The 57,671-nt window shown below is 41.1% G+C and carries 53 protein-coding genes, 1 tRNA gene and 3 pseudogenes (1 of these 57 running past the window's edge); 32 read left to right on the top strand and 25 right to left on the bottom strand.

From position 1 onward, the window contains the following. On the bottom strand, positions 1–317 hold the beginning of the coding sequence (locus B2400_RS06215; RefSeq protein WP_293931857.1) for a DEAD/DEAH box helicase. It extends 2,653 nt beyond the left edge of the window; only the first 317 of its 2,970 coding nucleotides appear in the window; its start codon is at positions 315–317; the stop codon falls past the left edge of the window. Between the two features lie 196 nt (positions 318–513). Between B2400_RS06215 and B2400_RS06210 the strand changes: the two genes are divergently transcribed. Continuing rightward, positions 514–1,287 (top strand): type IV toxin-antitoxin system AbiEi family antitoxin domain-containing protein, encoded by a 774-nt coding sequence (locus B2400_RS06210; protein WP_293931855.1) that lies wholly within the window; start codon positions 514–516, stop codon positions 1,285–1,287. 28 nt (positions 1,288–1,315) lie between these two features. On the opposite strand, the pseudogene B2400_RS17860 reads toward B2400_RS06210, so the two are convergent. Further along, positions 1,316–1,423 (bottom strand): annotated as a pseudogene (locus tag B2400_RS17860) (glycerol-3-phosphate dehydrogenase); the annotation flags it as partial. A 473-nt stretch (positions 1,424–1,896) separates the two neighbouring features. Between B2400_RS17860 and B2400_RS06205 the strand changes: the two are divergent. The 3 genes from B2400_RS06205 (at position 1,897) to B2400_RS06195 (ending at position 5,641) form a co-directional block, all read left to right on the top strand. Then, positions 1,897–3,912: a BCCT family transporter gene (locus B2400_RS06205; protein ID WP_293931853.1), complete on the top strand. Its 2,016-nt coding sequence runs from the start codon at positions 1,897–1,899 to the stop codon at positions 3,910–3,912. Between the two features lie 313 nt (positions 3,913–4,225). Then, positions 4,226–4,390 carry a hypothetical protein gene (locus tag B2400_RS06200; RefSeq protein ID WP_293931876.1) on the top strand — a complete coding sequence of 55 codons (165 nt, stop codon included), beginning with the start codon at positions 4,226–4,228 and terminating at the stop codon, positions 4,388–4,390. Between the two features lie 165 nt (positions 4,391–4,555). Further along, positions 4,556–5,641, top strand: a complete 1,086-nt coding sequence (locus tag B2400_RS06195; protein WP_293931851.1) for a DUF389 domain-containing protein — start codon at positions 4,556–4,558, stop codon at positions 5,639–5,641. Positions 5,642–5,722: 81 nt separating this feature from the next. Here B2400_RS06195 and B2400_RS06190 read toward each other — a convergent pair whose 3' ends face one another. Then, on the bottom strand, positions 5,723–6,385 hold the full coding sequence (locus B2400_RS06190) for a potassium channel family protein (RefSeq protein ID WP_293931874.1): 663 nt from the start codon (positions 6,383–6,385) through the stop codon (positions 5,723–5,725). A gap of 171 nt (positions 6,386–6,556) precedes the next feature. Here B2400_RS06190 and B2400_RS06185 point away from each other — a divergent pair, with 171 nt between their 5' ends. After that, complete coding sequence (locus tag B2400_RS06185) at positions 6,557–6,898, top strand: hypothetical protein (RefSeq protein WP_293931849.1); 342 nt, start codon at positions 6,557–6,559, stop codon at positions 6,896–6,898. A 97-nt stretch (positions 6,899–6,995) separates the two neighbouring features. On the opposite strand, the gene B2400_RS06180 is transcribed toward B2400_RS06185, so the two are convergent. Continuing rightward, positions 6,996–8,300, bottom strand: a complete 1,305-nt coding sequence (locus B2400_RS06180) for a mechanosensitive ion channel family protein (protein ID WP_286651592.1) — start codon at positions 8,298–8,300, stop codon at positions 6,996–6,998. Between the two features lie 151 nt (positions 8,301–8,451). Then, positions 8,452–9,289, bottom strand: a pseudogene (locus tag B2400_RS06175) (dicarboxylate/amino acid:cation symporter). Between the two features lie 250 nt (positions 9,290–9,539). Here B2400_RS06175 and B2400_RS17855 point away from each other — a divergent pair. The 12 genes from B2400_RS17855 (at position 9,540) to B2400_RS06120 (ending at position 24,433) form a co-directional block, all read left to right on the top strand. Beyond that, positions 9,540–9,794, top strand: coding sequence for a recombinase family protein (locus B2400_RS17855; protein WP_286651593.1), 255 nt, complete (start codon positions 9,540–9,542; stop codon positions 9,792–9,794). 177 nt (positions 9,795–9,971) lie between these two features. Beyond that, positions 9,972–10,364 carry a hypothetical protein gene (locus tag B2400_RS06170; protein ID WP_293931847.1) on the top strand — a complete coding sequence of 131 codons (393 nt, stop codon included), beginning with the start codon at positions 9,972–9,974 and terminating at the stop codon, positions 10,362–10,364. A 739-nt stretch (positions 10,365–11,103) separates the two neighbouring features. Then, positions 11,104–11,700 carry an RNA polymerase sigma factor gene (locus tag B2400_RS06165; RefSeq protein WP_293931845.1) on the top strand — a complete coding sequence of 199 codons (597 nt, stop codon included), beginning with the start codon at positions 11,104–11,106 and terminating at the stop codon, positions 11,698–11,700. 151 nt (positions 11,701–11,851) lie between these two features. Continuing rightward, positions 11,852–13,096 carry a FecR family protein gene (locus tag B2400_RS06160; protein ID WP_293931843.1) on the top strand — a complete coding sequence of 415 codons (1,245 nt, stop codon included), beginning with the start codon at positions 11,852–11,854 and terminating at the stop codon, positions 13,094–13,096. Positions 13,097–13,203: 107 nt separating this feature from the next. Continuing rightward, positions 13,204–16,512: a SusC/RagA family TonB-linked outer membrane protein gene (locus B2400_RS06155; protein WP_293931841.1), complete on the top strand. Its 3,309-nt coding sequence runs from the start codon at positions 13,204–13,206 to the stop codon at positions 16,510–16,512. A 12-nt stretch (positions 16,513–16,524) separates the two neighbouring features. Continuing rightward, the gene (locus B2400_RS06150) at positions 16,525–17,955 is read left to right on the top strand and encodes a RagB/SusD family nutrient uptake outer membrane protein (protein ID WP_293931839.1); all 1,431 of its coding nucleotides are present in this window, start codon (positions 16,525–16,527) and stop codon (positions 17,953–17,955) included. A gap of 18 nt (positions 17,956–17,973) precedes the next feature. Continuing rightward, positions 17,974–18,693: a DUF4843 domain-containing protein gene (locus B2400_RS06145; protein WP_293931837.1), complete on the top strand. Its 720-nt coding sequence runs from the start codon at positions 17,974–17,976 to the stop codon at positions 18,691–18,693. A gap of 11 nt (positions 18,694–18,704) precedes the next feature. Further along, entirely contained in the window at positions 18,705–20,102 is a 1,398-nt protein-coding gene (locus B2400_RS06140) for a PKD-like family lipoprotein (protein ID WP_293931835.1), read from the top strand. Between the two features lie 87 nt (positions 20,103–20,189). Next, the gene (locus B2400_RS06135; RefSeq protein ID WP_293931833.1) at positions 20,190–21,422 is read left to right on the top strand and encodes a TlpA disulfide reductase family protein; all 1,233 of its coding nucleotides are present in this window, start codon (positions 20,190–20,192) and stop codon (positions 21,420–21,422) included. A gap of 18 nt (positions 21,423–21,440) precedes the next feature. Beyond that, positions 21,441–22,934 (top strand): TlpA family protein disulfide reductase, encoded by a 1,494-nt coding sequence (locus tag B2400_RS06130; RefSeq protein WP_293931831.1) that lies wholly within the window; start codon positions 21,441–21,443, stop codon positions 22,932–22,934. 2 nt (positions 22,935–22,936) lie between these two features. Continuing rightward, the gene (locus B2400_RS06125) at positions 22,937–23,833 is read left to right on the top strand and encodes a S1 family peptidase (RefSeq protein ID WP_293931829.1); all 897 of its coding nucleotides are present in this window, start codon (positions 22,937–22,939) and stop codon (positions 23,831–23,833) included. 15 nt (positions 23,834–23,848) lie between these two features. Then, positions 23,849–24,433, top strand: coding sequence for a TlpA family protein disulfide reductase (locus B2400_RS06120; RefSeq protein WP_293931827.1), 585 nt, complete (start codon positions 23,849–23,851; stop codon positions 24,431–24,433). 331 nt (positions 24,434–24,764) lie between these two features. On the opposite strand, the gene B2400_RS06115 is transcribed toward B2400_RS06120, so the two are convergent. The 6 genes from B2400_RS06115 to purD form a co-directional block, all read right to left on the bottom strand. Next, positions 24,765–25,829: a 3-oxoacyl-ACP synthase III family protein gene (locus B2400_RS06115; protein WP_293931825.1), complete on the bottom strand. Its 1,065-nt coding sequence runs from the start codon at positions 25,827–25,829 to the stop codon at positions 24,765–24,767. Positions 25,830–25,850: 21 nt separating this feature from the next. Further along, positions 25,851–26,309: a MaoC family dehydratase gene (locus tag B2400_RS06110; protein ID WP_293931872.1), complete on the bottom strand. Its 459-nt coding sequence runs from the start codon at positions 26,307–26,309 to the stop codon at positions 25,851–25,853. 345 nt (positions 26,310–26,654) lie between these two features. After that, positions 26,655–26,846 (bottom strand): cold-shock protein, encoded by a 192-nt coding sequence (locus tag B2400_RS06105; RefSeq protein WP_293931823.1) that lies wholly within the window; start codon positions 26,844–26,846, stop codon positions 26,655–26,657. 233 nt (positions 26,847–27,079) lie between these two features. Continuing rightward, the gene (locus tag B2400_RS06100) at positions 27,080–27,448 is read right to left on the bottom strand and encodes an Arm DNA-binding domain-containing protein (RefSeq protein ID WP_293931821.1); all 369 of its coding nucleotides are present in this window, start codon (positions 27,446–27,448) and stop codon (positions 27,080–27,082) included. 248 nt (positions 27,449–27,696) lie between these two features. Beyond that, a tRNA-Glu gene (locus tag B2400_RS06095) sits at positions 27,697–27,768 on the bottom strand. Positions 27,769–27,866: 98 nt separating this feature from the next. Continuing rightward, complete coding sequence (gene purD, locus B2400_RS06090) at positions 27,867–29,141, bottom strand: phosphoribosylamine--glycine ligase (RefSeq protein ID WP_286651598.1); 1,275 nt, start codon at positions 29,139–29,141, stop codon at positions 27,867–27,869. Positions 29,142–29,325: 184 nt separating this feature from the next. Between purD and B2400_RS06085 the strand changes: the two genes are divergently transcribed. The 7 genes from B2400_RS06085 to B2400_RS06055 all read left to right on the top strand — a co-directional run bounded on the left by B2400_RS06085 (position 29,326) and on the right by B2400_RS06055 (position 38,025). Next, complete coding sequence (locus tag B2400_RS06085; RefSeq protein ID WP_293931818.1) at positions 29,326–31,989, top strand: TonB-dependent receptor plug domain-containing protein; 2,664 nt, start codon at positions 29,326–29,328, stop codon at positions 31,987–31,989. A gap of 47 nt (positions 31,990–32,036) precedes the next feature. Next, positions 32,037–32,801, top strand: coding sequence for an enoyl-CoA hydratase/isomerase family protein (locus tag B2400_RS06080; RefSeq protein ID WP_293931816.1), 765 nt, complete (start codon positions 32,037–32,039; stop codon positions 32,799–32,801). Between the two features lies 1 nt (position 32,802). Beyond that, positions 32,803–33,675 carry an SDR family oxidoreductase gene (locus B2400_RS06075; protein ID WP_293931814.1) on the top strand — a complete coding sequence of 291 codons (873 nt, stop codon included), beginning with the start codon at positions 32,803–32,805 and terminating at the stop codon, positions 33,673–33,675. Beyond that, positions 33,675–34,322, top strand: coding sequence for a hypothetical protein (locus tag B2400_RS06070; RefSeq protein WP_293931812.1), 648 nt, complete (start codon positions 33,675–33,677; stop codon positions 34,320–34,322). Before B2400_RS06075 ends, B2400_RS06070 begins: the two co-directional genes overlap by 1 nt. A gap of 35 nt (positions 34,323–34,357) precedes the next feature. Beyond that, the gene (locus B2400_RS06065; protein ID WP_293931810.1) at positions 34,358–36,097 is read left to right on the top strand and encodes a phospho-sugar mutase; all 1,740 of its coding nucleotides are present in this window, start codon (positions 34,358–34,360) and stop codon (positions 36,095–36,097) included. Then, positions 36,097–36,639, top strand: coding sequence for an NUDIX hydrolase (locus B2400_RS06060; protein WP_293931808.1), 543 nt, complete (start codon positions 36,097–36,099; stop codon positions 36,637–36,639). The genes B2400_RS06065 and B2400_RS06060 overlap by 1 nt, the downstream gene beginning before the upstream one ends. Before the next feature lie 72 nt (positions 36,640–36,711). After that, a complete protein-coding gene (locus B2400_RS06055) occupies positions 36,712–38,025 on the top strand; it encodes a nicotinamide mononucleotide adenylyltransferase (RefSeq protein ID WP_260039937.1) in 1,314 nt (437 codons plus the stop codon). 73 nt (positions 38,026–38,098) lie between these two features. Here B2400_RS06055 and B2400_RS06050 read toward each other — a convergent pair whose 3' ends face one another. From B2400_RS06050 to gcvP, 3 genes are all read right to left on the bottom strand, one after another. Beyond that, positions 38,099–38,923, bottom strand: a complete 825-nt coding sequence (locus B2400_RS06050) for an N-acetylmuramoyl-L-alanine amidase (protein WP_293931805.1) — start codon at positions 38,921–38,923, stop codon at positions 38,099–38,101. A 35-nt stretch (positions 38,924–38,958) separates the two neighbouring features. After that, the gene (locus tag B2400_RS06045) at positions 38,959–39,711 is read right to left on the bottom strand and encodes a 3-keto-disaccharide hydrolase (protein ID WP_293931803.1); all 753 of its coding nucleotides are present in this window, start codon (positions 39,709–39,711) and stop codon (positions 38,959–38,961) included. 321 nt (positions 39,712–40,032) lie between these two features. After that, positions 40,033–42,906, bottom strand: coding sequence for an aminomethyl-transferring glycine dehydrogenase (gene gcvP / locus B2400_RS06040; RefSeq protein WP_293931801.1), 2,874 nt, complete (start codon positions 42,904–42,906; stop codon positions 40,033–40,035). Between the two features lie 527 nt (positions 42,907–43,433). On the opposite strand from gcvP, the pseudogene B2400_RS06035 reads away from it, so the two are divergent. Further along, positions 43,434–44,300 (top strand): annotated as a pseudogene (locus B2400_RS06035) (arginine deiminase-related protein). 25 nt (positions 44,301–44,325) lie between these two features. On the opposite strand, the gene B2400_RS06030 reads toward B2400_RS06035, so the two are convergent. From B2400_RS06030 to rpmB, 8 genes are all read right to left on the bottom strand, one after another. Next, positions 44,326–44,778 carry a hypothetical protein gene (locus B2400_RS06030; RefSeq protein WP_293931799.1) on the bottom strand — a complete coding sequence of 151 codons (453 nt, stop codon included), beginning with the start codon at positions 44,776–44,778 and terminating at the stop codon, positions 44,326–44,328. 69 nt (positions 44,779–44,847) lie between these two features. After that, positions 44,848–45,453, bottom strand: coding sequence for a Crp/Fnr family transcriptional regulator (locus tag B2400_RS06025; protein WP_293931797.1), 606 nt, complete (start codon positions 45,451–45,453; stop codon positions 44,848–44,850). Continuing rightward, positions 45,453–47,042 carry a bacillithiol biosynthesis cysteine-adding enzyme BshC gene (gene bshC / locus B2400_RS06020; protein WP_293931795.1) on the bottom strand — a complete coding sequence of 530 codons (1,590 nt, stop codon included), beginning with the start codon at positions 47,040–47,042 and terminating at the stop codon, positions 45,453–45,455. The genes B2400_RS06025 and bshC overlap by 1 nt, the downstream gene beginning before the upstream one ends. Before the next feature lie 172 nt (positions 47,043–47,214). Continuing rightward, positions 47,215–48,549 carry a 30S ribosomal protein S12 methylthiotransferase RimO gene (rimO, locus tag B2400_RS06015; RefSeq protein ID WP_293931793.1) on the bottom strand — a complete coding sequence of 445 codons (1,335 nt, stop codon included), beginning with the start codon at positions 48,547–48,549 and terminating at the stop codon, positions 47,215–47,217. A 13-nt stretch (positions 48,550–48,562) separates the two neighbouring features. After that, positions 48,563–49,525, bottom strand: coding sequence for a signal recognition particle-docking protein FtsY (gene ftsY / locus B2400_RS06010; RefSeq protein ID WP_260039954.1), 963 nt, complete (start codon positions 49,523–49,525; stop codon positions 48,563–48,565). 142 nt (positions 49,526–49,667) lie between these two features. After that, entirely contained in the window at positions 49,668–49,829 is a 162-nt protein-coding gene (locus B2400_RS06005) for a DUF4295 domain-containing protein (RefSeq protein WP_149524236.1), read from the bottom strand. Positions 49,830–49,868: 39 nt separating this feature from the next. Then, entirely contained in the window at positions 49,869–50,051 is a 183-nt protein-coding gene (gene rpmG, locus B2400_RS06000) for a 50S ribosomal protein L33 (RefSeq protein ID WP_002998409.1), read from the bottom strand. 76 nt (positions 50,052–50,127) lie between these two features. Continuing rightward, positions 50,128–50,361: a 50S ribosomal protein L28 gene (gene rpmB, locus B2400_RS05995; RefSeq protein ID WP_149524235.1), complete on the bottom strand. Its 234-nt coding sequence runs from the start codon at positions 50,359–50,361 to the stop codon at positions 50,128–50,130. Between the two features lie 207 nt (positions 50,362–50,568). On the opposite strand from rpmB, the gene B2400_RS05990 reads away from it, so the two are divergent. After that, positions 50,569–50,793 carry a signal peptidase gene (locus tag B2400_RS05990; protein ID WP_149524234.1) on the top strand — a complete coding sequence of 75 codons (225 nt, stop codon included), beginning with the start codon at positions 50,569–50,571 and terminating at the stop codon, positions 50,791–50,793. A 3-nt stretch (positions 50,794–50,796) separates the two neighbouring features. After that, a complete protein-coding gene (gene recO, locus B2400_RS05985; protein WP_149524233.1) occupies positions 50,797–51,513 on the top strand; it encodes a DNA repair protein RecO in 717 nt (238 codons plus the stop codon). Between the two features lie 73 nt (positions 51,514–51,586). Here the strand turns inward: recO and B2400_RS05980 are convergent, their stop codons facing one another. Then, a complete protein-coding gene (locus B2400_RS05980; protein ID WP_149524232.1) occupies positions 51,587–51,778 on the bottom strand; it encodes a cold-shock protein in 192 nt (63 codons plus the stop codon). Between the two features lie 154 nt (positions 51,779–51,932). Between B2400_RS05980 and B2400_RS05975 the strand changes: the two genes are divergently transcribed. The 5 genes from B2400_RS05975 (at position 51,933) to gcvT (ending at position 55,402) form a co-directional block, all read left to right on the top strand. Further along, positions 51,933–52,658, top strand: coding sequence for an SIMPL domain-containing protein (locus B2400_RS05975; protein WP_246172370.1), 726 nt, complete (start codon positions 51,933–51,935; stop codon positions 52,656–52,658). Between the two features lie 2 nt (positions 52,659–52,660). Continuing rightward, positions 52,661–53,140: a DUF4112 domain-containing protein gene (locus B2400_RS05970; protein WP_149524230.1), complete on the top strand. Its 480-nt coding sequence runs from the start codon at positions 52,661–52,663 to the stop codon at positions 53,138–53,140. Positions 53,141–53,162: 22 nt separating this feature from the next. Continuing rightward, entirely contained in the window at positions 53,163–53,531 is a 369-nt protein-coding gene (locus B2400_RS05965) for a hypothetical protein (RefSeq protein ID WP_286651614.1), read from the top strand. Continuing rightward, the gene (locus tag B2400_RS05960) at positions 53,531–54,229 is read left to right on the top strand and encodes a pseudouridine synthase (protein ID WP_293931782.1); all 699 of its coding nucleotides are present in this window, start codon (positions 53,531–53,533) and stop codon (positions 54,227–54,229) included. Before B2400_RS05965 ends, B2400_RS05960 begins: the two co-directional genes overlap by 1 nt. Positions 54,230–54,322: 93 nt before the next feature. Further along, positions 54,323–55,402, top strand: a complete 1,080-nt coding sequence (gene gcvT / locus B2400_RS05955; protein ID WP_149524227.1) for a glycine cleavage system aminomethyltransferase GcvT — start codon at positions 54,323–54,325, stop codon at positions 55,400–55,402. Positions 55,403–55,427: 25 nt separating this feature from the next. Here the strand turns inward: gcvT and B2400_RS05950 are convergent, their stop codons facing one another. Further along, positions 55,428–55,667, bottom strand: coding sequence for a DUF6358 family protein (locus B2400_RS05950; RefSeq protein WP_149524226.1), 240 nt, complete (start codon positions 55,665–55,667; stop codon positions 55,428–55,430). A gap of 338 nt (positions 55,668–56,005) precedes the next feature. After that, the gene (locus B2400_RS05945; RefSeq protein WP_149524224.1) at positions 56,006–57,430 is read right to left on the bottom strand and encodes a Glu/Leu/Phe/Val family dehydrogenase; all 1,425 of its coding nucleotides are present in this window, start codon (positions 57,428–57,430) and stop codon (positions 56,006–56,008) included. Positions 57,431–57,671: the final 241 nt, after the last annotated feature.

The following is a 57,671-nucleotide window of genomic DNA, read 5'->3' as shown; positions in this document are numbered from 1 at the left end:
TGTTGCCAATCGGATTTGTCGAAATCTGCTACTAAAAACCAAGAAGTGTTATCTTGCAACAGTGGGTAAATTCCTATCTGCTGAAGTCCGTTAAGATGCTTAGTAATTTCTATGTCTGACAATGGGAGGTAGGTTTTGTGGGCATAGCTTTGAAAAGTACCGCCATTAGCTTTATGTAGTCGATAATGGTATGGATCATAGCTATAGTCCGGCATGTACCCGCTTTTATTTCCCTTCTCCCAACGTAAAGCAAATACGTCTTCGCGACCTTTAAAAAGATTGAGAAAATAGATTATATCGTCTTTTGTGAATTCCACTTGTTTTTATTTTGGTATTAAGATAATGAATTGGAATATACATCTTAAACTATCAGTAATCTGGTACGCTTAAGTTTATTTAAAGTGGCGATTGAGTTTAGTATTAAACGTTGTTTTTTGGATAATTGTTTCCTGTCTTTACCAATCGAGTTACGATAAGACCCAATTTAGGTCTAATCGTAACACAAAAGGTAATATGGCAGACAGCGTTTATATGTCAGAACATATTACTAAGTCCCAACTGGAGTTCTTGAAGTTGTTGGACGACTATGAAATTGAGTTGTTCAAATTCTCCGAAATTGAGCTGTTGCTAGAACAAAAGTTTGATAACTTAAGTGAAGTCTTAGAAAGTCTCGTTGATAAAGAGCTTCTTGTACGGATCGAGAAAGGCAAATTTCGTAGACAAAGTTTTAGATATGAATATGTCATAGGGACGTTCATCGTAGAAAATAGTGCCGTAGCATATTGGTCGGCGCTAAATTTACATGGGTTGACGGAACAATTTTCCAACACCGTTTTTATTCAGACGACTACTCAAAAGAACAACAAGTCAATCTTAGGCACTTCTTATAAATCCGTTAGGATAGCACCTAATAAAAGAACAGGAATTATACAAAATGGTTATGGAAACCTTCAGTATTCAATCACGGATGTGGAGAAAACAATAGTCGATTTCTTTGATCTACCTCAACATTCTGGGGGCTATGTGGAATTGATTCGAGCAGTTAGTCAAGCGAAAATGCAAGCCTCTAAATTAGTCGATTACTGTCAGGCTGTAAATAATATTGCGGTTACCAAACGAATTGGCTATTTGGTTAAGCTTCTCCAAATACCAAGCATGGAATCTTTTATAGATTTTGCCAAAATGCAGGTAAAAAATAAAAATAATTTGTTTGATCCCCAGGGGTTGGAAAAAGGTGAATTTGTCGCGGAATGTTCAATGAGACAAAACTCAGACAATCCGGGTTAGCGCCATTCTTGTTGACAGCATCGGCCTGCTCCTTCCGCCGGAGATACCAGGTGACATGAACTTTATTTTCTGCTAAAATTTTGACTAACGCCGTAGCCCAGCTACCGCCTCCTCTAAGACTTACTTTTTTACACAAACTGTGTGGATTTTTTCGTTTAAGAAGCCAATTTGAGCAGGGCTAAAGACCAAGAATTAGTACAAAGGTAGTCAAAATAAACGAAAAGGGCAAAGTTGGCCTGTGGGCGAGCAGGCAAACGGATTAAACTTATACCGTCATTTTTATCAGCCCCTTAGTCCGGCACACTTACTTTCATAGAGACAGTTTGTGATGATATTTGCCTGCTTCGCTTGTAAAAAATCCCGTCAAAATGGTCTATTCTTCGGCTTTTTTGCCCCGATCTGAAGTCTGAGGTTAAGACTGTTCGTATTTTTTGATTACATTTGTATAGCTATTTTTCCAAAGTGATGCTCTTATCACTGCATACCCAAGAAATCTCGGTTATAATCACGATAATTTGTTTTGTCTTTTATATAATCATTGTATAGGAGATCCCGGGATAAGAATTTCCGTTTTTTTATTTCGGAAAATCAACTGTTTGAAAGTACGATATGATAAAATTTAGAAGTATAAAAACCACACTCAACAAAGGCGTAACCGTTCCCAGTTTGATCTTCATTACAGGTATTTGTTTGCTGTCTGCCATTTATCCGAAATTGACAGAAAACCTGCTCAATACTGTTAAAGGTTTTATTTTTGTCAACTTGAACTATGTGTATGTCTGGTCGGTAACGATTTTCGTCCTGTTTTTGGTTTATTTGATGTTCAGTAAGTATGGTAATATCCGTTTGGGAAGAAACGACAGCAAGCCTGCCTATTCTTTCTTTTCATGGATCTCCATGCTGTTTGCCGCGGGGATGGGGATCGGATTGATGTATTTTAGCGTTGCCGAACCGATGCAACATTATTCCAATGAGGTATTTTCAGGAAATACCGCCATCCAGCGCGCTAAGGATGCACAGCTCTATACGTTTTTCCATTGGGGCATTCATGCGTGGGCGATTTACGGTATTGTGGGATTGTCTTTAGCTTATTTCGCTTATCGTTATCGTTTGCCACTTTCCTTGAGAAGCTGTTTTTATCCTTTGCTGAAAGATAAGATTAAAGGCACTTGGGGCAATACGATCGATATTTTTGCGCTTTGCAGTACGTTTTTCGGGATTACCACTACGTTGGGTTTTGGCGTAGTGCAGATCAACTCGGGGCTGGAAACATTGGGTGTCTTACCGGGGAGCAGCTTTATTTATCAGGTATTGATTGTAGGTGTATTGGTCTCGCTTTCCATTATTTCTGCCGTGAGCGGTGTGGACAAAGGCGTCCGGATATTGAGCAACATCAATATTGTGAGTGTTGTTGTGCTTTTGCTGTTTGTTTTGGTTCTTGGTCCTACCGTATATCTGATAGGTAGTTTTACGGAAGGCATCGGGACCTATATCAATAATTTCTTTAGCCTTACTTTTAACACGCACGTTTATGAAGCCGAAACGCAACCGTGGTTTTACGACTGGACGATATTGTATTGGGCTTGGTGGATTTCCTGGTCTCCTTATGTGGGGCTGTTCATCGCCAAGATTTCCAAAGGACGAACCATACGTGAGTTTATTGCGGCGGTCTTAATTATACCTACCCTGTTTAATTTCATATGGATGTCGGTCTTCGGGAACAGTGCGATCTGGTTTGATGTGAATATCGCAGACGGAGCTCTGAGCCAGCTTGCCAGCAACCCGGATGCACTGATGTTCCGCTTTTTGGAATATTTGCCTTTGACCGAGATCATCAGCTTTTTGGTCATTGCTATTATTATTATTTTCTTCGTGACTTCTGCCGACTCCGGAATGTTCGTCATGAACAGCATTGCTACCAAAAATGCCCTGATTTCACCAAAATGGCAAACAATCGGTTGGGGAATTTTACTTGCTACGCTTGCCTTAATTTTGCTGAACGCGGGCGGACTGAACGCATTGCAGAGCATGACATTGATAACCGCTTTACCGTTCTCGGTTATTATGCTGTTATTTATCGTTAGTCTGGTCAAGGCCTTGGCGATCGACCAAAAATATTATGAACGTGATTTTTCAGCCACGACCATCCCATGGTCGGGAGAGTCCTGGAGACAACGATTGAAACAGATCGTTTCCTTTAATGATAAAAAATCCGTTAGCCGTTATATCGATACCACGGTAAAAGAAGCCTTGTATGAACTTCAACAGGAGTTTGCACAAAATAATATTGATGCAACGATCAATTCCTATGAGAAACCTCAAAGAATAGAGATCGAGATCAAGCATGATGTCGTTAATAACTTTGTCTATGGTGTAAAGAATGAGACAAGGGTGGTGTCCGACTATCTGCTCAATGAAGAGAATCTACCCGATGTGGATGACAGCCAGACCCACTTTCCCAAATCCTATTTTGGGGATGCCCGTGAGGGATATGATGTACAACTTTTTACAAAAAACGAGCTGATCTCTGACGTACTGAAACACTATGAAAGGTTTATCGAGATCATTGTGGAAAAAAGGAACGAAATGTTTATCAGCAGTAATGCCAACCGAAGATTAGAATGAACATGTACCACTATCTCATAGCTGTATGTTGCGCGAATAGGGTATCAACTCTTTGATTGTGTAACGGCATATATTCCTCCGATTACGAGTAAGGTAGCCAACACTTTTGATATTTGTTTAATTTTGTAGCACTAATAAATAAGTTAGGCATAATGCTACAAGCTATCGTGTAAACCTAGACTGAAAGAAAATGGACGACAATAACAATACTAAACGACTTTCACGACTAACTGCAATTTTGACAATTTTGCAAACGAAACGACTTTTGACAGCTTAGGAATTAGCGAATAAATTTTCAGTTAGTAACAGGACAATTTATAGAGATATAAAAGCATTAGAACAAGCAGGTGTTCCTATTTTGACCGAAGACGGAAAAAGGCTATTCGTTAATGGAAGGTTAGAGAATACCACCAGTATCATTTACCGAAAGCGAAGCCAATGCCTTAATTACAGCCGAACAACTCATTTTAAAATATAAAGACGCTTCATTTGTAAAAGAATATTCAGAAGCTATCAACAAAATAAAATCTGTTTTACGCGACAACACCAAGGACAAAGCAAACTTACTTTCCGACCGAACTGTATTTAGACAAAATGCAGAAAACGACAGAACAAGTAATTATCTAACAACATTATCGCTTCTGTGGGACTGAATGTCAATTCAACAGCGGTTATCACCGGTGCCATGTTGATTTCGCCATTGATGGGCCCGATCTTAGGGGCGGGTTTCGCCTTAGGGACATTTGATTTTCCGCTGTTAAAAAAATCCCTCAAAAATCTTTTGATCGCGACATTGATCAGCCTGGTGGTATCGTTCCTGTATTTCCTGCTAAGCCCGTTCAAAGACGCCCAATTCGAGCTACTGGCCCGCATATCGCCCAATATTTATGATGTGTTGATTGCTTTTTTCGGTGGACTGGTCGGTGTCATTGCGATTACATGGGTCAATAAGGGCAACCCTATCCCCGGGGTGGCCATCGCTACCGTTCTGATGCCTCCGCTCTGTACAGCCGGATATGGACTGGCGATAGGCAATATGTCCTTTTTTGCCGGCGCTATATATCTATACATCATCAATTGCGTTTTCATTTGTCTGTCTACCTTTGCTATCGTTAAATTTCTGCGATATCCCAAGGTTAATTATGTGGACAAATTGCGGGAAAAACGGATCGGGCAAAGCATTACCTTACTGACTATCATATTGATTGCTCCCAGCCTGTATTTTGCATACAACCTCTTGCAGGAAAAGAAATTCAGTGACCGTATCAAGCAATTTGTACAGCATGAATTTGCCGAAAAAGGCTATACTATCGTTTATGAAAAAACACAGTTCAATAAAAATCCGAAACGTTTGGAGCTGGCTTTCCTGACCAAAAAAATTCATCCTGTGGAAATCGAACAGCTCCAAAACTCATTGGCATCTTATGGTGTCGAAAATACAGAGCTCACTATCAAACAGGACAGCGTAGACCTCAGATCTGCAATATTGAGCGAAATAGACAAGCATACCGTCTCCGTTAATGAAAAAGATCTTACGATCCGTAGCCTGAACCAGCGCCTTTCCCGCTATGAGCTGGCAAATGTCCAGCTTCGTCATGATATGGCTATACTGTTCCCGCAGATAGCACATTATAGCATTGGTGTGCAACAGTATTACAATACCAGGGACAGCCTGGTCAATTACATAGCATTTGTCTATCAGGCTAAGGACGACTTTCCCGAACAGTAGGAACAGAAATTGAAAAAATGGCTGTCTGTTCAGTTTCCCAATGACAGCCTTGCCATCGTGCCGACCGGCGCAGAAAGCAAACTATAAAAAAGATTTGATATGGTCATTATATCCGTAAATAGCTAATATATCGCCCTGTTCCAGTACGGTATCCGGTCTAGGTATCCGGTGGAGTATCGTCGTAACCATACTTTTCCCAAAGGTTGTTTTCTGCTCTTTGCTTTTTAAAATGGTCAATACCAATAGTTCGTATATTTCACGGAAACCGACTTCTTGTATACTTTTGCCCACATATTTATCCGGTACGACGGCTTCGACGATGCTGTAATTACTGTTCAGCTCGAATGAATCGACCAGCCCGGTAATGCAAAGCTTCTTTGACCAGCGTTCAGCAGATTCTTCCTCGGGGTGGGCAATCTCGGATATTCCCAGAGCGGTCAACACCTTTTCATGAAGCCTGTTGACCGCTCTGCTGATCAGGCGTTTGACCCCGGCTTCTTTACATAGGGCTGTCACCATGATATTGGCGCCTTCATCTTCTCCTATTGCCACTACGACTACATCCGTATTCTTCAGGGGCAAAGTATAGAAAGCGGCTTCCTCAGTAGCATCCAGGCAGATACAATGTGTTATTTTTTCCTTTAGGGCAGTTATCTTTTCCATGCGCTGATCCACACCAACGACTTCGTTGCCCTGCATCGTTAATTTCATGGCCAGAGAGGCGCCGAAATTACCCAAACCTATAATGATAAATTTGATAATGTTACGTTATTTATTAATAAACCGTTAGCTCTTCCTGCGCATAGCGGTAGTGCGTATATCTTGTTTTTTTGATAAAAGCAATGAGTACCGACAAAGTGGTTACACGGCCAATGAACATCAAAAAGATGATCCGGTCTTGAAAAATATTTCCCGTTGAATAGCACCGATTTTAACCAAAGTCTCCTATACGCATATGTCAGCACCGATGCTTGGTATCCGTTATCTGGGTATGTGGGTATTGGACAATATTACAGTGTCAGCTATGGAAATGGTGGTGGCCCTAACAGTTTTATTAGGATTAGAAAAGAATCTGGAGGGATACCGCAATACTTCTATTCTATGCGTATTTACGCGGTAAAAGCCAATGCTACTATACATCTGTCAGGTACTAATCGAGGCATTATTGCTCCCGACGGTAAATTCTATGCTGATAAAACTTTGCGTAGCATGGGTGAAATAGATTTTCGTAGTGTATTAGGCATTACCGAGAATTAACAAGAGTTAGCCACTTCTTAGTGTCGAAAAGAAAAAAGCCGGTTGAGAAAAGTATGTCAACCGGCTATATTGTTATAGTACCTGTTACTTATTTAACTTATTCCATTCGTTGTCTCAATAAATGACGCAGATCATCTGATGCAGGAAGCTCGAAGACTTCCAGGTCAAAATATTTGATCGCCGCAAAGAGGTGGTCAAAGATATCGGACATGACATCCTCAAAAAATGCCCATTCCGTCCCCTTTGTAAACATGTATAGTTCCAACGGAAGTCCGTTTTCAGTGGGTTCCAGTTGACGGACCAGCAAGGTTAATCCTTGATGTATATTGGGGTTATGCAGGGCATAAGCTTTTATATACGCCCTGAACAGGCCTACGTTTGTCATTCTACGCCCGTTGACCAATACCTCTTCGTCAACATTGTGTTCATTGTTATATTTCTTGATTTCTTCTTCTCTTTGTGCGATATATGGAGCCAGAAGTGCAATTTTCCTCAGGTCTTCTATTTCGCTGTTATCCACATATCGGATGGTCGATATCTTGATATGGATAGCGCGCTTGATCCTTCGCCCACCACTTTCCTGCATTCCCCTGTAATTCTTAAAAGAATCACTTAACAAGGTGTAAGTAGGTATGGTCACAATCGTCTTGTCCCAGTTTTGTACCCTCACGTTATTGAGATTGATTTGTAGGACATCTCCGTCAACACCATATTTGGGCATTTCTATCCAGTCCCCGACACGTACGGAATCATTTGCAGAGACCTGTATGCTGGCCACAAAGCCGAGTATAGTATCTTTGAAGACTAACATCAAAATAGCGGACGCTGCACCCAGAGAGACGAGAAAAGACCATGGCGAATTGCCCGTAAGAATAGAAACGATCAGGGTGCCGACGACAAATATGAGGAATATCTGAAACACCTGAAGATAGCTGTCCAAAGGCTTGTCCACAAATGCCCTGGTAGATCGCAGGATATCCCGCGCAGTCTTTAAAACACTGTTCACCAGCCCGTAAACCGCAAATATAACCAGTATGCTCAAAAATTTATCGAGAGCCGTTACAAAAGAGGGAAACCCAACAAAAATCAACGGTAAGAATTGCCGTGAGACAGCGATGAGAATAAGACGGCTCAGGTGTACATGTACTTTGTTATCAAGCAGATAGTCGTCCCAGTTACTTTTCGTCTTTTTGATCAATCGCATAACGATCGAATTAAAAAAACTTTTCAAAAGAAAGTCAAGGAGCACCAACAGGATAAAGGCGACAATCAGAAGACCGGCCGAGGTAAGGATATGCGCAATTCTATCCTGTACGCCGGCAGTTTTTGCAAGTTCAAATGTCCATTGGTAAATTTGACTGGTTGTCTGTTCGGTAGTGTTAATAATGTTTGTTTTTCCCATATTAACAAACAAATGTACAAAAACTAAACTAAATGGGGCTAGATAGGCTTCTAATTGTTACACAGCCCCTATTTTATCTTTTGCTTTTCCCTTAGTGATCTGGTATAGCTGTTGCTCTTTATGGTTTCTTTTCGCCCATTTCTACTGCTATTTATTGCCAATTTGTGGGGGGATCGTCCTTAGCAGTACTAAACCTGTTCATCAATAATGCGACCATCGAATCTCCCGACACATTGGTCGCTGTCCAGAGCATATCCAATGGTCTATCGACGGCAAATAGCAGGGCGATACCGGCTGGATTGACTCCGATGGATTCCAGTACGATTACCAGCATCAGGATACCGGCTCCCGGCACGGCCGCAGCACCGATAGGGGCCAACGTTGCCGTTGCTATGACACTTAGCTGTTGCGCGGTGGTAAGGTCGTATCCCATGACCTGCGCAATAAAGATGGCGGCGACACCCTGATACAGACAGGTACCGTCCATGTTGATCGTGGCTCCTATGGGCAAAAAAAAGTTCAGCACATCTTTCCGTATATGCAGGTAGCGTAGCTGCACTCGAGCTGGTCGAAAACCACAACAGTTGGGCGGGCAAAATAGCCTTGAAAAATTTGACGGGGTTCATTTTGCCAAAAAAATAGACAAACATCGTGTATACTCCATATACCAGAACCAATAGCCCGAGTACAACGGTAAAAGCGAACATTGCCAAAGCTTTGAACATATCAAGGGAAGGTGCCTCTGCAATGAGCGTAACAATAAGAGCGAATACACCATATGGAGCGAACATCATCATGATATCGACAATCTTCAATGCGATGGCATTTCCGGTGTCCAGTACGTTTTTAAACGTCACTATCTGCTTAGCGGGCAACAATATCATCGCAATACCGACCAGCAGGCTAAAGAATATGAGCTGGAGCACATTACTGTTTGAGGTTGTCGCATGAAAAATGTTTTCCGGAACGATATCAATGAGTATCTGCAAGGCCCTCTGACTTCCTGTACTACAGTAACTTGGCCTACCTTTTGCTGTACTTTGCTCCAAACATTTGTAACATCTGCTCCCGGATAGCTTCAGTTATCAAGCTACCGGGCTTAATAAGGTTAACCAACGCCAAGCCTATAGTAACAGCGATAACCGTTGCTAGTATTTACACGGCCAACGGACGAAGCCCAAGCCGGAAAGCTGTGTTACATCTTTTAGATCAGAAACTCCTTTGATAAGAGATACAGTGATGAGCGGGATAGCGATCAATTTCAGGGAGAGACTTGCGGAGAAAGGGCTAAAGGTCTGCCATCAGCATATGTCTAAGATACTCCGCAATCCTTTCTATTGCGGCATGCTGGCGCACAATATGCTCGAGGGAAAGGTCGTAGAAGGCAACCAAGAGCAACTCGTCTCCAAAGAGGTCTTTCTAAAGGTAAACGGACTGCTCAAGGAGAATCCACAGGGGTACCGGATCAAAGTGAAAACTCGAAAATCCCACTGAAACGTTTCCTAACCTGTGACCATTGCGGGAAGCCCATGTGTGGCTATATCGTAAAGAAAAAGAACCTATCATTGCAAATGCAGTACAAAGGCCTGTAACAACAACAAAAGCGCACGGGCCCTTAATGACCTGTTTGCGCAGATACTACAGACTTTTAAGGTGGATGAGGCGAAAGATATGGTTAAAGCGATAAACAAGCAGGCAGCCGCCAAATTCAACCAAATGACAGCAGGAGATCGGGATGATTACCACAACCTGCAGGGACAACATACGGAGATACAGAAGAAGATAAATAGATTGGAGGAACGCTACATCGAGAAAGAAATAGGTGGAGAACTATACCACAAGTATCACGCAAAGTATAAAGAGGAAAAGGAAGAAATCGAGAAAAATCTGACGAAGCTCTCCCGACAAGTGTCGAACCTTGATGAGGGAGTTGGTACAGCCATTAAATTCACCCTTGAATTGCCTCTAAAGTGGGTTTCTGCCGACTATAACACCAGAAAACGCATACAATATCTACTCTTCCCCGAGGGTATCCGGTACAGCAAGAAAACAGACGAATGTTGAACCCCAAGAATAAACACGCTGTTTCCGTATATAGTTTATTATCAGCAAATTATAAGCAATAAAAAAGAGGCATACCAGAATTAGGACTGGATTATGCCTCTTTTGCAACGTTGGTAGCCCGTAGGGAAATAACACCTTCCGAGCATCAATCTTATTTTCAGTACTTTACAAACCTTTAAATTCCCTACTCACCGAATCACTCACTGGCTTGACATACGCTTTAGCTGCAATTGCTATTGCGCAAATATAATAAAAATCTGCTCGCAAATTGGAATACCTAGTTACTTTTTAAGTATCTATAGTGCCGTACATTATTAGTTCTTTGACCTGTTTCAGTTTTTTTGCAATTGCGGGTTCATCCCAATGTTTGAAAAAACACTGCTAACAGTTATAAAATGACAAGACAAGCTATGTTCTTTGAGTAAATATTATAGCAAATTTAGCCTATTACGAATTAAGCCTCTTTGTATTGTGCTATTAATAAGCGAAACAAGATAGAACATTTTTCTTCCCCCCTATTCCCTAGAAAATGAATCTAAAAAGCAAAAATATTAGGTACACATATACAAAAAATGAAAAGCATATCTTAGATTTGAAAACAGTGATCGGATCAATAGATGATTTCGTGCTGTATAAAAATCTATTAAAATTATAGACTTTAGTGTGAACGTTGTTATGATTTGCGGACGATTGAATGGTGATGAGCGGAAGCTATTGCCTGAGGTAAATTCAAATGAGCATGGTTAAGGAGATTAGTAATGTCGTTTTAAAACAAGTTGGCGATGGCGATGAGTCAGCGTTTAGAAGCTTGTTTGATACTTATCGTCCTAATATTTACACCACGGCATTGCGCGTGACTAACAATGAATGGATGGCTGAAGATATTGTGCAGGACACTTTTGTCAAAGTCTGGATTAACAGACATCTTCTCCCTTCTCTCGATAATTTTGAAGCTTGGCTTTATGTTCTGGCAAAGAATATTACCCTGAATATTATTAAAAAACAGGACAGCTATAAGGCTTATGCGCAAGAGGAGGCACGGGCTGCCTTAATACGTGTTTACCCCGAAGCAGACTATTTGGTGCAGGATAAAGAATTTCAGCGCATGTTGCAAGAAGCGGTTGATCGGTTACCTCCTAAACAGAGGGAAACCTATCGCTTGATCAGAGAGCAATACCTTAAGCGGGATGAAGCTGCGAATATACTTCATGTATCGCCTGAAACAGTTAAATGGAATTTGGATCAGGCTATGAAAAGCATCCGTGCTTATTGCCTTGCTAATATGAAAGAAATGCCATTTGTTGTGCTTCTTCACTTTTTCTTAAAATATTTTTAATTTTTTTTTAATCCTTACCCCCCAAAGTATTTTTTCAACTGTCATATTTATACATCGGCAATAAAATCAGCTTTGTGTTGCAAATCTGGTTTTTATTACTGTTGTTTTTTAGGATATTTTTAGTTGGCTCACTCCGCTAAACACGATACAGATGGATACTCCAAACGATAATAAATTACGATACCTATTAGACCGCTGTTTAAGCGGGCAGGAAACCGCGGAGGAACGTGCGGAGTTGGATGGCTATTTCGAAAGTAAACAATCGCAGGAGTTATTGGATGCCAAAATTTTGGATGCTTTTTATCAAGAAAAGAAATTAGTCGATATAGCACCAGAAAAACAAGAACAGATATTACAGGCGATATATGCTTTAGAGCAAATAGATCGGCCTATTCGAAAAATTAATTATTGGAAATGGGCAGGCGTCGCAGCCTTATTCTTGTTCATACTCATGCCATTCTTAATCGATAAAACTACAATTACGAAGCATGAATGGACTCTTACCGATACGGCGTCGAAACACGAAACCCAACAAAAGATCGTCGAAGGACCAGCGCATTCGGAGGATCTCCTTCCAGCCCAAGAGGAAGCTGTACTGGAAATGGCTGATGGTACTCGTATTGCTTTAGCGAATCTTGCCGCTGGTAAAACCTTCGAAAGAGAGGGCGTTACAATGGAAAGATCTATTGACGGAAGTTTAGTTTTGCGGTTTTTGTCCGATTTGAAGGGTAATCAGCGATTTGCAAACCATATTCATACGATAAGAACACCGCGCGGTGGGACGTATAAAGTGGTGCTTTCTGACGGTACTATTGTACATCTCAATGCGGATTCTAAGTTGAGCTTTCCGACTACATTTACGGCGGATGAGCGACGTGTTACATTTGAAGGTGAAGCCTACTTCGACGTAGCTAAAGACAAAAAACGGCAATTTATTGTTGTTAGCGGTTCGGGAAAGCAGCAGCAGGAACTTCGTGTATATGGAACAGCGTTTAATCTTTCGGCTTATCCAGAAGAGGAGAGCGTACGTACGACGTTGATCGAAGGAAGTGTGAAGGTTAAATCTGTATATGCTGGGGTGGAGTTGTTCTTGAAGCCGAACGAAGAAGCTTTGTTGGGCACGGGAGGTTTGACTAAAGATGTGGCTGATTTGGATGCAACACTCGCATGGAAAAATAATGTCTTCTATTTTGCGGACGAACCGATTGAAAAGGTAATGTCGCAGATCAGCCGCTGGTATGATGTAGATATACTGTATCAAGGTCCTGTTCCAACAGACAAATTCTGGGGGCAGATTTCCCGAAATAAGAAACTACCAGAACTATTGGAAATAGTAGAAAGGATGAGCAAGCTGAAATTTGATATCCGAGGAAAGGAGGTGTATATCTTGGATTAGACAGGATCAACCTAAACGTAGAAAACAACAGAAACTGAAATCATTAACTACTAACCTTGACTTCTTTCTGCTTCCTAAAAAGTAGAGGGTCTTAACAAAATCAATTTATGGGGACTTTTTATAAAAGGGTGCTGGCTGCATGCGCTTGGATATTGCTTTGTGCTAGCATACTGTGTCAACCCGTTTCGGCACAAAACCGAACCGTAACGATAGACAAAAAGAATATCACACTTAACGAATTTTTGACGGAAATCCGAAAGCAAACAGGTTATGATTTCGTATTCACTTCGTCTAAATTGGACTTCAACAAGAAGGTAAGTCCCAAATTTAAAGATGAGAATATCATCCAGGTGTTAAACCAATATTTCAACGTTAATACAGGGGTCATTTACGTGTTTAAAAATCAAACCATTGTCTTGATCGATGAAGAAAAAGCCGATTATATTGTCTTACAAGGACAGGTTCTTGACGCAGGTACTAAACAGCCCATGGCTGGTGTAACAGTCGGTATTGGCGAAAAAAATATTCAAACAAAAACCGATAATAAAGGGAATTTTAACATTAATGTACCGGAGTATGCGAAAGCTTTGGAGTTTAATTTCATTGGTTTCAAGAAGAAACTGATACCTATTACGGCTTCGGTAAAATACCAGGTTGAACTGGAGGAAAAAACGGAAGAGATTGAAGACGTGGTGGTGACGGGGATTTTTAATCGGAGTGCAGAAAGTTTTACCGGGGCTGCTCGTACAATCTCAGGGGAGGAACTGAAAAAGATTTCCGCGAATAATATTTTTACGGGGATTTCAGCTATTGAACCTTCATTCAGTATGATCGCTAATAATGAATTAGGTGGAAATATCAATCAGCTTCCAGAAATCCAACTGCGTGGCGAAAACTCTTTTCCTATTGTGAATGGAGAGCTTTCTTCAAATCCCAATCAGCCTCTTTTTATTTTAGATGGTTTTGCTGTAGAGTTGCAACGCGTTGTCGACCTGGATATGAATACAATTGCCAGTGTAACAATTTTAAAAGACGCTTCGGCAACAGCCATATATGGATCTCGTGGTGCGAATGGCGTAATGGTTATCAATACTATAGCACCTAAACCGGGGAAAATTCAAGTCTCCATTAACAACGATTTCCGTTTGTCTGTGCCGGATCTCTCCGTGTACAATTATTTAAATGCTTATGAAAAATTAGACTTTGAAAATCGTGTTGGACTTTATGAAGGTTCGAATGGTCAAGCGACGTATTTTAACGAGTTATTATACAATTCTCGCTTGAAAAATGCGGCAAATGGTGTCAATACCGATTGGAAAAAGATCCCTACACAGTTAGGCGTTAACAATAGAACTTCCCTAAACCTGCAAGGTGGAGACGAACATATTCGTTTTGGCGTGTTGGCGACGGCTGATTTACAGCAAGGTGTGATGAAAGGTCAGGATAGGAAAAACTATTCGGGGCAATTTGATTTGACATACCTAGTGAACAAGATTCAATTTAAGAACTCGCTAAGAGTTATCCAGACAGTTTCTAACGAATCGCCATACGGTAGTTTTAGTGAATATATTGCGATGAATCCATACCACTCTCCCTATGATCTGAACGGTAATGTGCAGCAGTATGTGGAGAATGTAGCTTATAGTCCTTATGGTCGTAGTTCCCGCATAACCAGCCCGCTTTATGATGCGAGTTTGCATTCGGTGAACCAAACGCGCCAGCTCGGTGTTACAAATAATTTTCAGGTGCGCTATAATTTTTCAAGGAATTTATTTTTCGAATCTAGTTTAGGATTAACCAAACAACTTGGTTCAACGGATCAGTTTTATTCCGCGCAAGACAGTCGCTTTGATAATATTACAGATGTCAATAGAAAAGGTTCTTATACGGCACAAAATGATGACAATTTCAATTATGAAAGTTTAACGAATTTAAATTATAATGTACAATTGGGGAAACATCAAATATTCAGTACCGCTTCTTTAAATATAGCTAGTGAGTCGCAACAATATAAACAGATTGTCGCAGAGGGATTTCCATACGATCAATTGGATAATCTTTTATTTGCCAATCAATATGAAGAAAACGGACGCCCTACAGGTAATGAAAGTACCGCACGGCGTGTGGGCTATCTGTTAAATGCAAATTACTCTTACGATAATCGATTTTTAGTTGATGTATCCTTTAAACGAGATGGCTCATCACAGTATGGAACAGAGCAACTTTTTGGGACTTTTTGGTCGACTGGTCTAGGTTGGAATATTCATAACGAGAAATTTTTCAAACAGAACGATAATGTTAACCGCTTAAAACTACGGGCGAGTTACGGTTCTGCGGGATCGTTGAATATTCCATCTTATTCTGCGCAGACACGCTATAATTATGGTGTGGGTACAGGTTATTATAATGACCTGGGCGCTGTACTAACAAATCTCGGTAATCGTGATCTAAGTTGGCAGACGGTTTATAAGCTCAATGTTGGTTTAGATGTCGCCATGTTCCGCGAAAGACTGGATATGCGCTTGGATGTGTATAGGGATATGACGAAAAATGCGATAGCTACGATAAGTACAGCACCTTCCACAGGTTTTAGCTCATATTCCGAAAATTATGGCGAATTGCAGAATGATGGTTTTGAGTTTAATATCCGCTATAAACTTATTGACAGAAGAGAATCGAATATCTTATGGTCTATTTTTGCCAATGGATTTACAAACGCTAATATCCTTAAAAAGCTATCAGACCGGCTGAAAGCGTCTAACGATCTGTTAAATGAAAACAATGTAGATCAGACGGTACCGAATACACTCTTTCAAGAAGGAAAATCAATCAACACCATATATACGGTACGTTCATTGGGTGTTGATCCTGCGACCGGTTCAGAGATCTTCCTAACAAAAGATGGACAACGTACCTACGAATGGAACGTTGCGGATAAAGTTGCATCTGGTATAGATCAGCCCAAATGGTCCGGTAATTTTGGTACGAATCTGAATTATAAGGGTTTTGAATTGGGAATGATCTGGAACTATCAATATGGAGGACAGTTGTATAACCAGACCCTTGTGGATAAGGTCGAATCGGTAAATCCGAATAATAACGTAGATCGGAGAGCTTATGATCTGGGTTGGTCTGCACCCGGAGACGAATCTCAGTTTACAAGAATTGGACTCAATACTGTAGCGACACGTCTAACTTCACGCTTCGTACAGGATAATAATGTGTTGACATTGAGTTCACTCTCTTTGGGATATAATTTTTTACAGCAACCGTGGTTGAAACGTGCAGGGTTGAGAAGTCTTTACCTGACCGCGATTACAAACGATCTCATTCAATTTAGCTCGATCGATATTGAGCGAGGATCCTCGAATCCTTTTGCCAGAACTTTCTCATTATCTGTCCGGGTAGGATTTTAAATCATCATTGTTATGAAGAAGAATAAAATTACGATAAAACTTGTTGCGGTAGCCCTTAGCTGTATGGTTGCATTTAGTGGCTGTCGCAAATATTTGGAAGTATATCCCAAGTCTAGTGTTTCTGAAGATCAGATTTTTTTATCTGAAATCGGATTTCAACAGGCATTAACAGGGGTATATTCTCAGCTTGCTGCCCAAAGACTGTATGGGGATAACCTTACGATGGGCTTCGTCTCTGCATTGGCGCAAAACTATAATCCGCAAAATTCAAATAGCTACTTTTACGCCACTAGTGCCTATAACTATACTTCCGATGAAGTTTTAGGTTATGCTTCGTCTACCTGGAACACGGCCTATAATGCAATAGCTGCGGCAAACAATATTATCTCTCATACGGAAACTAATCGTTCCGTACTCACGGATGAGAACTACAATCTGATCCGTGGTGAGGCTTTGGCTTTGCGTGCACTGTTGCATTTTGATGTACTCCGCCTGTTTGCACCTTCTATGACGGTCGGTGCTAATACAAAGGCTATTCCTTACAAAACATCTGTGGATCAATATTCCAAAATTCCATCAACCGTCAGTCAGGTTATCGATTCCGCGCTCTATGATTTGCAGGAAGCTGAGGTCTTACTGAAAAAATCAGATGCGATATTAAGTGGGACGATCAATCGTCAGATTAAAATGAATTATTATGCGGTTAAAGCGTTGCAAGCTCGAGTATATTTGTATAAGGGCGATAAAGAGAATGCATATGCGGCTGCCAAGATCGTTATGGAGGCGGATAAGTTTCCATTTGTTCAGAGCAATGATATAAATACAATATACGGTTTTAACTATTTATTTAAATCGGAATTGGTATTTGGTTTACGTGTAAGAGATATTCAAGATTGGGCTGTTGATTTATATTTTGGATCGTATAGATCCGATAGAGGGGTGCCCAATAGATCCTTAGCTGAATATCAAACTTTGTATGAAATTACTGGAGGAGGAGATACGGACTATCGCTATAGTTATTTACTGGATAATCCCGACGATGCTCCTGCTACTGTATATGTAACTACGAAATATTGGCAAACTTGGACGCAATCTTCGGACAGTTCACGATTAGATCAATTGGTTCCCGTAATTCGGATGACCGAAATGTGTTATATTTTAGCAGAGACCGCTCCTACGTTGACCGAATCTTTAACTTGGTTGAATAAAGTAAGGGGAGGTAGGAATCTAGCGCATTTGTCTACAAATACGCTAACGGAAGCCTATATAAGGCAGGAGTTAACCAAAGAATATCAAAAGGAATTTTACGCTGAAGGGCAACTTTTTTTCTATTACAAAAGATTGAATAATTCCAATATTCAATTTCTCTCTACAACTTTTGATACAAGTAAGTACATCATTCCTATTCCAGACGACGAATTGGAAGCAAATCCTAATTATTAATCTTTTATGGTTTTGAATATGAAAAAGATAAAGTTTTATATGCTTTTTGCGAGTTTGGTTACTTTAATGGCTTGCCAAAAAGATGATATAATATATTACGAAGGACCAGATGCTGTAAGTATCTATATAGATGTGGCAGCATATGAGGTGGATAGTACCAGCTATTCCTTTGGCTTAGAGCTACCCGAAGTGGTACAGGATACGGTTTGGGTAAAGGTACGTGTACAGGGAACTGCAAAAAGTTACGATCGTACCATCGAATTGAAGGCAATTACAGGAACTACAGCGACAGAAGGAGAAGATTTTGAATTGCCTAAATTTATTTTAAAAGCTAATGAAGTGGAAGCACGCTATCCCGTAATACTTTATCGCACAGAGAGATTGCAGGAAAATACGGAGAAAGTAATTGTAGCTATTAAAGCAAATGCAGATTTTGAAGAAGCCGCATTAGGAGAAGAAATTGGCGAAACAGAGAGTGTCGCCTTTTATACGATCTATTTTAATGATTTTCTATCAGAGCCAGCTTACTGGAGTACGATGTATTTCGATTATTATATAGGAGATTTTTCGGTTGTAAAGTTTCAATTTATGGTCTCGGTGTATGGTATTACAGATTTTTCGGTATGGAGCGATGGCGAAATTCTAAATGCTGCCTTAAATCTGCGTAATGCCTTAGCAGAATACGAAGCAGAAAATGGTATACTCTACGATGAAGATGGTAATCGTGTAACCTTTTAAGAAAATTTACAATGAAACAGTTTAATATAATCATTTTATTCTTATCGCTTCTTTCTACCGGATGCCGTAAAGACAAAGAATTCATAAACCAGGACTCGTTTGCTGAATTCGCCATAAAATACCCGTCAGATACCTCAATAGTCATTCCCCAATACGATACACTCAAGATTAATCCCGTAATTTCCGGAATAGATAATCGGAAGAACTACAGTTATGAATGGAAAGTCTATGTGGATGATGAACCGCGTATCATATCAACGGATAGAAATATCGCTGTAGAGGTGGCTTTGCCAGAGGGTAATTATAGCTTGCAATTTTCCGTAAAGGAAGAATCTACTGGAGTGAGGGCGATAAGCAATGTCTTTTCTATTAATGTAACGGGTTCTTTCTACGAAGGCTGGCTTGTTACAAATAATATAAACGGTAAGGGGCAGATGTCTTTCCTTCGTTCAGATGATGAAGTTATCTTAAACCCTTTAGAGGAGGTTAATAATGTTGCCTATCCAGGTAAGGCAGTAGGGACTATTGCGTTGATAGCAGATAACTTCCGGAACAGTACGGTGAATCAGATCATGTACTTCACAGATAAGGGCTTGACCATGTTTGATCCAGCTACATTGTTGCAGATTTCAACGACAAACCAGAATTTATTTTCCCCAATATCGTTTATAGAAAGGCCTGCCTATAATATGAACAGTTATTACATCGATCAGTATTTAATTGGAAATGGTAGTCTATACATGGCTTTTGGACCATTATTTGGAGGAGGAGTTCTAGAAACATTTTCCTCGCGAATAGAGGGAGATTATAGTTTATATCCATATGTTTTTCTGGATGCTAGCGGTAGTGCTTTTTTCTATGATAATAGGAGTAAGAAGTTTTTTGTTGCCTATTATTATGAGAGAACAATTGATGAGGCTAAATCTATTGGTAAGACAATGCTTGGCGCAGATAAAACCACAAATAGCAATCGATATCTTTCTCTATTGAAGGAGGGGAATTCCTATGCTACCTTGATATGTAATCTAAATTCCTATGGAACATCAACTTATACGGAGCAAGTGTTTTATCCTGTTGAAATTGATGAAGCTCCTGTTTTTGCAGCTTCCTCGTTATTTTACCATGGCTATTATAGTGCGGGCAATAAAATCTATAAAGTAAATGCAAATAATGGAGAGATATCTCTTGTGTATACTTTTGAGAGTGGAAGTAAAATAGGAGATATCCAAATAATGAAAGAGGGGGACGATTCTAATCAGAAATTGGTTGTGGGAGTTAACAATGATACAAGCGGCGAAGTGCACTATATTTACCTGGATAGCCAAGGCAATTATGATAGCAGTAGAACGCCAAAAGTGTTTACAGGCTTTGGTACTATTGTTCACCTTAATTATCGTACAGCATCTTAGGAAAATGAGATTCGCATGTGGGTAAAAAAATATGTGCGAATCTCAATTTATTGCTAATTGACAAATAGAGAAAATAAATTAGGTGAAATGAAGAAAATAACTTTGGGATTATCTGCGCTGTTAAGTTTCGTATCTGTGTCATTTGCCCAAACGACTACAGAAGACTTTTCGGGTCTATTCAATGCTTTAAAATCTGCTGTTCGAGCTACGGACAAGGCGCATTATGCTACTCGGATGGTGGAGTCTCCTTCGGGCTCACTATCAGCAAATCAGTTTCTGCTGGATGCCAGTTTACAAATGGTAGCAACAACCTTTGCTGAAGAAAAAAAATATGATAAAGCTGCAGAATGGACATCGAAAATCAAAGACGAGCAGATGCGTCAAGGCACCAATTGTTTTATTGCCGGCGTACTGATTAGTGACCAAAAATTTAAGGAGGCACATCAACTCCTTGATGTGGATGTTAAATCTTTGGCAAAAGATGATCTAGGGAATGCAAGGCCTTCTCAGGAGCAATTACAGCTAAGCTTGCTGTATGGCGAGCTGCTCTTTACGGAAAAGAAATACGAGCAAGCGGCTAGCTATCTGCATGCTGCTTTGGAAATCCCCAAATATGTGGATAAGTACAAAGAGTTATATGTACGTGCATTAATCAATGGGAATTCCGATAAAGTGAATGAAGATTTGATCGAGAACGTATTTTTAGCTGAGGGACACCGTTCCTCAGCTTTCAAAAACGATGTGCAAGCATGGTACAACAAGAAAGACGGTAATGATAAACGATATCTTGCGCTAGAAGGAAAAGCGCAAAAAGAAGAGTTCATACGTTTAGAAGCGAAAGTGAGCAAAATGGCAGTAAATAAACCTGCTCCCGATTTTGAAGTGAAAGACATTCATGGGAATAGCGTGTCTCTTGCGAATCTAAAAGGCAAAACTGTGATTTTAGATTTTTGGGCAACTTGGTGTCAACCTTGTGTAGCGTCGTTTCCTGGCATGCAGAAAGCGGTCGATTATTACAAAAATGATCCTTCGGTTGTTTTTATGTTTATCCATACATCTGAAAAAAAAGGTGCAAACGTAAAGGAACAATCTTTGGATTTAATGAATGAAAAAGGATATAAATTTGATGTCTACCTAGATTTAAGGGATCCGAATACGGGAAAATGCCCGGCTGCTACAGCATTTGAGGTCCGTGGTATCCCCGCCAAATTTGTGATCAACAAAGAGGGGATTATCAAATTCGCGAATGAAGGCTATATCGGTGAGGATGAAGCTGTGGAAGAAATCAAATTCATGGTTGAACGTTCCAATCAAAACTAAAATAAAAATTAGATAGATATGAGAAAGATAGTATTAACAGTTGTGGCCGCTTTTATGCTGCTAACTGCTCAAGCACAACAAAATACCGCTGCCAAAGATATGCGCCAGCGTTTTACGGAATTAAATAATATTCAGGATGAGAAGTTATTGGCTGAACAACTAAAATCCTTGTTACAGGGGACTGCAGAAGAGGATTACCTATTGGTCTATTATTTTTACAGCAACAAAGGTGAGGAGACGAAAGCAGAAGAGGTTAAACAAGTCATCACACAAAAGTTTCCAGAAGGGCAGTTGGTTTTTCAGGAAAAGCTACAGGCTATTGATGCCTTAACGGATTTAGAGGTCAAGGCGACGCAATTTGATGCCTTGTACGCTAAATACCCGAATCAGTCCTACGGATATACTGCTTATTCCTTGGCGCAAGAATTTGCAGCAAAAGGCGACGAGACGAAGATGAAACATTATGCGGATATTTATGCAAGTAAGGTTACTGATGGAAGGGGGAATGCCATTCGAAAAGAAGCGATCTATGCAAATGTTGCGGGAGCGTTGGTGAATGTCAATCCGGATGCGGCAGCTCCATACTTGAAGGAAGGGGTTGAAGAAGCCAAGCGGGGATTGGATGAACAGCTTGCTGATACAGCGGCAGATCCAAATCGGGTATTGCGTGCACGAAACAATTACTATGGGCTGTTGGTGGGTTATATCAATGCGCTTACTGCGGGCAGTAACCCTGAAGCTGGCTATACATTGGCTAAGCAAACTGTTGATGGCTTGAAAGCTACAGGAAATACAGAAGAGGGTTTACTTAGTTATTTAGAAAGTTCTTATCTCCAAAGTTTGATGGCGACGAAGCGGTTTTCGGAGGCTTTGCCGCTGATGGAAAAAGCAGTGAAAGAAGGAAAAGCCTCGGATAATGTAAAAGAAAATCTCCAAATAGCTTATGAAGTAGTGAAAGGTAGCAGCAGTGGGTTTCGGCAGTATGAGCAAGAGTTGTATGTAGCGCAAGAAGCATACTTACAGGAAGAGGTAGCAAAGATGGCGATTAATCAACCTGCACATCATTTTGAACTGAAAGATGTAGATGGAAAAACAGTGAAATTAAGTGATCTGAAAGGTAAAGTGGTGGTGTTGGATTTCTGGGCAACCTGGTGTGGCCCCTGCAAGGCGTCTTTCCCTGCGATGCAAAAGGCTGTCAATAAATACAAGGAAGACCCCAAGGTCGAGTTTCTTTTCTTGCATACCTGGGAAAAAGGAAGCGGCGATGCGACGCAAAATGCAAAAAAGTATATTGTTGATAATAGTTACACGTTTGAAGTGCTAATGGATTTGCGCGATCCTGAAACGAAGCAAAGCGCAGTAGCCTCTGCTTATCAAGTAGAAGGTATTCCTACGAAGATTATTATTGACCCGAAAGGAAATATCCGCTTCAATACCTCGGGATTTTCAGCTGACGCTGATAAAGCAGTGAAGGAACTTTCTACAATGATTGAATTTGCGAAGAAGGGTTAACTATGATGAAGAGTATTTTGAATAAATTAGCACTGGTTGTCATCTTCTGGATCACTATACCTTATTCGCTTGTAAGGGCACAAACATTTCGGAACAACACCGTGTCGATTACGCAACCTTTTGTGGTTTCGGCCGATTCGTTGATCGGTTTAGGAAAAATCAAACCTGTCGAACAATTGCAGGCATCTTTGGAAAATCCCAGCTTAGCGAAGGTCAGTTTACCAAAGATCCATCAAGAAGATCTAAAGGCGAGAGATATCTATGCAAAAGCATTGCAAGCTACTGTCGTTGTTGGAAGTGCTTATTTATGTCCGCGTTGTGCGCACACACATGTGAGCAATGCGACAGGTTATATCATCAGTGAAGATGGTGTGGTGGTCACCAATTACCATGTATTAGATGGTTATCTCCATATGGGGGATGGCAACAAGCCTTTGGCTCTTTTGGTGCGCTTGGCAAATGGAAAAACTTATGCGGTAAAAGAAGTGATCAATGCTTCGGAGAAAGACGACTTGGCTGTCTTGCGGCTTGATGTAGGAAAAGATGTACTTCCTGCTTTGGCCTTATCGGAAGGTGCTGTGGTCGGAGAAGATGCTTATGTATTAGGACATCCACGTGGAATGTATTACTTTTTCACAAAAGGGATGGTAAATTCGAAGTTTCAGGAAGCAGGTGGGACACAGGAAGAACCCTATTTTTATGATGTAATGGCTATTTCCGCAGATTATGCAGCAGGTGCGAGTGGCGGACCTGTTTTAGATAGTGCTGGTAATATTATCGGTACGGTTTCTAGCACGCGGACGCTTCAATATAACGATCCGGGACGCTCTGTTCAGATGGTTTTGAAAACCACCATTCCTGTAGAATCTTTATGGAAATTATTGAATAAGAAAGTTTAAAAAAATTATACAACGATGAGAAAATGGATCATTCCTATGTTGGCGTTCATGTTGATTTTTGGATCAAGAGTTTTCGCACAAGGAACAGTAACGATACCCGATGCAGCTGCATTGAAGGCTAAATATCAAACGGAATTGGTGAAGAAAGAAGCACCTGATTTTACGCTTGTCGATCTCTATGGAAATACAGTCTCCTTATCTGATTTTAGAGGGAAGGTTGTGGTGATTGACTTTTGGGCTACCTGGTGTAAGCCTTGTATCGGTTCATTTCCGGGGATGCAAGCTACAGTTGAAAAATATAAGAATGATAAAGATGTGAAATTCTTGTTTATCGATACTTGGGAACAAAAGGAAAATTACAAAGATGAAGTGAAAGCCTTAATGGAAAAAGACGGTTATACCTTCCACGTGTTGTTTGACGAGATGAAAGATGCAAATAAAGCGGTAACGACAGCGTACGGTGTGCAGGGGATACCAAATAAGGTAATTATTGATAAAAATGGCTTTATCCGTCTACAATCAGCAGGAAGTGGGCGGGATACCGCTAAAATCCTTGCAGAAATGTCTGCTAAAATTGAATTGGTGAAGGAGGCCAATTGATAAAATTAGTGGGTTTGTATACTAGTTTTCTTAAGGTTCAGCGGTAGTTCCAATAGAGCAAGCGGAAGTTGGGCAGAGCCCTACTCTGCGTGCCGTATGCGCTGCAAACGGGGTTTTGGGTATCCTCCGGGGATACCCTCATGGCCTAACTACACTATAGGAATCGATTTCGGTATACCCGAGGGTATACAGGACAGGTTTTTTAGATATACGAATATATAACCGTAGCAATATATAGAGGATGCACCCTGTTGGACATCCCATTGAACATTCATCATTATACACCTTTCTTGTTCAAATATGCCTTAGCATTGAGAAGTTTGGAGTGATATCACCATTTATAGGTCACAGCGTTTATGTTCATTCCGGCACCGACCGATGCAAACATTATGACATCCCCACCGGAAATCCCAAAAGACTCCAATTCACCGCTTACGACCTGGTGCAAAAGCGTCGGAATAGTGGCTACCGAACTATTCCCCAATGTGGAGATGTTCATCGGCATGATGTTTTTTGGAAGACTTTCTATGCCATACAGTTCAAGGAATCTTTTAACAATGGCCTCGTCCATTTTTTCGTTGGCTTGATGGAGGAAGATCATCCTGAGGTTTTCGATGTTTTCCGTACTTCTGTCGAAACATTCCTTCATGGCAAGAGGAACATGCTTTAGCGCATATTCGTAAACTTTTCTCCCCTTCATTTTAATAAAACGAGCTTCATCTATTTCGCCTCTGTTGGATCCGCCGGAATAGATGAATTCCAGTTCCGTACCCGTATCCGATCTAACTGCCGCATTGATGATCCCGCTGTTGCCATCTAGGCTCTTTTTTATAATACAGGCTCCCGCGCCGTCAGAGAATATCATGCTGTCCCTGTCCGTGGGATCCAGTACACGGGACAGCGTCTCGGTACCGATGACCAGACAGGTCTCGGCTTCTCCTGCCCTAATGGCAATATCGGCCTGGATAATGCCCTGTAACCATCCGGGACATCCAAAAATGATATCGTAAGGTATACAGCCTGCATTTTTAATCCCTAAATTGTGTTTGATACGGGATGAAAGAGAAGGAACCATATCTCTGGGAGCTCCATGGTACTTCATATCTCCATAATTCTGTGCAACGATGATGAGGTCTATCGACTCCCGGTCAATGGAAGCGTTCGCCAATGCATCTTCTGCGGCCCGCGTTCCCATAGCGGAGGCGGTCATCCCTTCGGGAGCATATCGTCTCTGCTTTATTCCCGTAATTGCCTTAAATTTTTGTATAACGGTTTCCCGGGACTGCTGTATTTCCATATGGTCAGGGTCAAAGAACATGCTGTCCAAGAAAAACTCGTTTGGTATATTCTGCGCAGGGATGTATGCCCCGGTAGCTATTATTTTTGATCTTGCCATTTGTAAATCATTTAAGAGGTACTAATTGAAGTGGTAAAGGAAGATCACGTCACCGACATACGCTGGTTTGGCATGACCTTTAATCGCCAGATTAGCCTGGATGACTGCTTTTATCGTTCCCCGAAGGTCCGTAATCGACTTGACAGTAGCCTGTAGCTGTACTTCGCTGTCAACCGGTACAGGTTGGCCGAATTTCAAGCTCTCTATCCCATAATTGATCTCCATTTTTACGTTTCTTACGTCTGCAATCTGTTTCCAGAGATAAGGGATAAGGGACAACGTCAGGTAACCGTGTGCAATGGTAGATCTAGAGGGTCCTTCATTTTCAGCCTTTTCCTTATCTACATGTATCCATTGATGATCTAACGTTGCATCCGCAAACTTGTCGATCTGCTGCTGATCGATGCGGTGCCATCCGGAAACACCTAAGATCTTTCCCTCATGGGACCTATATTCTTCAAAATTGTTGATGATAACCATATTAACAGTAATAGATTGATAAATATTTGGATATATGTGCAAGTTTATAAAAAGTTGGAATAATTAGGAAATTTCTGGCATCAAGGTAAAAGAAAATTCTCTGTGCCGTTCCACAACAATATATTGAAATCTATTGCATACAGAATGCAAAGACAGGGGGATCTCACTTGGTTCTGCGCATACTGTTTAGCTTGGGTACCCAAAGTCCGTCAAAGTGTCATTATATACCAAATCCTTTACGATCTGAATATATTTCTCTTGTTGAATGGCAAAAAAATAGCAGAAAAACACGGGTGCCATCTGCTAAATTTTATTCTCAAAAAAATTGTTGATCCTTCTTTTTGGTTATGCTACGCGTACGTTAACTGCGTTAACTCCATTTTGCCCATTTTCTACATCAAATGTCACGCTGTCGTTTTCACGTACATCGTGTACCAGACCTGACGAATGTACGAAAACATCCTGACCACCACTTACTGGTGTAATAAAACCGAAACCCTTGGTAACGTTAAAGAATTTTACTGTTCCTTCTTGCATTGTATTAAATATTTATTGTTAAATTATTCTTATTCCTTTGGCTATTGCCGTTATTGCACTGACCATGGCATCGCCACGATAGTAAATCTATCTGTTCGCAAGAAATGATGTTTGTATTTTTTATGTGGCTTGAAATAGTCCAAGTTCAAAAAGGTACTGCACCCGTTATATTGTCAACAAGAATTAGCAGCTGAAAAAGCGAAGACTGAGAGAGAAGATTGAACTAAACGGTTTCAGAAAAGCGTCGGCAGAGCCTGATTACATGTCAAATGTAAGTGTAATTTATTGTAAATGAAAGGATTTTCCTGTTTTTCTTTTTCCGACCCCCGATTTCGGTCCGAGGCGGTAAAGATAGAAGGCGTCAAAATTTCCCTATCGGGACATTCCGCGGATGACCCGGACATGTGACCCGAATGCTTCCCGGAAGGTCCTGTATTGGCACGATTGCCCCTGGAATTCCATTTGCAGGGATCGCAGTCTTTTCCGGTAGATACTTCTTTGGGAATGCCTTCCACGGTGATGCGCATGTAGATCGGCTTTGGACCGCTCACGTAGTTTTTTGGTTTCTTCAAATAGAAGAGCAAGGAATAATTTGTACTCAATTTTAACCATTTAAGTGTAACAAACTTAGCCTTGCAGCCTAACGAAATCAAGATGTTCAATTTCTGAACCAGTTGTTAATCAAAACATTAACCCCTTTTCAGTGAGTCATGAATTTTAAAAAAGTGACTCACCGAATGACTCACTTTTTTATTGGGAAAAACTGGATATTTTGTAAAATCTGACAAAACAAAAAACGCTGCAAACATTTAATTTACAGCGTTTTAGTATGTTTTGATCTCAAGATCTGTAGCCCGTAGGGGAATCGAACCCCTGTTTCAAGAATGAAAATCTTGCGTCCTAACCCCTAGACGAACGGGCCTTTTTGCTTTGGTGATGCAAATATAGGCTCTTTATCCATATAGCCAAAATATTTTTTAAAGCAAACCCTTAACTCATTGGCTTTTAAAATATTATTTTTTAGATCAAATCAAATCCGATGTCTGTTCTGAAGTATTTTCCTTGGAAAAAGATCCTTCCAGCATCCGCTGTAGCCTGTTGTAGGGCCGAAAACAGATCATCTTCTAAGGCTGTAACTGCTAGAACGCGACCTCCGGCAGTTACTACATCAACGCCATCCTGTTTCGTTCCGGCATGGAAAACGATAGACTCTTTCACGTTCTCCATATTGCTGATTACCTTGCCACCTTCATAATCGCCTGGATAACCTCCAGAAACAATCACTACCGTAGCTGCCGTTTTAGGAGATACCGTATAAGAACGGTCAGCAAGATTTCCTTGCGCAACACCTTCTAACAGATCCACTAAATCCGACTCGATACGAACCAATACAGATTCTGTCTCTGGATCCCCCATACGAACATTGTATTCAATGACATAAGGCTCGCCATCCACATTCATCAATCCGATGAAGATAAAACCCTTGTAAGGAATATTATCTTTCTTCAAACCATCCACTGTAGGTTTGATGATACGCTCTTCTACCTTATCTAAGAAAGCTTGATCAGCAAAAGGAACAGGTGAAACAGAACCCATACCACCGGTATTTAGTCCTGTATCGCCTTCGCCGATACGTTTATAATCCTTTGCAGAAGGCAGTACTTTATAATCTTTTCCGTCTGTAAGCACAAAAACAGAAAGCTCGATACCTTTTAAGAACTCTTCAACAACCACAACATTGCTGGCTTCGCCAAACTTCGCATCGCTGATCATAGCCTTCAATTCCGCCTTCGCATCTTCATACGACTCACAGATCAACACACCCTTTCCTGCTGCTAATCCATCAGCCTTCAAAACGATTGGAAGCTTCTGTGTGTCCAAATACGCTAATCCTTCTTCTAAATTTGTCTTATCGAATGAACGGAAAGCAGCAGTCGGTACATTATGACGAATCATGAACTCCTTAGAGAAGTCTTTAGATCCCTCTAACTGAGCACCTTCTGCTTGTGGGCCAACTACCGCAATATGTTTCAATTGATCGTCAGCTAGAACATAATCATGAATACCTTTTACAAGCGGCTCCTCAGGACCAACAACAATCATTTCAATATTATTCGCCAAAGCAAAATCAGCAATTCCTTTAAAATCAGTTACTTTCAAAGCAACATTCTCGCCATACTGACCAGTACCTGCGTTTCCAGGTGCAATGAATAGTTTAGATAGTTTAGGACTTTTAGAGATTTTATAGGCAAAGGCAGACTCTCTACCTCCAGAGCCGATAATAAGAATATTCATATCGCAAAGATATTGAAGCAAATGCAAATATTACCCTACCCACAGCATCTTTTATAAAATCTTATCGCTTTTTTCTTGTCATCCCTCTTTTCAAGCTTCCATACAATCTGTCAGATTCGGTCGATAAGCAGTGGAATCATGAATATTTTTTCGTATCATTATAATGATTTTACCAGTTAGAATTATGAAGCAAATTCTCTATGCTATAACTCTGATTCTGTTATCCTTACACACAGGATCTATCCTCGCTCAAGACATTAATTTACTACAAAGCCGTTTACAGCAATATGCTTCCGAAAACCCGCAGGAGAAGATTCATATGCATACCGACCGCAACTTGTATAGCGCTGGGGAAACCATTTGGTATAAAACTTATACTGTAATTGATATTGAAAACAGGCTCTCTACCCTATCTAATCTAATCCATGTCGATCTCATCGACCCGAAAGGAACAATCATAGCATCTAGAATGCACCTCAACATCAACGGACTCAGCTTAGGGGAAATTGAATTGACCGACACATTAGTCGATGGATCCTATCGCTTAAGAGCCTATACTAACTGGATGCGAAATGACAGCTCCGACTACTTCTTCGAAAAGGTTCTGGAAATTGGGAATGTACGAACCGATGAGCTATTCTCCAAAGCGAGCCTAGTCACGATAGATGGTACCTCATATTACCAGATCAAGTTGGAGAACGCCGATGGAACCCTACTCCCGAAAACAACAGTTCGTTACGAGGTCTTTGATGGCGAAGACAGCATAGATAAGGGTCGGGCAACATTGAACGAAGATGGCAATGTGCTAATTAAGGTCGACAACAAAAACCGTGGGAAAGGGATTATGCTGAGTATTCGAAAGCCGGACCGACGAACGGTAAAAAAATATATCAATAGCCAGTCTTTCTTCTCTGAAAACGATGTCCAAGCATTCCCTGAAGGCGGATACTATCTCGCGAATGAACTCAATAAAATAGCTTTCAAAGCGACAGACCCACGGGGAAGAGGAGTTCCCGCCACAATCACCGTTTTTACAAATGCCAATGATACCGTTGGGAAAGTGGCCACTAATGACCTCGGATTGGCTGCTGGCAGCTTTTTCTTAATAGACAATAGTAGTTATCGCGCAGAGGTTAAGTTCAATGATGGAACATCCAAAACGATACAACTTCCACAGCCACAAAAAAGTGGATATGCAATGGTCGTGGGAACCAATTTTAACAAAATTTACACACAAGTCAACATCTCTGAAGACAAAATCGATAGCAAAGATCTCTATATCGTCTTTCAACATTTGGGCAATGTTTACTATATCGCGAAACAGGCCGCTAAGAAAAAGAATATTACGTTCATTAAGGAACAGAAAGACTTGCCAACCGGCGTCATTACCATCAGCATATTAGATCATAATTTACAGCCAATTCTAGAAAGAGCATACTTTAATAAGCGTACAAGCGAGGTTCCAACAGTAGATTTAAACCTAGATAATAAAAGCTACGGCAGCAGAGATAAGGTGCTTAGTGAAATTATTATAGGGTCTGAAGCAGATAGCATGCGCGTTGCATCACTTTCGGCGTCTGTCGTTAACTTATCCAAGGTTGGAGCTGAATTGGAAGATCAGTCCAATATCCTCAGCAGCTTGCTTTTACAGAGCGATGTCAAAGGCTATATTGAGCGTCCCGCCTATTATTTCAATAGCGATGGAACCTTTAAGCTCGAAGACTTGGACATGCTCTTATTGACCCAAGGCTGGCGTAAGATAAACTGGGCAAAATTAGACTCCCTAAATAAGAAACCGGAGTTCCACGCCGAGAAAGGCATTCGCATCGCGGGATATGTTAAACGCATGGGCAGGAAGGCCGCTGTTCCCAATGCAAAGGTTCAACTCATATCCACACATAACTTTATGGATTATATTGATACCACCGCAAATGAGGATGGCTATTTCCAAATTGATGATCTCATCTTCCCCGACAGCGTGAAGTTTATCCTATCGGCCAGGAATCAAAAAGATAAGAAATATGTGGATATTTCCTTGATTGAAACGTTGGAGCCGCAAGTCAATAACAGAAGAAACCAACCCTTGATCAACAACGACATCAACACTGTATTTAAGGACCAATTTCTTGCAACGAAGGCGTTTTATAACGAGTTGGAAAATAAAGGCTTGATGGACAAAACCATTCAGATAGAAGAAGTCGTTGTGCGTGCTACCCGGCCAAAAGCGGCAGAGCACTCTAGTAATTTAAATGGTCCTGGAAATGCCGACCAGGTTATCACGGCGGAAGAATTAGGCCCCTGTCCAAATTTGGAAAGCTGCCTTGGCGGTCGTCTTTTAGGTGTTGTATTCCGAAACGGACAAGCCTATATGACACGAGGCAATACCGAACCGATGCAACTTATCGTCGATGGGATGTATATAGAGGCCGATATGCTTTCTATGATCAATCCATTCGATGTGGAAACCGTTGAAGTGCTTAGAAACGTAAATTACACTTCCATCTATGGATTCAATGGCGCCAATGGCGTCCTTATTATCACGACAAAGCGTGGTGGAGGTCTCGTGGCGAACTCCAAACCTATCGGCATGATTGTCGCTCAACCGAAAGGCCTTTCGATGATCAAAGAATTCTACAAACCGGTCTACGAGCCTGACTCCACTTCCGGATTCCAAAGCGACCTACGAACTACCATACATTGGGCACCAAACCTCGTTACGGATGAGAGCGGCAAAGCACAATTTGACTTCTATACTTCCGACGAGCCGGGAACTTACCGTATAACGTTGGAAGGCATCGATTTAATGGGTAGGATATACAGAAAGCAAGTCGATTTTGAAGTGAAATGATAATATTTTCTGTAAATTACCCTAATTAATGTTATAAATACGTCCGTATGCATTCATACCTGAAGACACAAGTAACAGAACATATCTGTTATATCCAATTAGATCGTGGCAGATCAAATGCTATGCATCTTGAAATGATCGAAGAACTTTCTGCTACGATTCAGCAACAGCAAGACGACCCTAGCGTAGAAGCTATAGTTCTGCAAGGGAAAGAAGGATTCTTTACCTCTGGCCTCGACTTAATAACCTTATTTCAATACGATGAACAACAGATCCGCACGTTCTGGGAGAAGTTCATTGACCTATTGCACCAGCTTGCCGCATTCCCTAAGCCTAGCATCGCTGCGATAACCGGGCATAGCCCTGCAGGAGGTTGCGTACTGGCCATCTGCTGCGATTACCGCGTTATGGCGGAAGGCGAATTCATTATCGGTTTAAACGAAGTTCCGGTTGGCATTATCGTTCCTTCCAGCATCTTCGATATCTATAGTTTCTGGATTGGAAAAGCCAATGCACATCGATTCCTGCTAGAAGGAAAACTATTATCTCCACTGGCTGCACTAGAGGTTGGATTGCTCGACGAGGTTGTCCCTTTCGAACGCATCCAGACCGCAGCAGGAAGAAAAGCAAAACACTATATGCAGTTCGATAAAAACGCATGGGGTGCGACTAAGATGAATATCCGCAAAGACCTGTTGAAAAACATTGCACAAACAAAGGATGAAGCGATTGAACAAGTACTTAAGCAATGGTGGGCACCATCGACGCGTTCGATCTTAAAAACGATTATCGACAATTTGACAAAGAAATAAAATGGCAGTACAAGGAGCTTTACAACAAGATGCCCTAAAAGGGAAGACCATCGTCGTTACTGGTGGTGGAACAGGATTAGGAAAAGCAATGGCAACCTATTTCTCCGAACTTGGTGTTAATTTAGTCATCAGCAGCAGAAAACTGCCGGTATTGGAAGAAGCCGCCGCTGAGATCAACAACAAAACAGGTAATGCTGTTCTGCCGGTCGCATGCGATATACGCAATCCTGAGGAAGTGGAATACCTACGTATTCAAGCAGAAAAAGCATTCGGCAAAGTCGATGTGCTATTAAACAACGCGGCGGGTAACTTTATCTCCCCGACGGAACGCCTCTCCCCGAACGCCTTCTCGACCATTATCGATATTGTATTGAAAGGAACTATAAACTGTACCCTGGAATTCGGAAAGAACTGGATCGAAAAGAAACAACAGGCTAACGTGCTCAACATCATCACTACCTACGCCTTTACAGGTTCGGGATATGTTGTCCCTTCTGCAGTAGCTAAAGGTGGCGTATTGACCCTTACCCGCTCGCTGGCGGTAGAATGGGGGAAATACGGAATCCGCCATAATGCGATTGCTCCAGGACCTTTCCCGACAAAGGGAGCTTGGGACAGACTATTGCCTGGCGACTTGGCCGCTAAATTCGATTTCAAAAACCGTGTACCCTTAAAACGCGTAGGCGACCATCAGGAACTCGCTAATTTGGCAGCTTTTTTGGTGTCTGATTATGCCGCTTACATCAACGGCGAGGTCATCACCATCGATGGCGGTGAATGGTTACAAGGCGCAGGACAATTGAGCGGATTGGAAGCCGTAGAACCGGAAATGTGGGATGCAATCGAACAGAAGATAAGAAAAAACAACAAGTAATGATTAAAAAATACTTAGCATACTTTTTCGTATGGGGGTTGTTGCTTACAGCATGTAATAATAGCAACAAGACAACCGAAGAAAAACAAGACAGCGTTGTACGCGAGCCTATCGATCAACCCGAAGAAGTACAGCAAATATCGGAAGTTATTACGCGCTTCGTCAGGGCATATATCAGTCAGGACAATGAAAAGCTAAATGCTCTAGTCCATCCGGAACTTGGCATGGCGATTATCTATCGTCCGGGAGCAGCAGATACATTCGCTTTGATCGACTCCTTTGATTTCAAAAAACCGGTGCCGGAGTATTACGCTTACCCGCCTCTTCAGAACGATCAGGTATTGACCTTCGAAAAATTACCGAGCTTCGATTGCGGCTCGATGAAATGGGATAAAACAGGGTTCTACAGCGACACAACCTCGAACAGCCAAACGCAACTGTTGCAGACCATTGTCAAGTTTGAGGAAGAGTTTGAATCTTCCAAATACAATGAGCAGCAGAAAAAACGCATACAGGAGTTGGAAAACGGAAGTTACCGCGTTATATTAGCACAGCCCGAAGAAAGCTTAATCTTCCATGTAAAGCAGTTTGGTACGGCTTGGTATGTCACATTACTTGATCGCGCATATGGCGGTTGCGACGCATAAGAAACACATTACTATTAAGAATTCAATAAGACCTCATGGGCAATTTAGATAAAGACACACAGGCGAGAATCAACCAATGGTTGACGAACGAATATGACCAGGATACGGTAGCACAGGTACAGAAGCTGGTTGATAACAATGAAGAAACCGAATTATTAGACTCCTTCTACAAAGAATTGGAGTTCGGAACAGGTGGTTTACGCGGGATTATGGGCGTAGGTTCCAACCGAATGAATAAGTACACCATCGGAAAAGCGACGCAGGGCCTAGCGAACTATCTGTTAAAGCAATTCCCGAATCAAGACATCAAAGTCGCAGTCTCCTACGATAGCCGCAATAATTCGCAGGCATTCGGAAACTTAGTGGCCGATGTATTTTCTGCCAACGGCATCCATGTCTACTTATTTGAGGAATTACGACCTACCCCGGTATTATCCTTTGCTGTCCGTCATTTCGAATGCCAAGGCGGTGTGATGCTAACAGCATCGCATAACCCGAAGGAGTATAACGGCTACAAAGCATATTGGAACGACGGCGGACAATTGGTCGCGCCGCACGACAAGAACGTAATCACAGAAGTGAATGCCATCCAATCGGTAAATGACATCAAATTCGATCGCGTAGAAAAGAACATCACCTTAGTAGGTTCAGAATTCGATGATATCTACATCGCTGAAAACAAAAAATTAAGCATTCATCCGGAGGCGGTTCAAGGGCAAAAAGATCTGAAAATCGTTTATTCTCCAATCCACGGAACAGGTATTACCGTTGTTCCGAAAATGTTGAAAGCTTGGGGATTTGAAAATGTCACGATCGTAGAGGAGCAAGCTGAACCAAATGGAAACTTCCCTACCGTGATTTATCCAAATCCGGAGGAAGATGATGCCATGGCAAAAGCAAAGCAAAAGGGCCAAGAGCTGGACGCAGATGTCGTGATGGCAACAGACCCCGATGCAGACCGCGTTGGTGTGGCTATTAAAACACCTTCGGGATCTTTCCAATTAATCAACGGAAACCAGATCGGAAGCTTGCTGACTTATTATGTCCTTTCTTCTAAAAAGGCATTAGGCCAACTAAAACCAAACGATTATATCGTAAAAACCATCGTAACGTCTAATCTATTCGCAGCGATTGCGGATGCACATAATGTAAAATACTATGAAACATTAACAGGTTTCAAATACATCGGCGAAGTAATGACCAAATTATTGGGCAAGGAAAACTACTTGGTCGGTGGCGAAGAAAGTTACGGCTATTTGGTTGGCGATCTAGTACGCGATAAAGATGCGGTAAACTCCTGCGCTTTTATTGCCGAAATGTGCGCTTATTTCAAAAACCAAGGGAAGTCGCTATACGACGTTTTGGTACAGCTTTATTTGGAATATGGCTTCTATAAAGAAAAACTAATCTCCTTAACGAAAAAGGGGAAAGCGGGTGCTGATGAGATCAAGCAGATGATGGCCGATCTTCGTGCAGAGCTTCCTAAAACATTGGGTGGAATTGAAGTAGTAGAAGTTCGCGACTACGAAAACAGCGAAGCAACGAACATGAAAACCGGCGAGAAATCGAAAATCGAGCTTCCAAAGTCGGATGTTCTGCAGTTTATTACCGTTGATGGCGATGTAATTTCCGCACGCCCTTCGGGAACGGAGCCTAAAATCAAGTTCTACTGTTCCGTGAAAGAGAAATTAGCCTTTTCATCAGAGTACGGGCAGATCTCCAACCGCCTTGACGATAAAGTGGAAGTGATGATGGCCGACATAATCAAGGATTAATGGAAAAGTGGAAAGTATTAGATTCTAAATACATCATTCAGCGCCCTTGGGCAACGCTAAGAGTCGATAGACTCGAAATGCCCAATGGCAATATCAAAGAGGAGTATTATGTGCTAGAATACCCGAAATGGGTAAATATGATCGGTATTACCAAAGAAAATACCATCCTCTTTGTTAAACAGTATCGGCATGGTGCCGGCGAAGTACTGGTAGAGCTTCCTGCAGGTGTGGTAGAAGACGGCGAGGAGCCGGAACTAGCGGCTCGCAGAGAACTTTTGGAAGAGACCGGCTATTCATTCAATTCCATTGAATATGTTTGTAAGCTCTACGCAAACCCGGCTACTTCAGGCAATCCAACCTTCACCTATATTCTCCAAGGTGGCGTGAAAATACAAGAACAGGAACTCGACGCTTCCGAAGACATCGAAGTGGTCGAGATGAGTATAGAGGAAGCGAAGGCTTTTCTATTCGACAATAAAATCGGACAGGCATTGCATGCCTCTGCCCTATTCTACAGTTTTAAAAAGTTAGGTTTACTTTAATGTAGACCTAACTTAATTCTTTCTTAGCCCTGCTTTTCGCAATATTCAACGCTATTTTGTTACCTTTGCCGTATGGCTAGAGAAATTTATGAAACAAAGCGAAAAGCGCTTAAAATAAACCTAAACCCTGATATTTACGGAACATTTGCAGAGATCGGAGCCGGACAAGAGGTTGCCCGTAACTTCTTCGAAGCAGGCGCCGCATCAGGTACTATCGCAAAAACTATGTCGGCCTATGATATGGCTTTCTCCGATGCTATTTATGGCGTGGAGGAGTCTGGTCGCTACGTGAGCCGTACGCGCTTAAACAAAATGCTAGACCATGAGTTCGATTTATTAACCGAACGCTTACAGGGCGAGAAATACAATAGCAAGAAATTCTTCGCCTTCGCAGATACCGTAACTACCTTAAACTTCACGAAATCCAATGAGCCGCATGGCTGGATCGGAATCCGTTTCCAACATGAGGTCGATGGACCGACCAATGATATCGTTATCCACGTCCGCTTATTAGACTCTGATAATAGATTGCAAACAAAAGTATTGGGGATCTTAGGTGTAAACCTAGTATTCGCCGCTTATTACTACGCGGAAGATCCACAAACGATGATCGAATCGCTAGCAGACAACCTATCGGTAGGATCGGTAGAAATCGACTTAGTTAAAGTATCTGGCCCTATATTCGAGAAAGCGAATGAACGCCTCCTGAACCTCTACCTGATCGCCAAAGGATTTGCTAAGGCCGCTATCTTTAAACCTGATGCAAAAGCCGCACAGATCAAAGATTACTTATACAAAAAGAACATCATCATCCTTCGTACTAAATACCGTCAGAAGTCAAATCCTAACTTTGACCTCTTCAATCTTGCCGTAGAAGAATTCCGCAAGAATACCGGAGCAACGCCGGAGGACACCGTAGTGCTTATCGAGGTATTGATGGGAAATGTATTAGATGAGAACTCAAGCATCACAGACGAGGATCTAAATTACTTTGCAGAACGTGCGGAATACCTATGTTCCACAGGAAACAATATCTTAGTATCCAACTTCCGCCGCAACAACCACCTTGCCGAGTTTGTTCAAAGCTTCAAACCAAAGCATGTAGGTATTGCAACCAACGTGTACAACCTGAAGAATATCTTCACTACACACAACTATAACAAGGAAAACTATACAAACGAGTTGTTATCCTATATCTCCGGTATGTTCAGCAAAAACGTAAAACTTTACGCCTACCCATACCTAGACAAAAAGAAGGAACAAATCGTGACCACCAAGAATATGCCGGTATCCGAAGAAGCAAAACCACTATTCGACTTCCTATTACAAAACAAATACATCATCGATATCGAAAACTACGACGAGAAGTTTGTTAAAACAGTGTAATTAAATCTAAGATATTAGAGTAAGGCGCCGATTAGGCTCCTTACTCTAATATCTAATGTCTTACATCTAATCTCTAATCCAAATATTTCTTAAAGATCGCATACAAAATCCGCATTTCATGCTCGTTCAATGTTGCGACATTTGGATTTTCTTGTATATAATGATATTTGAAGCCTTTGATGGCTGCATCTAGGTTTTTTACGTCGAAACCAATGATGCGCAGCGCTATTTTCACGTCGAAGTTTGCCGGTACTTCTTCCAGCGGTTGCTCATACCAGTATCCGAAACCTTGGTCGGCGAGGGTTTTCCAAGGGAAGCGAGACGGATCATTCTTACGCGTCGGCGCATAATCCATATGCCCAATAAAATTGCCTTGCGGAATGTTGTACGAAGTCTTTAGCTGTTGCAGCAATTTCACCAAAGCCTGTATTTGAGCATCTGGCCACAGGTCGGTAGTACCATTATTGTCAAGCTCGATACCGATCGAAGAGGAATTTAAGTCTGTATCATTCCCCCATTTGCCGGCTCCGGCGTGGTGGGCTCTGAAATAATCGTTCACCATCTGCACGATCTTGCCATCCCGACCGATTACATAATGCGAGCTAACGCCAACTTTTTGATTGTGGAAAGTCTTCACCGTCTGATCTAGCGACGCTTGCGCCGTATGATGGATCATCACATAATTAGGCCTGCGCATCCCAAAGTTTGTCGAACCAATCCACTCCTTTTGATCAGCACCAATCTTCGCTAGCTGACCTTCTACGGGCGCTTCCTTGTAGATTTCCGAAAATTCCTTCGCTTTTTTCTTGTAAACTTTCTCCGTTGCCGCATATTTACCACCTCCGCAAGAGGTCGCCAATGCCGCAATAACCAAATATGTAAATACGTTTCTAATCATTTTCTGTTTATCATTTAACCTAAAGCTAACACCCCTTACAGAGCATCAACCACAAATTCCGGTCGCTCGACGCCCGGTTCCAGCTCGATAAGCTGAAAATTCCGAAACTCCATCAGCGCGCCTTCCGCTTCTAGGCAAACATAACCTTTTCGCTTCGAAGCCAAGCGGATGCTATTGACAAATTTACCATTTATAGCCAATTTTACGGTCCCGTCAATACAAACAACAGTATACTTGTTCCATTCCCCAACTCCTAAACAGCGATTCTCGACCGACTTACTGCGCTCTCCACGAGGATTATCCGGTGATGCGGTCATTCCACCGGCACCAAACAATTCCCCATGCACATAGGCAATCGGCGGTGTAACACCGTCCCTTGTATTCTGATTCACCCAATCGAGCTCTAACATCTGCACTTCCATGCCCATCGGCAGGCCATTCTTCCCAGGAACCGCATCTGACCATACAAAAACACCTGAATTACCTCCTTTTTCCAAATGTCGCCATTCCACATGTATGATAAAGTTCTCATACATTTTCTCTGAGCGGATCACTCCAATTGGATTGCCCTTGTTCACCAAAACCTTCCCTTTGGGTATCCAAGTCGTTTCCGAAGTGTTCACATCAATCCACTGTATCGGCTTTCCTTTTGCCTTCGGATTGACGATAGATTCATCAAAACTTTTCTCCACACCAAATGTGAAAAGCTTTTTCTGTGCACTTGCTCCCAAGGAAAAAGCCATAAACATTAGAAATAACGTTGCGCCCAATAGGTTTAGTCTGTTCATATCAGTAGGTTTTAAGTATCCCTAAGATAAGGATTTGCTCACAACTAAATCAAACCCAATGTAGACCCAATGTAAAGCCCTTCTGAAGCGGTTATGATTGGGCTCTGTATTGGGTTTGAAAGGGGTTTAAAAGGGCTTTAAGTAATAGGAACTGTGTAGCGGGGATTAGGGAGGCGGGATGTGCTGTTGAACTAGGAAAGGGAAAATTTGTCTTGAACCAGGAAAGAGCCCCCCCTTTAAACCAAAAAAAGCTGCCCCAATAGGAGCAACTCTTTAACAGACGCAAGGTCTAATATCTAAAATCTCACATCTAATCTCTACCTACGCTTCTGCGTAAGCTTCGATTGGAGGACAAGAACAGATTAACGTTCTATCGCCTTGTGAGTCGTTTACACGACCTACGGAAGGCCAGAATTTATTGATTCTTAAGTATTCAACAGGGTAAGCTGCTTTTTGACGCGAGTAAGGTCTATCCCACTCGTCTGCAGTTACTACGCGTGCCGTATGTGGCGCATGTTTCAATACGTTATCTTTTTGGTCAACCTCGCCATTTTCTACAGCAGCGATTTCTTGGCGGATAGCGATTAATGCTTCGCAGAAACGATCTAACTCTGCTTTCGATTCAGACTCTGTAGGCTCAACCATTAAGGTACCAGCTACAGGGAAAGATACAGTTGGAGCGTGGAAACCGTAGTCCATCAAACGTTTTGCGATATCTGCAACTTCGATTCCTACGTTTTTGAAACCACGACAATCTAAGATCATCTCGTGTGCACAACGTCCATTAGCACCAGCATATAATACCGGATAGTGCGACTCTAAGCGTGCTTTAATGTAGTTAGCATTTAAGATGGCAGTTTTCGTAGCATCGGTTAATCCTTCGCCACCCATCATTGCGATGTATGCGTGGGAGATTACTAAGATAGATGCCGAACCGAAAGGAGCTGCAGATACAGCTGAGATACCCTCTTCGCCAGAGATTTCCACCACTTCGTGGTTAGGTAAGAAAGGTACTAAGTGTGCTGCTACGCCGATTGGCCCCATACCAGGACCACCACCACCGTGAGGGATACAGAATGTTTTGTGTAAGTTTAAGTGACAAACGTCAGCACCAATATAACCTGGGCTTGTTAAACCTACTTGTGCGTTCATGTTCGCACCGTCCATATATACTTGACCACCATTTTCGTGGATGATATTACAGATCTCAACAATCGGCTCTTCGAATACTCCGTGCGTAGATGGATAAGTCACCATCAGGGAGTTTAAGTTTGCCGAATGCTCCGTTGCTTTTGCTCTTAAGTCTTCCACATCGATGTTTCCGCGCTCGTCACACTTCACAACAACCACTTTCAAGCCTGCCATAGATGCCGACGCCGGGTTTGTTCCGTGTGCAGATGCTGGGATTAAACAGATATCTCTATTCAAATCGCCACGGCTGTGGTGATAAGCACGGATAACCATTAATCCTGCGTATTCACCCTGTGCACCAGAGTTAGGTTGGAATGACATTTTAGCGAATCCAGTGATTTCACACAACCAATCGTTCAATTCGTTGATCAATTGCATGTATCCTGTTGTTTGGTCTGCAGGAGCGAATGGATGTAATCCGCCGAAACGAGCCCAAGTAACAGGAACCATCTCGGTTGTCGCGTTCAACTTCATCGTACATGATCCTAAAGGAATCATCGAATGACAAAGTGAAAGATCTTTTGCTTCTAAAGATTTGATGTAACGCAACATCTCGCTTTCAGAGTGGTAGCTATTGAAAACAGGGTGTGTTAAGTAATCAGAAGCGCGCTCTAATTCCTCTGGAATAGAGTTTCCTAATTCTTCAGTGAAACCAGATAGATCAACATCATTTACAGATTTACCTTTGATCTTCGCGAATACTTTCGCGATAGTTTCGATATCTTCTAGCGTAGTAGTCTCATCGATAGAGATTCCTACGGTATTATCAGCGTAGTAGAAGTTAAGCTCTTGGTTCAACGCTTCAGACTTCAACGGGCTAAGTTCTTTATCAACTTCAAAACGTAAAGTATCGAAGTAAGTCGCATTTACTTGTTTGTAACCTAAGGCTTGGATTGCTTTATCAGCAAGTTTAGTTAGATCATTGATACGTAAAGCAATGTTTTTAATCCCTTTTGGACCGTGGTAAACCGCGTAGAAAGAAGCCATAATAGCTAGTAATGCTTGCGCAGTACAGATATTAGAAGAAGCTTTATCTCTACGGATGTGTTGCTCACGAGTTTGAAGCGCCATACGCAATGCATATTCACCGTTCGAATCGGAAGTTACACCGATGATACGACCTGGGATATTACGTTTGTAGGCGTCTTTCGTTGCGAAGAACGCTGCGTGAGGACCACCAAAGCCCATCGGTACGCCGAAACGCTGTGAGTTACCCACAACAACATCAGCTCCCCATTCTCCTGGAGGCGTTAATAAAGCTAAAGCCATTAAATCTGTAGCAACACAGATCGTGATGTTTTTATCGTGAGCATAAGCCGTGAACTCTTTGTAGTCATTTACGGAACCATCAGCAGCAGGATATTGGATAAACGCTGCGAATACATCGTCTGCTAAGTTTTCTACGGTTAAGTCTGCAACGCGAATCTCTACACCAAAAGGCACCGCTCTAGTTTGCAATACATCCAGTGTTTGCGGGTAGATATTCGGTGTTACAAGGAATGTATGGGCATCTTTGTTTTTGCGCGTGCTGTATAGCATAAACATCGCCTCAGCAGCAGCAGTAGCTTCATCTAGAAGTGATGCATTTGCTACTTCTAAGCCCGTTAAGTCAGAAACCATCGTTTGGAAGTTCAATAAGGATTGAAGACGACCTTGTGCGATTTCAGCTTGGTAAGGCGTGTACTGTGTGTACCATCCTGGATTCTCGAATACGTTACGTTGAATAACGCCAGGTAAGATTACATCGAAATATCCCTGACCGATATAAGATTTGAATACTTTGTTTTTTTCAGCGATTTGAGCAACCTTTTCAAGGTAAGCAACCTCGCTTAATGCTGCAGGCAACTTTAAAGGTTCTTTTTTACGGATTTGCGCAGGTACGGTTTGCTCGATTAGTTCGTCTAAGGAGCTAACGCCAAGTACAGTCAACATTTCCTCTACTTGCGAAGCGCTAGGACCGTTGTGGCGATCCTGGAATTTCTCTTGGTAATTTATGTTACTCATTTTACGATGGGATTGCAAAATTTACAATGTTTAACGTTCTGTTATCCAATTTCTTTAGGATACTTTCGCTATAAAAAAATTAGATGTGCAAAGATACGCTTTTTATAGGTAATTTTTGCCCTACCCTTAGCCGCAAAAACATTTATTAACACATCAATCGATTGCACATTTTTTTAAAATTTAGGTAATAAGATTCGGGTATTGTTTCAAATAAAGTAGTGTAATCGAAGGGAAGGTATTATATCTGAAAATCTACGTTTTTCACATGCTTTTGTAAAAAAGGAGAGCTTCCACCCTACTGATCGCTGAACATCTTAAACATCAGCGGTTTAGCAATTATCAAAACGCTAAGCAATGATGGTGTTTTTTCTCTTTTCAATACATATTATTAAACAAATCACGAATTCCTCTAACTGACACAACTTAAATATTAAATATTTACAATATTTTTTACTCCATTAATTAAACATAATTTCTTTGCTATTTTAGCTGTGGGACAATCACCTACAATTCAAGAGAGAAAAACCATGCAAACCACCGATACGATTTTATTAGTTCGTCCCTATTTATTTAGGAGAAACGAAGAAACTGCGATCAATAACTACTTCCAGAGCGAGGAAATACCTCCTAGAAAAATCAATCAAACTGCTACTTCCGAGTTCGACAATTTTACATCCCTGCTGCAACATGCAGGAATTCGGACCATTGTAATCCAAGACAATGGAAAACATCAAACGCCCGATAGTATCTTTTCAAATCATGTCGCTTCTTTCCACAGGGATAGCGCGACCCTCTATCCCATGTTTGCCTATAATAGGCGCCGCGAGCGCAATCTCAATTATCTGGGTCAGCTTAAAATGAAGGGCTTCGAATTTGAGAAGTTGAATGATTACAGCGTTTATGAAGAAAGCGAGCTCTTTTTGGAAGGAAATGGTGCATTGATATTAGATCGGGTGAATCGCATAGCCTACAGCTCTCTATCCGATCGGGCGCATGAAAACCTAGCCATAATCTTTTGTAACGACCATGGCTACGAACCTGTTATCTTTCCATCATTCCATCAATTCGACGTACAGCTAAGGCCGATATTCCATAGCAATGTGATGATGTCATTAGGCACCAATTTCTGCGTTATATGTTGGGATTGCATTCCTGACATAGATGCTAGAATCAAAATTGAACAACGACTTATCTAGACGAATAAAGAAGTAATAACGATCAGTACGGAGCAAATGCATCAGTTTGCAGGTAATATGGTCGAGATAAAGAATAAGAATGGGCACCCTTTTATCAGTATGAGCACGCGCTTTCGACAGCCTAACGACGAGCCAATAAATCATATGCGCCACTCTATAATATTGAAAAGTTTGGTGTCGGAAGTGCGAGATGTCTGATCGCCGAAGTGTTTTACAAAAATTATTAAACTTCAGACTCAAAAATCATATAAAACGTCACAAACTCGACGAACTTTTTATATTTTCCATTAGCATCTGCTTCAGGATCTAAGCCTATCGTGAAGTGATTCGTATTCCCTTTATAGTTTATTTTAACGGCAATATCTTTACCATCGCTGCAACTATTACAGTCGCGTTTGCGCAAGGACATTAGATTGAGTTCTTCGATTAAACCAATTAGTTCTTCATAGCGTTCCTCCGGAAATAGGGTAGAATATTCGCTTGTTATATTCGGATCACATTTGTTTCCGCGGAAATCTCGTGTCATATGATCTTTCTTGATTTGCATTTTGATCAGCCCGCATTTCCCTTGAAGCAAATCAACATCCATACGCAATCCAATTGGATCGATCTTTTCTTTATTACAAGAAACTAGACTAACTAAAGCGATAAATAGGAAAAATATCGGTCTTATCATAAATGTTTATAATGTAGTAATTAGCAATAATTAACAAAGATAGATTTTCCCGCAAATAACTTAAGTAAATTAGAAAGAATCTTTCGCGATTTCTCTTCTCACTCTGCTGAGGCTTTCTGGAGTTATGCCCAAATACGAAGCGATCATCCATTGCGGAACACGCAGTAGCAACTGCGGGTACATGGCAACGAATTCTAAGTATCTTTCTTTAGCCGACATAGCTAACAGGGAGTTTATCCTACGTTGTAGGAAGTGTATATTGCGTTGTAAGGAAGTTTCTGTAAAGCAGGTAAACTCATGATTGATCTTTCCTGCCTCTTCTAGAAATTGAGGCTGAATGAATACCACCGTGGAAGGCTCCAATGCTTTGATATAGTAGTTTGATGGTTCGTTGAAGAACATGCTGGATCTATCCATCATTAACCAATTCTCTGGTGCAAACTGCATAATATGCTCGCCTCCTTTTTCATCAAGGCTGAACAACTGCAATAATCCTTTTTCAACAAATAGGATATGCTTGCAAACCTCGCCGGCACGCATAATAAGTTGATTATGGTCTACTTCGCGAAAGTCGAATAGCGGGCTTAGGCTTTCGAAATCCGACAGCGTAAGTCCGGTTTTCGCCGTGTAATACGAGTAGAAATTAGACTTGATTAGTTCTTCAGAAGTTATCATCAGTAAAGCACACTAAATTTAAAAGCTAAGGGTTGGAAATTCTTCAACAAATCGTTGAACAATTCATCTCCGTATTTGATATAAAGCACAGCGAAATTCTCGGTACGCTCTTGCAGACCGCCATTCGGGAACAGTTTATCTTTAACCCGCTCTATTTGAATGAGCGCATCCTCGTGGTTCCTTTTCTCTGCTTTTAACAATTTCTTTTCTAAGTTGTTTACCGCCTTTTTAAGGCGTGCTTTTACGGCGTCGGTACTTGGGCCTAGACTTGGGTCGATCTTATGCGCACGAAGCTTAATTTTGCCAAAAATTGCATTCAATTCCATCCACTCGTCTTGAAGATTCAGTCGATGCTTTGTCCTCCGACGGACATACTCGTTTTTAAGGGTATTGACAGGTTTGAAAATACTTTTGAAGGTAAAGTCCAGACGGAATACCTTGCCAGCAACACTATCATCCGTAATTAATGCTGAATTACGTGGAACAAGGATCGGAAACTGCGTTTTATAATGGTCAAAATTTGCCTTTAGCTGTAGCCAATACACGATTTCGGCTCCCCCGCCGATGTATGCTAAATTAGGAAGAATGAGTTCTTGATAAAGCGGTCGCATCACTACGTTCGGACTGAATCGTTCTGGATGCTTCTTGATTTCTTGTTTTATCTCCTCTTCGGTAAAGAAGATATTCTGATGGAGCACTTCAAAACGACCGTCTTCGAGGCGAACGATACGTTCTCTGAATTCATCGGTCAGATAAAAGAAGTTGATTTCGCGGGCATGGACCTGGGTATTGAATCCCGCTTCCTCTAATGATTTAGAGGTTGCTTCGATATATTTCCAGCTATTTTCTTCAAGGATATCTTTCTCAATAATTGGAGCAAAAACGTTTTTCAGCGCTACCCTATCGGCATCAATGATAACAAGACCATAAGCTTTAAATAGCGAATTGACAAACTTGCGAGTAGCATCAGCAAGATTTAATCCGGAAAGATAGGCTTCCTCCACCAGCTCGGTCAGTTTCGTCGAATTATCCGATAAACCGAAGGTATTGCAATACTGCTTCACCACATCGGCCATGCTGTCCGTTTTCATTCGGCCAGTTGCAGAAATCCCCTCCTCTTCCCAAACAATCTTCTTTCCGTAAACACGTGTGTTGTTAATTTCCGCAAAATCATGATCTTCACTCGCCATCCAATAAACGGGCACAAAGTCCTGATCTGGAAAGCGTTCCTTTAGGTCCTGCGCCAGCTTTATGGCCGTCACGATCTTAAAAATGAAGTATAAGGGACCGGTGAATATGTTTAACTGATGACCGGTGGTAACCGTAAATGTATTATTGCTTTTTAATCGCTCTAGATTTTCGGCAACCTCCGGAGAACTAGCTAAAAGCTCGGCATATTGATCTTTCAATTGATCGACTAGCAGTTCACGATGTTGGAATTTCTTCTGCTCCTCAATTTGCTTCTTGAAACCGTCAAGATCTGGAAAATGACCGTAATAAGAGGTTAAATCTGGCTGTTTTGACAGATATGCTAATAAGGTTTTAGAAAAACTTCCAGTGTCGCTATAGTCTATGTATGTGGCTTTCATCTAGCTAGAGTAATATTGCTTCAAATGTAAAAGATAGAAGGATTCAAATTACAAAAAAACTTTCATGATTCCGCTGATTGACCAACAGTAATGAAAGTTCTTGATGGTGGGAATGAACCGACCGATCCGCTAAAAGTAAGAAAAGGATGTTGATTAGGGGGTATTGCTCCCTTTATTTGACAATACTTCCATATAAATCGAAGTCTTCTGCACGGTCTACTTTCACCTGTACAAAATCTCCGATACGAGCATAGTTTGTTTTAGCATCCAATACCACTTCATTATCCACCTCAGGCGAGTCATACTCCGTTCTTCCGATGAAGTAATCTCCATCCACACGATCCACCAGCACTTTATAGGAATTGCCGATTTTGGTCTGGTTGATATCATAGGATATCCCTTGCTGAACCTCCATAATCTGATCTACGCGCTCTTGTTTCACTTCTTCAGGGACATTGTCTTCTAAAGAATGTGCATGCGTTTTCTCCTCATGAGAATAAGTAAAACAGCCCAATCTGTCGAAACGGGTTTCTTCAACCCACTCTAACATCTCATTGAAATCTTGTTCAGTTTCTCCCGGGTAACCGCAGATCAAAGTCGTACGCAAAGCGATATCAGGCACTTTATCGCGGATCTTGTTTACTAAATCAATTTGCTTTTGCTTGCTGGTTCCTCTACGCATAGAGGTTAGCATATTATCGCTGATATGCTGTAGCGGCATATCCAAGTAGTTACAGATATTAGAGCGCTCATTCATCGCATCGAGGATGTCCATCGGAAAACCGGAAGGATACGCATACTGCAAACGAATCCACTCGATACCATTAACATCCGATAAATGACGTAAAAGGTCAGAAAGATTACGCTTGCCGTAGATATCTAGACCGTAATAGGTTAAATCCTGCGCAATCAGTATCAATTCTTTTGTGCCGTTCGATGCTAAGAATTTCGCTTCTTTCACTAAGTCATCGATAGACTTGGAAACGTGTTTCCCGCGCATCAAAGGAATAGCACAGAATGAGCAAGGTCTGTTACAACCTTCTGCAATCTTAAAATATGAGAAATGTGAGGGTGTGGTCAATAAACGCTCGCCCAACAACTCATGACGGTAATCCGCACCAATTGTTGAAAGCAGATCCGGAAGATCGTTGGTACCGAAGAAAGCATCAACATTCGGAATCTCAGCTTCTAGTTCGGGCTTATATCGCTCCGACAAACAGCCTGTAACAATCACCTTATTGACCTTGCCTTGATCTTTTAACTCAGAAAATTGAAGGATGGTATCAATAGACTCCTGTTTCGCATTATCAATAAATCCACAGGTATTGATCACGACGATATCATTCGCTTGGATATTATTGGCTTCATGAACGACATCCATTTGGCTGCCTTTCAATTGTCCCATTAAAACCTCGCTATCGTGAATATTTTTAGAACAGCCCAAAGTAACCACATTCACACGTGGCTTTGCTACTACCGGAGCTGCATTTCTTGTTTTTGTTCTCATATGAATGTGTAGACTACTGGAATAGTGAGTCTACGAAGTCTTTTTTGTTAAATAACTGTAAATCACCAATCTTCTCTCCTACTCCAATGTACTTTACAGGAATTTTGAATTGATCGGATATCCCGATAACCACACCGCCCTTCGCTGTACCATCAAGCTTGGTCAATGCTAATGCATTCACATCCGTTGCTTGTGTAAACTGCGTCGCCTGCTCAATAGCATTCTGGCCCGTGGAAGCGTCTAATACCAATAATATCTCATGCGGGGCATCTGGGATGACCTTCTGCATGACATTTTTGATCTTCGTTAGCTCGTTCATTAAGCCAACCTTATTATGGAGACGTCCTGCCGTATCGATAATAGCAACATCATCACCATTTGCAACCGCAGACTTAACCGTGTCGAAAGCAACTGATGCAGGATCCGAACCCATGGGCTGTGCCACAACACGAACACCTACTCTATCGCCCCACAACTGTATCTGATCAACAGCAGCAGCGCGGAACGTATCTGCCGCACCTAAAACAACCTTATTACCTGCTTCTTTTAACTGATGTGCAAGTTTTCCGATTGTCGTTGTCTTCCCGACACCATTTACCCCAACGACCATAATAACATAGGGCTTTTGATTACCATATTCGAAGGTCTCGAAATCATTGCTGTTGTTCTCGGCAAGTAAACCTTGGATTTCGTCTTTTAATAAGCCGTTTAGATCATCAGTAGTAACGTATTTGTCTTGAGCAACACGCTTCTGAATACGATCAACGATCTTTAGCGTCGTTGTAACACCTACATCAGAGGTTACTAAAACTTCTTCAAGATTATCCAATACATCATCATCGATGGTTGATTTTCCAACAACCGCTTTGGTAATTTTCGCAAAGAATCCCTCTTTCGTCTTCTCTAAGCCCTTGTTGAGTGCTTCCTGCGCCTCAGGAGTTTCCTGCTTCTTTTTAAAAAAATCAAATAATCCCATGATGTAAATGTATAATATGTCGTTGCTTTTCGTTCAAAGATACTGAAAACGGAAATACTAAAAAAGCCCTTTTGGTACTACCAAAACGGCTGTTTATAAGATTTTTAAAGAAAAACTTTAAAAAAAAGGAATATCTTACTGCTTATTTAGTAGCCGCAGCAACAACTTCTTTTACTTTGTCGTTGTGAACCATACTCTCTTTGAAAGTATATGCGCCTGTTTTTGCAGATTTAGTAGTAAGAACTACTTTAGTATATTCTTTACCACCACCTTTTTGTAATGATGCAACTGCCTTCTTTGCCATGGTATAATATTTTTATAGACTCCGAGGAATCCTTGTTTTTTACTTAATTTCTTTGTGAACTGTTACTTTTCTCAATACTGGGTTGAATTTTTTCAACTCTAAACGCTCAGTAGTGTTTTTCTTGTTCTTAGTAGTGATATAGCGAGACATTCCCGGAAGACCACTTTCTTTGTGTTCAGTACATTCTAAGATAACTTGTACTCTATTTCCCTTTTTTGCCATTGTTTTACTTTATTTATACCCTCACGGGTGAATTTCATGATTCTATTTAATGTTGATACAACAGGCGGTCTATCTATTAAATATGACCTTGTTTGATAAATTTATCGATTGCTGCTGTAATTCCGTTTTTGTTGATCGTTTTGATTGCTGAAGTAGAAACTTTCAACGTAATCCAACGATCTTCTTCTGGAATGTAAAAACGTTTGGTCTGTAAATTAGGATAGAATTTACGCTTAGTTTTAACGTTCGAGTGTGATACGTTATTTCCTTTTAATGCCGTCTTGCCTGTTAAATCACAAATTCTTGACATGATATTCGATTTTTATTGTTGTTCTTGTTAAAAATACGTTCCCTTAGAAACGAGTGTGCAAATATCTATATTTCTTTTGGGAAATACAATATTATTTCAGGAATTATTTTTAAAATAATCGAAGACTGCTGTGGAAGTCAGCAAAAATACTGTATTTTGCATTAAATATCGCGAAGCGAATATCACAATAGTTTTCAACAATTCACAATGAACAAATATCTTTTAAGGGGAATCGTCTTTTTAACGGCGGGGATTATATGCGTGTTCTTAGGATACACGCTCATGGAAAACGAGAATAATTGGTATAAGCTGTTGATGACATTAGGTGTTATTTTTTTTGGAATAGGGTTCGTTGCATTAATGTACCGCATCTTTAGGAAAATCGATAGAAAAACACTCATCGATGATCGGAAAGAGCAACAAGAGAAATAAATCATGTTGCACCAAACCAAAGGAATTACGCTCAAAGTAACCAATTATTCGGAAAGCAGTGTTGTTGCACAAATCTATACGCAGGCTTTCGGATTGCAATCCTACTTAATTAACGGGGCGCGAAAACCAAAGGCAAAAATTTCGGTAAACATGCTGCAGCCATTCCATTTGCTGGAGCTCGTCGTTTATAATAAAGAGAACAACAATCTGCAGCGAATCAAAGAAGCACAACATCTTCCTGTATTGAAACAGATCCCGCTGGATATTGTTAAAAGTTCTATCGCCTTATTTTTGAACGAAGTGCTTTACAAAGTTCTGAGGCACCAGTCCCCGGATAAACAGCTTTTCGATTTTTTGGAAAACGCTATTATATGGCTTGATGAGACCGAAGAAGGTTTGGCTAACTATCATCTCATTTTCCTGCTAAAACTCTCGCATTACCTTGGGTTTAAACCTTCTTTGAGCAATCTTCCATATTTCGACTTATTGGAGGGAAGATTTGTGAGCATCCTTCCGGCACACGTCTATACACTGCAAGAGCCTTACAGTTCATACCTAAGAGAATTAGTCAATTGTTCATTCAGCAATTGTAACAACGTGAAGCTGAAAAGGGAGGATAGGAGCTATCTTCTACAGAAGCTCGTCGATTATTATCGTCTTCATACTGAAAACTTTGGAGAGCTCAATTCTCTGTATATCCTGGAAGAAATCTTCAATTAAAACGCCATAAAAAAAGCCCATCGAAAATTATCGATGGGCTTTTACACAATAAATATATATTGAATCTATTCTCTTAGATAAGCTTTACATTTACCGCGTTAAGGCCTTTACGACCTTGCTCAACTTCGTAAGAAACTTCGTCTTTCTCGCGAATTTTGTCAATTAATCCAGAAACGTGTACGAAGATTTCGCTCTCGCCTGAATTTGGAATGATGAAACCGAAACCTTTGGCCTCATTAAAGAATTTTACTACTCCTTGTTGCATGTTATTAATTTATTATTTCTTAAAGGTATCAATTATTTTCTAAATAAAAACTAAATATTAGGATAATATGATTAAACATTTTCAATAGTCACTTGTCTATGCTGTATATCTTTTGGAAAGATTTTTGAGATTAGAAAAGCATTATACGGTTATTATGAAAAAAATATTATCAATATTAGCGCTTATCGCATTGGTGGTAACAGCTCAAGCACAAAATGTATCTATGGAAAATAGCAGAAGAGTAGCAACTCGCGGCTTTGCCGAAAAAGAAGTCACTCCAGACATCATTTACCTTTCAATTTCATTGAAGGAATACTATCAAGATGGCAATGCGAAGAAAAAGGTAGCTATAGAAACCTTAGAAAAGCAACTTTATGATGCAGCGATGAAATATGGTGTAAAAAAAGAAAACTTCACCATCCAAAACATTTATAGCTATAATGCTGCTGATCGTAAGAAAAAGAACACGGAATTACTTCAGTCGCGTCAGTATCGCATCAAAGTAACCGATTTGAAGAACTTAAATGCGATGATGGATGAGGTAGATTCGCAGGGTCTACAGAATACCAACATTAGTGGTTACGATCATTCTCAGAAGAAAGCAATTGAGAAAGAGTTAAAAACAGCAGCGGTTAAAGATGCCAGAGTGAATGCGGAAATTCTAGCAGCAGCAGACGGTGAAACTGTTGGAAAATCGCTAATGATCAATGATAATAGCAGCTTCAGCTGGAATGATGTGATGCCGCAGCCACGTGCTTATATGGCGATGTCAAAAACAGCAAACGCTGAATCTGATGCAATAGGAGGGAGTGGACTTGATATTGATGTTCGCCCGATCAAACTGACTTGCAATATCGACGCAGTATTTGAATTGAAATAACAATGGAAAACCAATATAGCTCTAAAATAGAGCGCATAAATAAAGATTTTCTTTGGGTGGAGCGACTATCTGTATTAATGGATAGTCGCTTCCGTATTGGGAACTTTCGCTTCGGATTGGACCCAATCCTCAACTTTATTCCCTTTGCCGGACAAATCGCAACTTTTATCATATCCTTGGTATTGGTTACAGTGATGTACCGAAATGGGGCAAGTGGCAAGATTGCCATCAAAATGCTGCTCAACGTCACTTGGGATGCCCTTCTAGGTTCAATACCTCTCTTAGGGAATATCTTCGACTTCTTTAACAAAGCCAACGATAAGAATATTAAACTGTTGCGTGAGCACTACTATGAGAATAAACATCAAGGAAGCGGTAAGAACATCATCTTCCTGATTGTTTCCATTCTAGCAATCGTCATCACACTTTTAATCTATGCGATGTACGCTTTAAGCGTTTGGTTGTTTAATCTCATCTTCTAAACTTTTCTTTACTTTTGTAGCTATGAGCAAAACAAGACTTTTCGCTTTGTTGGGCGTGGCAATTATGCTTATTGCTATATTGACAAATCCATCGAAAGATAAAATAAACGATGAACTGCGAGATCGGGCGAAGGAAATCTTAAAAAAACAATTACAATACGAGCATCAGGATGCTGTAGAGTTCGGAATGATGCTTTTTGGAGATCGCGTTGTAGAGGAGTTTGTCAACACCTATGTGCAAACCAAAAACTATTATCTCTTTTCTCTATGTGAAGTAAATTGGAACGGAGAAAAGGTTACAGTAGGAGGAGGGGCTTTCGGGAAGGTATGGATCAGTCCAAAGCTTGATGAGAAAGCGAACGAGCTTATTGACGTACTAAAGAAACAATAATGCTGGAGATACTCTACGAAGATCAGGACCTCATTGCTATCAATAAACCGCACGGCCTGTTAGTACATCGCTCATCTATCGCTGCAGATACATCTGAATTTGCTTTGCAATTGTTGAGAGATCAAATTGGCAAAACCGTCTATCCCGCTCATCGTCTCGATCGCAAAACTGGTGGAATACTACTGTTCTCCATGAACAAGGAAACCGACTCTCTGATTCAGCAGGCCTTTGCCAACAACCAGATTAAAAAAGAATACTTGGCAGTTCTTCGCGGATTTTCTCCGCTCAAAGACAGCATCGATTACCCTCTGAAGAAGAACAACGGAACCTTGCAGGATGCCATTACGCATTTTGAAACCCTTCAGCATACGGAAATAGATCTTCCTTTCGGGAAGCACCCGACTTCACGCTATTCACTTGTGAAGGCGATGCCACAGACCGGAAGAATGCACCAGCTCCGCCGTCATTTTGCACACATATTGCACCCCATCATAGGCGATCGGCCACATGGCTGCAATAAGCAGAATAAACTTTGGAAAGAGACCTTTGCACATGACAGCATGTTGCTGCATGCATCGTATTTATCCTTCAAACAGCCCAGATCCGGCGAACAAATTGAAATATACGCAAAACTCCAACCCGAATTCGAAAGAGCATTGACCATTTTGAATATTTCGGACCAAGTCAGATTTACGTAATCGATTGTCCATTTTCTTAACATTTAGGAAATCAGGTCTCTTTTGTCGTTTAATTACCTATTTTTGTAGTACTAAAACACATTTAATTTTAACATGAAAAATACTGCGTTATCTAACCTGCATATTGCTTTAGGCGCGAAGATGGTTCCTTTCGCTGGTTTTAACATGCCTGTTCAATACAGTGGCATTAATGATGAGCACGAGACAGTACGTACCGGAGTAGGTATGTTCGACGTTAGCCATATGGGTGAGTTCATCTTAAAAGGTGAAAAAGCACTTGACCTTATTCAAAAAATCTCTTCTAATGATGCTTCTAAGCTTTATGACGGTAAAGTACAATATGCTTATATCCCTAATGAAGAAGGTGGAATTGTAGACGATTTCTTGACTTATAAAATTGACGACATCACTTACCTTCTCGTTGTCAATGCTTCCAATATTGAAAAAGACTGGAACTGGATCAGCAAATACAACACGTTCGGTGTAGAGATGAAAGATATCTCTGATAAGACTTCTTTATTCGCTGTACAAGGTCCGAAAGCTGCCGATGCATTACAAGGCTTAACAGACATCGAATTAGCGCCTATGGAGTACTATTCTTTCCAAAAAGGTGTATTTGCCGGTGTTGAGAATGTATTGGTGTCAGCAACAGGATATACAGGCGCTGGTGGCTTCGAGATCTATGTAGACAATGAGCATGCGGAGCAAGTATGGAATGCGATCATGGAAGCAGGTAAACAATATGGCATCAAACCAATCGGTTTAGGCGCTCGTGATACCTTACGTTTGGAAATGGGCTTCTGTTTATATGGAAATGATATCGATGATACAACTTCTCCATTAGCAGCGGGTCTAGGATGGGTTACTAAATTCACGAAAGACTTCGTGAACTCTGAAAACCTAAAAGCTGAAAAAGAAAGAGGATTGACACAAAAGTTAGTAGGCTTCGAAATGATCGACAGAGGTATTCCTCGTCATGATTACGAAATCGTAGATGCTGAAGGAAATAAGATTGGTCGTGTTACTTCAGGAACGCAATCACCAACATTGAAGAAATCCGTTGGTTTAGGCTATGTGGATACTGCTTTCGCAAAAGACGGTACAGAAATCTTCATTTCTATCCGTAATCAGCCAATTAAAGCAATCGTTAAAAAGCCGCCTTTCGTAAAATAAGGCTACAAAATTTATAAGCAGAGGGCTATTTTTTAGCCCTCTTTTTTTGTCTTGCCAGTTCCTGTGCTGCCGCAGCCTTCTTTGCCTGAACGTCGCGGCTAACCTGTTTCAATAAAACAATCTTCAGATAGACCAAAACAACCAATAGGGCAATCGACAGACCCAGATACAACATATTCCCGCTGTTATATCCGGCCACACTGCTAAGTATCAGAAATACAATACCTAGGTTCAATACTACGTTCAATATAAATTTCTTCGTCATTTCTTTTTTATTACAGGGCTTCCAATTACACTTTTTCTGAGAAAAGAGAAATAAACAATTCCTCCCACAATATTCAGCAGGATAACAAATAAGGCCATCATCATTCTTTCTGTATTGCTAATGGAAGTGGAAAGCATAATTTCTCGGAGAACAAGTACCACCCATATCAACGAAACGAGCATCGCAATGCTCAAAAGGATAGGGGCAAAGCCAACTTTAAAGAGGACCAAAAGTATAGCTAGGATATAAAAAGCCAGACTAAACAGAAAGGCCTGTTTAGTCTGTTGAATTACCTTGTTCATGGAACAAAGGTAGTGAATATCTAAATCTTTTTATCCTTATGGGAAGATTCCTAATTCTTTATAGGACTCACCAACTTTATTGATGGCACAGATAAAGGCTGCAGTTCTCAAATCCTCAACACCCTCGGTATTCTTCCAGATATCGTGGATTTCTTGATAAGAACCGATCATAGTATCCTCTAATCCAGAATATACTAAATCCACCTCATCTGGTCCACGTAAGATGATCTTACGTTCCAATTTAGAAACCTTTTGGTTCGTCATTGACTCGATGATATTCAAGATCTCTGCATACATGTTTTCGCTAAAGCGCTTCTCTAAGCGTCCATAACGAACGTGGCTTAAGTTCTTCAACCATTCGAAGTAAGAAACCGTCACACCACCGGCATTCAGATAGATGTCCGGAATAACCAACTTACCCTTGCCGTTCAATATTTCATCCGCCTCCGGAGTCAATGGTCCATTCGCTGCCTCACCAATAATCTGCGCTTGGATTCTATCCGCATTATCGCCATTGATTACAGACTCTAAGGCTGCTGGAATCAAGATATCGCATGGATATTCTAAACCTTTAGCAGATTCCAAGATATTCTCAGCGCCAGGGAAATTCAAAATAGATCCTGTCGCTTTTCTATGCGCAACAACAGCATTCAAATCTAATCCGTCTGCATTGTAAATCGCTCCTTCATATTCAATCAAACCGACCAAAATAGCACCTTCGTCTTGGAAGTAATTTGCTGCATGGTAGCCCACGTTTCCTAAACCCTGAACAATCACGCGCTTGCCTGCGATACCTACTGAAAGCCCTAGCGCAGCCATGTCTTCCTCATTCTTAACGGCTTCACGAACCCCAAAGAAAACACCTAAACCGGTTGCTTCAGCACGTCCGCGAACACCGCCCTGAGAAATCGGCTTACCCGTAACACAAGCCTGTGCATTGATCTCATTAGGATTCAACGTGGTATATGTATCAACGATCCAGCTCATCTCGCGAGCACCCGTTCCATAATCCGGAGCCGGCACATCGGTTCCTGGACCGATAAAATTCTTCTTCACTAATTCCGTCGTATAACGTCTGGTGATCTTCTCTAACTCATACTCCGAATACTTCTTAGCATCGATTTTAATACCGCCCTTAGCACCGCCGAAAGGGACATTTACGATGGCACATTTGTAAGTCATCAATGACGCAAGCGCCATTACCTCATCCTGATCTACTTCCATACTAAAGCGAATACCACCTTTACATGGCAACTTATGATGTGAGTGCTGGACGCGGTAAGCTTCGATTACTTCGATCTCTTCTCCGATTTTCACGGGAAACTTCACACGAAGAATAGAGTTACAAGCTTTGATTTGATCGAGAATTCCTGGGGAAAAACGAGTGAATTTGGCCGCTTTGTCGAAGTTGCGAGCAACCCCTTGGAAAAAACTGTACGTTGTGTTGTCTTGACTGGACATAGATTATTGTATTTGTTTACACTTGGTATAAATTAGTATAAAGGTAATTGTTTTATGATATTTCCAATAAGGTTACCCCGAAAAACAATGTTTTTAATCAATTGATAACAAAAGATTTTCTGGATCAAGCTGAATTCTTGGGGGGAATGTTAAAAATTTGTTAGTTTAGCGTCCTTAATACAGATATCCCTTGCAAGAAGCCGAACGTAAATTACTATCGCTATTGATGCCCGAAGGGCTT

This window comes from Sphingobacterium sp. UBA6645, from assembly GCF_002455685.1.
Taxonomy (GTDB): Bacteria; Bacteroidota; Bacteroidia; order Sphingobacteriales; family Sphingobacteriaceae; genus Sphingobacterium; species Sphingobacterium hotanense.
The sequence above is the reverse complement of the archived record's forward strand: the minus strand, read 5'-3'. Positions and strand labels throughout refer to the sequence as shown.

Bases quoted from the DNA above. Each gene is read 5' to 3' on its own strand.
- B2400_RS06210 (WP_293931855.1), top strand. From the start codon at position 514: ATGGCAGACAGCGTTTATATGTCAGAACATATTACTAAGTCCCAACTG.
- B2400_RS06205 (WP_293931853.1), top strand. From the start codon at position 1,897: ATGATAAAATTTAGAAGTATAAAAACCACACTCAACAAAGGCGTAACC.
- B2400_RS06180 (WP_286651592.1), bottom strand. From the start codon at position 8,300: ATGGGAAAAACAAACATTATTAACACTACCGAACAGACAACCAGTCAA.
- B2400_RS17855 (WP_286651593.1), top strand. From the start codon at position 9,540: ATGAGCGGGATAGCGATCAATTTCAGGGAGAGACTTGCGGAGAAAGGG.
- B2400_RS06170 (WP_293931847.1), top strand. From the start codon at position 9,972: ATGGTTAAAGCGATAAACAAGCAGGCAGCCGCCAAATTCAACCAAATG.
- B2400_RS06165 (WP_293931845.1), top strand. From the start codon at position 11,104: ATGGTTAAGGAGATTAGTAATGTCGTTTTAAAACAAGTTGGCGATGGC.
- B2400_RS06160 (WP_293931843.1), top strand. From the start codon at position 11,852: ATGGATACTCCAAACGATAATAAATTACGATACCTATTAGACCGCTGT.
- B2400_RS06155 (WP_293931841.1), top strand. From the start codon at position 13,204: ATGGGGACTTTTTATAAAAGGGTGCTGGCTGCATGCGCTTGGATATTG.
- B2400_RS06150 (WP_293931839.1), top strand. From the start codon at position 16,525: ATGAAGAAGAATAAAATTACGATAAAACTTGTTGCGGTAGCCCTTAGC.
- B2400_RS06145 (WP_293931837.1), top strand. From the start codon at position 17,974: ATGAAAAAGATAAAGTTTTATATGCTTTTTGCGAGTTTGGTTACTTTA.
- B2400_RS06140 (WP_293931835.1), top strand. From the start codon at position 18,705: ATGAAACAGTTTAATATAATCATTTTATTCTTATCGCTTCTTTCTACC.
- B2400_RS06135 (WP_293931833.1), top strand. From the start codon at position 20,190: ATGAAGAAAATAACTTTGGGATTATCTGCGCTGTTAAGTTTCGTATCT.
- B2400_RS06130 (WP_293931831.1), top strand. From the start codon at position 21,441: ATGAGAAAGATAGTATTAACAGTTGTGGCCGCTTTTATGCTGCTAACT.
- B2400_RS06125 (WP_293931829.1), top strand. From the start codon at position 22,937: ATGATGAAGAGTATTTTGAATAAATTAGCACTGGTTGTCATCTTCTGG.
- B2400_RS06120 (WP_293931827.1), top strand. From the start codon at position 23,849: ATGAGAAAATGGATCATTCCTATGTTGGCGTTCATGTTGATTTTTGGA.
- B2400_RS06115 (WP_293931825.1), bottom strand. From the start codon at position 25,829: ATGGCAAGATCAAAAATAATAGCTACCGGGGCATACATCCCTGCGCAG.
- B2400_RS06110 (WP_293931872.1), bottom strand. From the start codon at position 26,309: ATGGTTATCATCAACAATTTTGAAGAATATAGGTCCCATGAGGGAAAG.
- B2400_RS06105 (WP_293931823.1), bottom strand. From the start codon at position 26,846: ATGCAAGAAGGAACAGTAAAATTCTTTAACGTTACCAAGGGTTTCGGT.
- purD (WP_286651598.1), bottom strand. From the start codon at position 29,141: ATGAATATTCTTATTATCGGCTCTGGAGGTAGAGAGTCTGCCTTTGCC.
- B2400_RS06085 (WP_293931818.1), top strand. From the start codon at position 29,326: ATGAAGCAAATTCTCTATGCTATAACTCTGATTCTGTTATCCTTACAC.
- B2400_RS06080 (WP_293931816.1), top strand. From the start codon at position 32,037: ATGCATTCATACCTGAAGACACAAGTAACAGAACATATCTGTTATATC.
- B2400_RS06075 (WP_293931814.1), top strand. From the start codon at position 32,803: ATGGCAGTACAAGGAGCTTTACAACAAGATGCCCTAAAAGGGAAGACC.
- B2400_RS06070 (WP_293931812.1), top strand. From the start codon at position 33,675: ATGATTAAAAAATACTTAGCATACTTTTTCGTATGGGGGTTGTTGCTT.
- B2400_RS06065 (WP_293931810.1), top strand. From the start codon at position 34,358: ATGGGCAATTTAGATAAAGACACACAGGCGAGAATCAACCAATGGTTG.
- B2400_RS06060 (WP_293931808.1), top strand. From the start codon at position 36,097: ATGGAAAAGTGGAAAGTATTAGATTCTAAATACATCATTCAGCGCCCT.
- B2400_RS06055 (WP_260039937.1), top strand. From the start codon at position 36,712: ATGGCTAGAGAAATTTATGAAACAAAGCGAAAAGCGCTTAAAATAAAC.
- B2400_RS06050 (WP_293931805.1), bottom strand. From the start codon at position 38,923: ATGATTAGAAACGTATTTACATATTTGGTTATTGCGGCATTGGCGACC.
- B2400_RS06045 (WP_293931803.1), bottom strand. From the start codon at position 39,711: ATGAACAGACTAAACCTATTGGGCGCAACGTTATTTCTAATGTTTATG.
- gcvP (WP_293931801.1), bottom strand. From the start codon at position 42,906: ATGAGTAACATAAATTACCAAGAGAAATTCCAGGATCGCCACAACGGT.
- B2400_RS06030 (WP_293931799.1), bottom strand. From the start codon at position 44,778: ATGATAAGACCGATATTTTTCCTATTTATCGCTTTAGTTAGTCTAGTT.
- B2400_RS06025 (WP_293931797.1), bottom strand. From the start codon at position 45,453: ATGATAACTTCTGAAGAACTAATCAAGTCTAATTTCTACTCGTATTAC.
- bshC (WP_293931795.1), bottom strand. From the start codon at position 47,042: ATGAAAGCCACATACATAGACTATAGCGACACTGGAAGTTTTTCTAAA.
- rimO (WP_293931793.1), bottom strand. From the start codon at position 48,549: ATGAGAACAAAAACAAGAAATGCAGCTCCGGTAGTAGCAAAGCCACGT.
- ftsY (WP_260039954.1), bottom strand. From the start codon at position 49,525: ATGGGATTATTTGATTTTTTTAAAAAGAAGCAGGAAACTCCTGAGGCG.
- B2400_RS06005 (WP_149524236.1), bottom strand. From the start codon at position 49,829: ATGGCAAAGAAGGCAGTTGCATCATTACAAAAAGGTGGTGGTAAAGAA.
- rpmG (WP_002998409.1), bottom strand. From the start codon at position 50,051: ATGGCAAAAAAGGGAAATAGAGTACAAGTTATCTTAGAATGTACTGAA.
- rpmB (WP_149524235.1), bottom strand. From the start codon at position 50,361: ATGTCAAGAATTTGTGATTTAACAGGCAAGACGGCATTAAAAGGAAAT.
- B2400_RS05990 (WP_149524234.1), top strand. From the start codon at position 50,569: ATGAACAAATATCTTTTAAGGGGAATCGTCTTTTTAACGGCGGGGATT.
- recO (WP_149524233.1), top strand. From the start codon at position 50,797: ATGTTGCACCAAACCAAAGGAATTACGCTCAAAGTAACCAATTATTCG.
- B2400_RS05980 (WP_149524232.1), bottom strand. From the start codon at position 51,778: ATGCAACAAGGAGTAGTAAAATTCTTTAATGAGGCCAAAGGTTTCGGT.
- B2400_RS05975 (WP_246172370.1), top strand. From the start codon at position 51,933: ATGAAAAAAATATTATCAATATTAGCGCTTATCGCATTGGTGGTAACA.
- B2400_RS05970 (WP_149524230.1), top strand. From the start codon at position 52,661: ATGGAAAACCAATATAGCTCTAAAATAGAGCGCATAAATAAAGATTTT.
- B2400_RS05965 (WP_286651614.1), top strand. From the start codon at position 53,163: ATGAGCAAAACAAGACTTTTCGCTTTGTTGGGCGTGGCAATTATGCTT.
- B2400_RS05960 (WP_293931782.1), top strand. From the start codon at position 53,531: ATGCTGGAGATACTCTACGAAGATCAGGACCTCATTGCTATCAATAAA.
- gcvT (WP_149524227.1), top strand. From the start codon at position 54,323: ATGAAAAATACTGCGTTATCTAACCTGCATATTGCTTTAGGCGCGAAG.
- B2400_RS05950 (WP_149524226.1), bottom strand. From the start codon at position 55,667: ATGACGAAGAAATTTATATTGAACGTAGTATTGAACCTAGGTATTGTA.
- B2400_RS05945 (WP_149524224.1), bottom strand. From the start codon at position 57,430: ATGTCCAGTCAAGACAACACAACGTACAGTTTTTTCCAAGGGGTTGCT.